Below are 57,671 nucleotides of genomic sequence, written 5' to 3'. Positions count from 1 at the left end.
GGCTTTTAGAGGTTCGTTACCACCTCCCCAAACGCCTCTTTTTGAGCTTACTCCTATAGCAGTAGAATGCGCAGACATAATTTATTTATTAGTACCAGGTTAATTTAATGATTCAAAAGCAAAAACATGAATAGATAAATCCATAACCCACCCAGAAAATGCCAATAAGTAGTAGCCATTTCCATCGCGGTCATTGATTGAGAATGGACCTTATATCTAAAGGTCGAAATTAATACAATAATCAGAAATATCACACCACTGATTAGGTGTGCGGCATGTAATCCAGTAAAAACATAAAGAAATGAACCAGCAGGGTTACCTACAAAGAACACTTCACGATCTACAAGAGCTACCCAGCTATACCATTGGCCTACCAAAAAGGCAATACCCAATACTACCGCCGCTACCATTCCAATTCTTAATTGAGCCAAATTATCCTTTTTAGCAGAATAATAAGCCCATTGTAAACAAATTGAACTCAAAACTACTATTCCGGAAGTAACCCAGAAAATTCCAGGTAATTCATAATCCAGCCAGTTTCCTTCAGCTTGTCTTACGATATAAGCACTGGTCAAAGCAGCAAAAATCATCACCACAGTAACCATGAACAACCACATCGCAAATTTCTTTGGATGCATTGCAATTGGTTGCTCAACTAAGTCTACATATTGAAGTTCTTTTTCCATCATTTAAGGCATTTTATCCAGTAAATACGCGATTTGGACAATTGGTAAATAAAGAAATGAACCAAACATGATCTTCAGTGCAGACTTTCTGGAACAATCTCTCATCAAAGAAAATGTTTGTGCCAAAAATAACACACCACAAATAGTAGCTACAATACCAGAATTGAGACCCGTCAAACCAAAATAACTTGGCAACAAGCCCAATGGCAAAAGAAATAGGGTGTAAATCATGATCTGAATAGCCGTATTCAAATCTTGACCTCCACCACTTGGCAACAGTTTAAAACCAGCTTTTTTGTAATCCTCATCACTCACCCAAGCTATTGCCCAGAAATGAGGAAACTGCCAGATAAACTGAATACCAAAAATAATTAAGGCTTCATATGTAATTGCTCCTGTTGCAGCAGTCCATCCTAACAAAGGAGGCATCGCACCAGGAATCGCTCCAACGAATACAGCAATTGGACCTACTCTTTTCAATGGAGTGTAAGCGAATACATACAAGACCATACTTAAAATCCCCAACCAAGTGGTCAAAGGATTAGTAAAAGCCCAAAGTAGAAATACACCTACAATCGCCACGATTACTGTAAACCAATAAGCTTCTTTTAATGAAATGATTTGAAGGGGAAGAGGTCTATTTTGAGTTCTCTTCATCAATTTGTCAAGGTCTCTCTCCATGATCTCATTCGCAGCGCCAGAAGCGCCAGAAATCAAGAATCCACCTAATGCTAATCCCAAGAAACCAGTCCAACCAAAGCTGGCACCTCTGTCTCCTAAGATATAGCCAAATACGGCAGAGAAAGTAACCAAAGCAGATAATCTGAGTTTAAGCAAGTCAGAATATGCCCTGATTCGGCTAACAAAAGCCTCGTACAAAGATTGGTCAGTTACACCAACTGTCCTCATCATCAATTTGTTTTTAACTTAATTTCTACATGATCCCTTAATTGCATCAACAGAATAAACTGAACTCCGACAATCAATGAACCAAGCAACAGGTGTACAGGCTGTAGGAAGGCTGGAATACCGAAATAAGACAAGCCTATTCCAGAAGCAATTTCCAGTATGATCAATCCAATCAATACCTGAGACCAAAGGTTAATTTGTGATTTCCTTCGGGTGTATTTAAATGCCCAGAAGAAATACAACAAATGAATTCCAAGTAATACCAAGGAGAAAGAACGGTGAATTAAGAAAACAATACCTGTTTTGCTAATCCATTCATCTCTTAACAAATTACCTAGAGAAAATGCGATTTGATCCAATTCTTCCCTTACCTGAGTTCCTAAAACTACTTGAACCAACATCAAAATTAGTCCAATGATTAAAACCCAGCGAAGTTTGGAAGGCACTTCAAATAGATCAGCCTTTATTCGAATTAGATTAACTGCTCTATGTATAATATAAAGAAGCAATCCAACCTGAACTAAGGCCAATATCATATGAAATGTGATCATCCAATGCAGCAGATTCGTAGAAACTACCAAAGAGCCAATCCATCCTTGGAACAGAACCAAGAACAAGGATGCAATGGATAAAATCGGAATCAATGGATCAACTTTCCAAAGAGGAAATGACTTCCATACAGTCCAGATTATAAGCAAACCTATAGCAACACCTACCAATCGATTTAGATATTCAATCCAAGTCTTCACTGGATTAAACTCTTCTTCGATCAAGATGGATTTGTCGTTAGCTATTTGGTAAGCCAGATCATCAAATCCCAAATTTTCAAGTGTAGCTACAAACCTTTCGTTTTTAGCTATTCTTTTTTGAAGATATATTTCCTGATAGTCTGAAGGAAGCTGATCAACACTAGTTGGGGGAACTACGCTCCCAAAACATTTAGGCCAATCTGGGCAACCCATACCGGAACCGGTACTTCGTACAATCCCTCCAACTAAAATGAGGAAATAAACAGCGATCACCGTGATTAAACTTGCACGGCGAAAGCTGTTGATTTTATTTTCAGTGCTTGGATTCATTTGCAGCCAACGCCTCAGATTCTTCCTTCATGATTTCCATTTCAAGCTTCACCTGCTCTTGCTCATGTGGCAAGTTGGATTCAGGAGTAGCCGAAAGTGGAACAGTTTGAGGGATGAAATCCTCTGCAGCACCAGGCTTAGAATAGTCATAAGGCCATCTGTAAACAGTTGGAATTTCACCAGGCCAGTTTCCATGTCCAGGCTCGATTGGAGTTGTCCACTCCAAAGTGTTGGATCTCCAAGGGTTTTGAGTCGCCTTTCTTCCACGATACATGCTGTAAAAGAAGTTGAATACAAAGATGAACTGAGATGCAAATGTGATAATAGCTGCAGCAGATACAAACATGTTCAAGTCTGTATACATATTGGAGAACTCAAAGTTGGTCCAAGAGTAATATCTTCTTGGAAAACCTGCGATTCCAATGTAGTGCATCGGGAAGAATACCATGTAAACTCCTACGAAAGTCAACCAGAAGTGTACGTAACCCAATCTAGCATCCATCATTCTACCAAACATCTTAGGGAACCAGTGATAAACACCAGCAAGCATTCCGAAGAAGGAAGCAGAACCCATTACCAAGTGGAAGTGAGCTACTACGAAATAAGTATCGTGCAACTGAATATCAATAGCAGAATTACCTAGGAAAATACCCGTCAAACCACCAGAGATAAAGAAGGACACCAAACCAATTGAGAATAACATGGCTGGAGTAAAGATCAAGTTACCTCTCCAAAGAGTAGTTAGGTAATTAAATACTTTTACTGCAGATGGTACCGCAATGATCAATGTCAAGAACATGAAGATAGATCCCAAGAATGGGTTCATACCTGATACGAACATGTGGTGTGCCCATACGATAAAGGATAGGATGGTGATTCCCAACATGGAAATAATCATCGCCTTATATCCGAAAATCGGCTTTCTTGAGTTAGTTGCAATTACTTCTGAAGTAATACCCAAAGCAGGCAACAATACAATGTAAACTTCAGGGTGACCTAAGAACCAGAACAAGTGCTGGTACAATACTGGGCTACCACCTGTATTTGGCAATGCCTCACCCCCGATATAGATATCAGATAGGTAGAAAGAAGTACCAAAGCTTCTGTCGAACACCAACAATAAAGCGGCAGAGAATAACACTGGGAAGGACAAAAGACCAATAACAGCTGTCAAGAAGAATGCCCAAATGGTCAATGGAAGTCTTGAGAAAGACATTCCTTTTGTTCTCAAATTGATTACAGTAGTGATATAGTTAATACCTCCCATCAATGATGAAGCAATAAAGAAGGTCATCGCTACTAACCACAAAGTCATACCCAATCCTGAACCTGGAATAGCTTGTTCCAATGCAGACAGTGGTGGGTAAACAACCCAACCTCCACCAGCTGGTCCAGTTTTAATGAATAGAGAAATGAACATGATAACACCGGAAATAAAGAATAACCAGTAAGAAAGCATGTTCATAAAACCAGATGCCATATCTCTTGCTCCAATTTGAAGTGGAATCAAGAAATTTGAGAATGTTCCAGACAAACCAGCTGTCAATACAAAGAATACCATGATGGTACCGTGCATTGTAACCAAAGCTAGGTAGAATGTAGGATCTAACTTCCCTGCTTCATCAATCCAGCCACCCAAAAGAGGACGAAGGAATTCAAGATTTAAATCAGGAAAACCTAATTGCAATCTGAATAGAATGGAAAGGAAACCACCAATAACAGCCCAGAATATACCTGACACAAGATATTGCTTAGCAATCATCTTATGGTCAGTACTGAAGATGTACTTGGTTACAAAATTATCATGATGCTCATGATCGTGATGATCGTGTGCTGCGTCATGAGTTGCAACAGATGCTGTAGCCATAATTTATAATTTTGTGTTATTCTCTTATTGAACTTCTGCTAATTCTTGAACCTCAGCTTCATATCCTGCTGCAAGTGCTGGATTTGACTGAAGGAATGTTTGTTGCTCAGCGAACCACTTGCGATATGCTTCAGGTTCTACAACCTCAATTACTTTTCTCATACCATTGTGACCACGGCCACAAATTTCAGTACAAGCGATTTCATAATTAAAATCCGGATTACCCAATTCTTCTCTCATTTCAGCTGTGGTCTTTGTAGGAACAAACCAGAAACGAGTTGGCATACCAGGTACCGCATCCATTTTCAATCTCATATGAGGAGCAAATACTGAGTGCAATACATCTCTAGCTCTGATTTTGAAAAGAACAGGTTCTCCTTTAGGGATTACTACAACTGGAGAAGGAAAATCATCCACAGCATTTTTATCCGAAAAATCAACACCAGCTGCATTCGTAGGAGTAATCAATCTGTAATCATGATCACCCAAAACATTGTCTTTTCCTGCATATCTGATATCCCAGGCAAACTGATACCCCATTACTTCAATAACATGAGCATTTTCAGGAGCTGGAGCAGTGATATCTGACCAAGCCATCCAACCAGAAATAACCAAACCAGCCAATACCACACCTGGTACTGCAGTCCAAATAATTTCCAGTTTGTTATTGTCAGGATAGAAAGTTGCTTTTCTATCTTCTTTATACTGGTATTTGTATGGGAAGATGAACAAAAGAATGTGTGTGATAATGAAAACCACACCAGTGATTGCCATGGTAATCCAGAACAATCTATCAGTTACCACTCCATGTTCTGAAGCAATTGGTAATTGATAATTGTGGAACTCCTTGATAGAATACCAGAACATCAAAATACCAGTTCCCAAAAGGAAAAGAACGAATAAGATGGCATTCACCTTATTGCTTCCAGAAGCTATCTTTTTATCAGAACCCTTTACTACTGAAACAAGGGATTGGATTCTATAAACCATCCAGATGATGGAAAGAAGTAATAGAACCCCAACTGCAATTAGAAATCCGTACATAGTATAAACTTTTCGGCTTTAATTAAATGTGATGATGATAGCTTTCCTCCATCATTGGGTGATTCTTTGGAACCAAGTTTCCTTTAGCCAAAGAGCTCAACACAACGAATGCAAATGAAGCACCATATACTAGAAGCATACCCACTTCCATAAGTCCAATACCACCATTGTGACCCAAAGTACCTGGCTGAACCATCAAGAAGAAGTCAACCCAGTGTCCAACGATCAACAAAGAACAAACAACTTTCAAGAAAATGCCATGACGCTTCGCATCACGAGTCATCAATACCAAGAAAGGAAGAACGAAGTTCATAATGATGTTTACAAAGATAAACCCACCATAAATATCACTGGAAAGTCTTTCCACGAAGTAAACAGTCTCCTCAGGGATGTTTGCGTAATAAATCAATAGGAATTGAGAGAACCACAAGTAAGTCCAGAAAATGGAGAAACCAAATACAAACTTACCCATGTCATGAATATGGTTTTCGTTAACCATTTCCAAGTATCCTTTACCCTTCAAGAAGATTGTCAACAAAGTGATCGTAGAAAGACCAGCAACAAACCAAGAAGCGAATACATACCATCCAAACAAAGTAGAGAACCAGTGAGTGTCAATTGACATCACCCAATCCCATGCAGAGATAGAAGAAGAAACTGCGAAGAATACTAAGAAATAAGCAGACCAGCTTCTCATTTTGAACCAATGTGCGTTTCCACCCAATTGATCTTCGTTAGCAGCGATTTGCTTGAATTTATTAAAGAAGAAAACCCAGAATCCAAAGAAGATCACCATTCTAGCGATATAGAAAACAGGGAAAGATCCTTTTTCCATAGGCCAGTAGAAGAAAGCTCCTTTTCCATCGATGATAGAATCATATTCTGGAGAAGCTTTATCAAAAAGGTAGCTATGAGTCCAGTGGAACAAATCATGATTTGCAACGAAGAAAGTTACAATCATCAAAATTCCTGCGATTGGCAACCAGTTACCCAAAGAAAGCATGATACGAGTGATTGGCGCAGACCAACCAGCTTGAGCAGCATATTGAATTGCGAAGAAGAATACACCAATAATGGCGATACCAGTGAAGTATACATTATTGATCCAAAGGTTAGCATACAATCTTTCATACCAATGGAAAGCATGTCCTGCAGCCTCTGCACCTTCTTCATGATGACCACCACCGGTCATCGCCAAAATGATTCCAAGCACAAGGATAGCAGCACCAATTCCCAAAACAGTCAAAACTGACTTTTTGATGCCCGCGCTAAAATCAAATTTTTGATCCAAATTATAGTTTTGTACGTCGTGAGCCATGATTACTGCTTCTGAATTACTTGTTTAACATAGTGAACGATCTTCCAACGATTTTCAGGAGTAATCTGAGAACCGTGAGCTCCCATTCTACCTTTTCCTTTTGTAATCACATGGAAAATATGCCCTTCAGGCAAGTTGATGTATGCTCCACCTGTTAGGTTGGCAACACCACCGATGATTTCACCTACTTTTCCGTCACCTTGTCCTTTTTCACCGTGGCAAGCCACACAATATTGTTCGAACAAAGTTTTTCCTTCTTTCAAAACCTCATCGGTCAAAGGAATTGGATTTTCGATAAGAGCGGCATCCTCCAATTGAAATTGCTTCAATCTGTGAGGTAGCATCCCAGATTTATTTCTCGGAACAGTTCCTTCTACAGGCTCTCTCATATTCATATGATTCGGGTTGTAGACGTTACTGTTAAAGAATTCTCCTTTACCATCTTCTCTGGTAGACAACCACTGACCTTGATCTTCATTGACGATCTGTGTCAAAGGTTCGTAGGCTACAGAGTGATACATTTGAGGGGCATATTCCAAACCCTGGTTGTCTCCTCCGGCCTTGCAGCCAGCGAGCATCGCACCAAAAGCGGCAATCCCCAAGATACTTAGTGTTTTAGCAATCTTCATATTTTCAGAATTACTCTTCAAAACTTTTATTATTAACCTCTGTAGCACCAGAAGACTTCAAAATCTCTTTGATCTTGTCTACTTCCATAGCACTATTATTAGCGATATCAATTGCCATGATGTGCTTATCATCAGTACTTCTCACATCAAAAATGCGAGGCTGAGCCCAAGGCTTCAAATTGGAGCTGATCATAAACACCCCAACCATACCAAATGCTGCTAGTAATACAGTCAATTCGAAAGTAACAGGAATGAAATCAGGGAAAGCGGCGAAGTCTTTACCACCAATGATCATCGGCCAATCAAATCTCATCATGTAAAACTGCATGGTCAATGCAAGTGTAGTTCCCAACATTCCAAAAAGGAATGCTGCAATTGGAAGTCTACTTCTTTTATATCCCAATACATGCTCCAATCCGTGAATAGGATAAGGAGTATATACTTCGTGGATTTTCACACCACTGGATCTAACCTCCTCGACAGCATGGAGAAGGACATCTTCGTCCTCGTACACTCCAAGAATAAAATGTGTATCTCTTTCCATGATTATTTAGCTGCTTTTTCAGATGAAGATTTCAATACAGACTTCACTTCCGCCATGTTGATTACTGGGAAGAACTTCGCAAACAAGAAGAACAGAGTAAAGAACAAACCAAAAGTAAACAAGTAAACCCCTACGTCAGCCCAAGATGGGTAGAACATCGCCCATGAAGAAGGCAAGAAGTCTCTGTGTAGGGAAGTAACGATAATTACAAATCGCTCGAACCACATACCGATGTTTACTACAATAGATAATGCGAAAGTAGCCACGATAGAAGTTCTAATTTTCTTGAACCAGAATAGCTGAGGAGAGATTACGTTACAAGTCATCATAGACCAGTAAGCCCACCAATAAGGTCCAGTAGCACGGTTGATAAATGCATATTGTTCTGCTTCTACTCCAGAATACCAAGCAATGAAGAATTCTGTGATATAAGCAATACCTACGATAGATCCCGTGATGATAATTACAATGTTCATCAATTCGATGTGGCCCATTGTAATGTAATCTTCTAGCTTAAATACTTTTCTGGTGATGATCATCAAGGTCAATACCATGGCAAAACCTGAGAAAATCGCACCAGCAACGAAGTATGGAGGGAAGATCGTAGTGTGCCATCCTGGAATTACGGACGTAGCGAAGTCAAAGGATACAATTGTGTGAACTGAAAGTACCAATGGAGTTGCCAAACCTGCCAAGATCAAGGATACTGATTCATAACGCATCCAAGTTTTAGCAGCACCATCCCAACCAAATGAAAGAGCACCATAAATAGTTTTTCTCAAACCTGTTGCTCTGTCTCTGATGGTAGCGAAATCTGGGATCAAACCAATGTACCAGAATACCAATGAAACGGAGAAGTAAGTAGAGATCGCAAATACGTCCCAAAGAAGCGGAGAGTTAAAGTTTACCCAAAGGGAACCAAAAGTATTTGGCAATGGAAGAGCCCAATAAGCACCCAACCAAGGACGGCCCATGTGAAGAACTGGGAACATCGCTGCACAAATTACAGCGAAGATTGTCATCGCTTCAGCTGCTCTGTTAATAGAAGTTCTCCACTTCTGTCTGAACAAAAGCAATACTGCTGAAATCAAGGTACCGGCGTGACCGATACCAACCCACCACACGAAGTTGGTGATATCCCAGGCCCAACCTACTGTTTTGTTCAAACCCCACATCCCGATGCCTTCCCAAACGGTGGCAGCAACAGCGATAAAGCCAATAGCCAAAGTACCTACAGCTGTTAAGAAGGCAAGGAACCAAGCCAATGATGGTTTTCCTTCTACCTGCCGAGACACATCATGTGTCACGTCATGGTAGGTTTTGCCTCCGGTAACTAACGGCTGACGTACGGATGAAGTAACCTGCATAGTTTATAAAATTATGATTACGCTTCGTTTTTCTCTTTATTTCTGATTTTCGTAAAGTACCAAACGTTTGGACTCACATTGATTTCCTCCAATACGTGGTATGCTCTTTCCTCATTTACTTCTTTCAAAGCAGAAGTACTGTTGTCTTCAATTTTCAACAACTGAGAAACTTTACTGTTTGGATCATTCATATCACCAAATACTAGAGCATCAGTAGGACAAGCTACAGCACAAGCTACATTGACATCTCCATCCTGAACCTTACGCTTTTCACGTTTCGCAGCCAGTTTACCAGCTTGAATACGCTGAACACAAAGTGAGCATTTCTCCATCACACCACGTGCTCTGACAGTCACATCTGGGTTCAATACCATTTTACCCAAATCACTGTTTTGAGCTACGTTAACTCCGGCAAAGTCCTTATTGTCATGGTATTTGAACCAGTTGAATCGACGAACTTTGTAAGGACAGTTGTTGGCACAATATCTAGTACCGATACATCTGTTGTAAGTCATTTGGTTAAGACCTTCTGTAGAGTGCGTAGTTGCAGCTACCGGACATACAGTCTCACAAGGAGCATTGTTACAATGCTGACACATCATCGGTTGGAAAGTAACCTCAGGATTAGCAGAAGCTACTTCCATTCCTTCTAAGTCATCAGCTGGTGCGTCAGAAGAATAATAGCGGTCAATTCTGATCCAAGCCATTTCTCTTCTATTCAACACTTCTTGCTTACCTACAACTGCCACGTTGTTTTCAACCTGACAAGCCACAGAACAAGCAGAACATCCAATACAGGAGTTCATATCGATTGCCAATCCCCAGTGATGCTGGCTGTATTTGTGACCACTCCACAAGGAGATCTTGGAAGGTTTCACAAACTCACCGTCTTTATAGATTTCAGGCTTGTATCTACCAGCAGAAGCATCTTGCTTGTATTCTGCCAAAGTAGCCTCCTGGATCACGTTTTCACGTCCCATGAAAGTTTGGTGGGTCTGAGTTCTAGCGATTTTATAAGAATCACCAGTCACAGCCACCTCAACACCTGAAGTAATATCGAAATTAACGAAACCAGCAGAAGCGTCAAGAAGATCATAAGCATTAACACCTACGCCATCAGCAACTCTACCAGCTTTAGTTCTACCGTAACCCAAAGCCAAACCGAAAGTACCATCTGCCTGACCTGGTTGGATCAAGATTGGAACGATCAAAGACTTTCCGTTTACAGTAACTTGAGCTTTCTGTGTGTTTTCTTCAAACATGGTTACTCCATTGTCAGAAGCCCATTTTTGAGAAACAGTCACATAGTTATCCCAAGTAGCCTTTGTGATTGGATCTGGCATTTCTTGCAACCAAGGAATGTTAGCAAATGCACCACTACCAATACCTACTTTAGAGTAGATCACTAGTTCAGCAGCAGGGCTAGCAGCAGCGTAAGTTTTACCTACAGCGGCAGCAGCAGCAGCTACATCACCCACTGGAGCAAGGGCCTCAGCAGATTTTTCTAGTTTGTAAACACCATTGTAAAGAGCCTGATCCCAGAATTCCTGGAAGTTTCCACCTGTTTCAGTTTGAGTAAACATACCAGCTTCCCAGTTTTGACGAAGGAAATCATAGTAGTTTACACCTGCACCAGCCCAAGTCAAGAATGAATCTTGTGCCTGACGAGTATCAAACAAAGGAGAAATAGTAGGCTGAGAAAGAGAGAAATGACCCAATTTAGGTTCAAAGTCATTCCAAGACTCCAAGAAGTTGTGATCTGGAGCCACATATTGTACTAGAGAAGCAGTCTCATCCAAAGTACCATTGGTTGCCACACTTACTTTAGTGGCAGCGATACCTTCAGCGATTTCAGCACCTCTTGCAAAATCATAAACTGGGTTACAGTTATAAAATACAACGCCACCAACTCTTCCGCCTTTCAAATCAGAAACAAATTGATTCATTTTAGAATCGTCACCTTTTCTGAAGTAAGCTGGGGTAGCAAAGTCAACAGTAACACCATTGTTACCCAACAATTCGTTGATTGCGTGAATTACAACCTGAACGTTAGGATCATTGGAACCAGAAACAACCAAAGAAGCTCCTTTAGAAGCCCAAAGGTCATTAGCAGCCATTTCCAAATGTGCAATTTCAACAGCCGGAGCAGAAACAGTAGCTGCACCAGCTTTCTTTGCAATTGCATTATATAAAGCCAAAACAGCCAATCCGCTTTGAGAAGCTTTGATTGGAGTTCTGTAGTCAGCGTTAGCACCAGCTAGAGACAAGTTTGACTCAAACTGATAATGACGAGACATTACAGGCTTTTCTTTAGAAATTTTTCTAGTCTTCGCGTATTGACCTGCAAATTCAATTGGAGAAATCCAAGTTCCTAGGAAGTCAGCTCCGAAAGAAACGATTGTGTTTGCTTTGTCAAAAGAATAGGAAGGAAGAACAGCAGCTCCGTAATAAGTTTCAGAAGCTTTTGTGATACCATAGTTGGAGATTGGGTCATACATGATCACCTCAGCTCCACCCACTGCTTCAGAAAGCATGTTCAAAGACTCCATTGTACTTGGAGAAAGAATGGTATTTGATACAATCTTCACATTTCCTGCAGCAGCCAATTTGGATTTCACTTCGGCATCCAAAGTTTTCCAATCAGTCTTTTGTCCTGCGGCCATAGGGCCAGTCAGACGCTGCTTATCATAAAGAGAAAGTACAGACGCCTCTACGATAGCGTTTACCTTACCTTTATTAATAGGAGAAAGATCGTTTCCATCGATTTTGATAGGACGACCTTCTCTTGTTTTCACAACCACAGAAGCATAATCACCTCCGGATGCAAAAGTTGATGCGTAATAGTTAGGGATAGATGGGTTAACGTCTACAGGCTTATTCACATAAGGAATAGCTTTTCTTACTGGAGCTTCACAAGCTGCCAAAGAAGCAGCTGCTAAGCTAAAGCCCATTAATTTTAGAAAATCCCTTCTGGAAGCACTGCCATCCTCGCCCAATGCGGAAGGAAGCTCAGGAAATTCCCTGTCGGCATGCTTTACAAACTCTGGATCGTTGTTGAGCTGCTCAAGCCCTTTCCAGTATGTTTTTTTATTTTCCTTCATTGTATGATCTAGGAATGAATTTGCGAAATGAATGAATTAATAGTGGCACTTAGCACATTCCAAACCTCCGATGTCCTTCACTTTCAAAGCATCTTTAGAGTCTGAGTGCAATTGAACCAATTTGTCATAGTACTCATTGCCCTGAGAATTGATCTCAGTATTTCTATGGCAATCAATACACCAGCCCATGGTCAAAGCCGAATGTTGCCTTACCACTTCCATTTCCTGAATTGGACCATGACATGTCTGACATTCGATTCCTCCCACTTTCACGTGCTGTGAGTGGTTGAAATATGCCAAATCAGGAAGGTTGTGTACACGTACCCATTCAATTGGTTTATTATTATCTACCGCATCGTAGATTTTCTGAATTTCTGGAGAGATACCATCTTTTCCTTGAACATTCTGAACGTGTGTGTGACAGTTCATACAAATGTTTGGAGATGGAATGTTTGCAGATCTACCAATCTCAACACCAGTGTGGCAATACTGACATTGGATCTCTAAAGTACCCGCATGCAAAGCGTGAGAGTAAGCGATCGGCTGAGTTGGAGCGTATCCTTGCTGAACACCAACAGAATACAATCCGTCAATCGCTGTTTTAGCAACCAATGCAATAACCAATGCTGTTACAATGATTACGAATCCATCGCTTTTCAAAAGTTTACCTAACTCAAATTTCTGAGAAACAAACTCCTTGTCGTCAGCATCAAGATCTTGCTTGTTGATGTACTTGGTCAAAACTGAGATAATCAATCCCAAAACAATTAGGATCAATAACAACACAATCACCAAAACAACAACAATCACTGTCAAATACTCGGTAGGAATACCTCCACCTGCAGCAACAGCACCTTCACCGCCTGCAGCAGTTGCAGCCGCAGCAGCCGGATCAACTTTATCACCGTATTCGATGTAAGAAAGAAGATTGTTTAAATCATCATCAGACAAAAATCCGTGTGCTGGCATTACCGTATTGTTGAATTCGGCAAACAATGCTGTTGCATACTCATCTCCTGATGCAATAACAGCTGAAGAGTTTTTGATAAAGCTCTTTGCCCACTCAGCAGATTGTCTATCAGTGACACCTCTTAGGGCGGGACCAATCATCTTTTGATCCAGTTTGTGGCAGGTTTTACAATTCGCGTTGAAGACTGATTTACCTGCTGCAATTGCTTCGTCGCTTTCGACTACTGCCGGATCTGCAGCAAAAACCTGCGTACCGATCAAGAAGAAAAACAGCACTGCCAGCGTGTGGAAATTCAATCGAACCCCTACTAACGAGCGTTTGGATAACATATTATAGCTAATTAAATAGTTTAACCGGTTTTAAATAACCCCTGCAAAGGTAGTATCCGGGGTTTATTTTTCAAACAAGAGATAATTTGGAAATGAAAATCAAAAGGAATTCTAAATAAGCCCCTATTTTACTGATTTTCAAGTTTTTAAGCTCTATCAAGGCTAGACTTATTTATTTAGAATCTTTATAAATAGAAGTGGCTTTGTGTCATTTTAGTACAGTTTGAAAAATCAAGAAAAACCTAAGTTTTTTTTTACCGTTCAAACAAAACTTGACAGAAATAAATATCCGATTTTGCGAAAAAATGTCGATTCCATTTTTGCTTCAGAACCAATAATTCCTACATTTGCATTCCGATTTCAACGGGTCGCGTGGCCGAGCGGCTAGGCAGAGGTCTGCAAAACCTTGTACAGCGGTTCGAATCCGCTCGCGACCTCGATATAAAAGCATCCTGCAAAGGGTGCTTTTTTCATTTCAACCCAATTTTTCTTCAAAAAACCTTGTACAGTGGTTCGAACCTTCCCTGGAAGCCTTGCTTGCCTGCTGAAGGCAGGTCCGCTAACTGGACCTTCTTTTTAAAAGGACAAGAAATAAAAAAAGCATCTTTTAAAAGATGCTAAAATTAAATTCAGGTTTTTGGATTTTATTTGATCTGATAGGAAACCTCAAATCGCAACCCAAACTCCATTACATTCCTTTTGCGACTTGGTGAATCATAAAGAATTACCCCATGCCTTTTAAAATTTGGAATTAAAGAGAAGCGGACTTTATCCACATGATATTTACCTCCCACTCCTACTTGATAGCCTATACCACTCTGGTCCAAATTATCACTACCAGAAAAATCAAAAACGGGCCCAGCAGTCACAAAAGCAAAAGGCAGAAAAGAATAGCTTCCTAAAACTGGAATTGAAAGCATAGAGAAGTCTTCCGTTCGTTCAGGAATATCCAAACCAGGAGCAGGAGTCATTATATGATCAGCTTCTATGGAGTAAATCCCACTATATAATTCCCATTTGTCATTCCAAGCCTTAGAAAAACTCAAACCTAGGGTTCTGTATTTTTGGAGATCGCTGCTTCCCGAGCCGACCCAATCACCATCATCCACCATTGCACTGGAAAACTCAACCAATGTCCCTACCCTTAATGAAGACTGAGCAAAGGAGGCTGTCATAAGAAAAAAGAAAGTAATACTTAGAATTATAGTCTTTTTCATAATTGATAAAGTAAAAAAAAACTTATTCATTTCCCAACTGATAGGCCATACCAAACTGAAGACCTGAAAGACCTACCCTACCATTGACATCCAATTTACCTCCTCCAAAAGCTCTATGCATTTTCACATTGGGCATCAGGGTAAACCTCAACCTTCCAGTTTGATATTGTCCTCCGATCCCACCTTGGAATCCCACTCCAGTCTGATCAAAAGAACTATCCCCATCACCGAAGTCAAAAACAGGTCCTGCAGCAATGAAAACAAAAGGCAAAGGATAAAACTTCATCTGAACTGGAATCGAATAGATAGTAATATCATCAAAAGAATGTGGTTCGACTCCTTCTCCATAGTCTGAATTGATCATCACCTCACCAGAGCCATAAATCAAACCACTCTGAACTTCCCATTTTCTTCCTATACGTTTGGCAACAGAAACACCAACTTCCTGAAAGTACTCTTTTGCATAAAAAGCAGGCCCACAAGGCATCGGGCTAGAGTCAACCAGTTCTGCTTTATTGGCTCCATAGGTGACTCCTACCAAAAAAGGGATTTTGGGCAAAAGTAAATTCTGACGTGATCAAAAAAACAAACAATAAGGTGTATAGGTTTTTCATAGAATAAAATTTAGGTTTTAAGTAATACGAATCCAAGCACCAGATTGCTACAAACAAAAAACGCCGGCATTTCTGCCGGCGTTCTTCTATATTGGTTAGAAAAGAATTACTTCTTTCCTTCCATTTTCTCTTTCAATTCTGCCAAAGCATCCAAGTCACCTAGAGTAGACTTCTCTGCTGGAGAGTTGTCAGCTGTATCTTCCTTCTTCTTAACTGCTTTCTTAGCAGGCTTGATTTCTTCACGGAACATAGCAGTGTGAGACATAACGATTCTCTTATCATCTTTAGAGAATTCAGCTACTTTGAAGTCCAAAGACTCACCAACCTCAACTTGAGATCCGTCTTCTTTCTCCAAGTTTTTAGAAGTAGCAAATCCTTCTAGACCGTAAGGAAGCTCCAATACTGCACCTTTGTCATTTTTAGAAACAACAGTACACTTATGAACAGATCCTACAGGGAATACTGATTCGAAAGTATCCCAAGGATTCTCTTCCAATTGCTTATGACCCAAAGCCAATCTTCTGTTTTCAACGTCAAGTTCCAAAACAGCTACTTCTAGCTCGTCTCCAACTTTAACAAACTCAGAAGGATGCTTGATTTTCTTAGTCCAAGAAAGGTCAGATACGTGAACCAATCCGTCGATACCTTCTTCCAATTCTAGGAACAAGCCGAAGTTAGTCAAGTTACGAACCACACCTTTGTGCTTAGTACCTACAGCGTACTTAGTACCCATATCTTCCTTAGTCCAAGGATCTTCGGTCAATTGCTTGATACCCAAAGACATTTTTCTGTCTTCCTTGTCCAAAGTCAATACTACAGCTTCGATTTCGTCGCCTACTTTCACGAAGTCTGCAGGGTTTCTCAAATGCTGAGACCAGCTCATTTCAGAAACGTGGATCAAACCTTCTACACCTGGAGCCAATTCCAAGAACGCACCGTAGTCAGCTACGTTTACGATTTTACCTTGTACCTTGGATCCAACTTCCAAGTTGCCAGCCAAAGAATCCCAAGGATGAGCAGTCAATTGCTTCATACCCAAAGAAATTCTCTTCTTGTCATCATCAAAGTCAAGAACAACGATCTGAACTTTCTGATCAAGCTGCAATACTTCTTCTGGATGGTTGATACGTCCCCAAGAGATGTCTGTGATGTGAAGTAGACCATCTACACCACCCAAGTCGATGAATACACCGAAGTTGGTCATGTTCTTGATCACACCTTCCAAAACTTGACCTTTCTCTAGGTTGTTTAGGATCTCTGCTTTTTGCTTCTCGAGATCTTTCTCGATCAACACTTTGTGAGAAACGACTACGTTATCGTTAGCGTGGTTGATTTTCACCACTTTCACTTCCATTTTCTTACCTACATAGATATCGAAATCTCTGATAGGCTTCACATCGATCTGAGAACCTGGCAAGAAGGCTTCTACACCGTAGATATCTACGATCAAACCACCTTTGGTTCTTCTCTTCACAAGACCTTCGATTACGCTATCATTTTCAAATGCGCTCTCGATATCCTGCCAAGCACGAACGATTTTTGCTTTTTTACGGGAAAGGATCAACTGACCCAAAGCATTCTCCTGCTCTTCGATGAATACTTCTACTTCGTCACCAGGCTTGATTGATTCCAAATCACGGAATTCGTTCAATGGCACCAAACCGTCGGATTTGAAACCGATGTTGATGATCACGTCTTTGTCGTTCACACCTACTACAGTTCCTTTGATCACTTCTTTCTCAGTGATCTCGTTCAATGTACCTTCGTACATTTGAGCCATTTCCTCACGTTGCGCTTTGGAATAGCCTTCTCCGAATCCTTTGGTTTCGAAGTTTTCCCAGTTAAAATCTGAATTATTAGACATAATAGTGATGACCCTGAATCCCCATCAGTCGTCGGGTCAGTTGACTGCGGGTTTTTAGTTGTAAATCAATGCTTTAGGACTACCCATAACACTCCGCTCACCCGAACGGACTGCAAAGGTACTGATTTTCTGTGATTTCTAGATAACTCCATTAAAAATTCTATGAATTTATCCTCAATAAGGCTTGTCCCAAATTATCTTCTCATAAAACACAAAAAAGCCCTCCAATAAAATTGAAGGGCTTTTGAATTTCCAAACTGGATTCAATTACCAATTTGGGTTTTGAGGCAATAGATTGGGATTGATATTAATCTCTGCTTGTGGAACTGGCCACATCAAAAGCTTTTCATCAAAAACTCGTTCATGGGAAGGCACACTCTGCACACTCTCCATAGCCTCTTTCAAATCTTCAGCTCCATACCTTAACAGATCAAAGTAATGATGGCCCTCAAATGCCAACTCAACTCTTCTTTCTCTTTTGATAGCGGCTCTCAATTCTTCTTGAGAAAGTCCTTCTGGAAGATTTTCCAATCCTGCACGATTCCGAATTTTATTTATTGCTTGATAGGCAGTGGCAGTTGGGCCATTCAATTCATTTTCAGCTTCTGCAATCGTCAACAAAACTTCTGCAAATCTGATTACTACAAAATTGGCATCTCCATCCCCAGTTACCATTTCATCAGGAATCACTCCTTTTATCACAGCAAATCCAGTTGGTGTTCTTACTCCAGAAAATTCAATTCCTGCGAATACTTGTCCATCAGAAAGGACTGTGGCATCTTTTCGAATATCTCCTTCTTCAAAGAAATCAACAAACTCCTCAATTGGAAAGTATGAGCCTGCTCCAAATGCAGGAATAGCACCGGAACTGGAATTGAAAGAACTACCCACTCCAGAAGTACCTGTATTTCCCAAAAACTGAACCTCGAAAATTGATTCCGTGGAGTTATTCTCTTGGCTCGGCAAGAACATGTCTCCAAAATTAGCTGTAGGCAATAAATCATAACCTAAACTCGCAACTTCATTGGAAGCGGCTATAGCCTCTGCATACTCCTTATTATAAAGATGAACCCTTGCCTTTAGAGCCAAAGCAGCTCCTTTGGTAGCTCTCCCCATTTCTGAACTTCCATAAGCTTCCGGAAGGCTAGCGGCTGCGGCTTCCAAATCGTCAAAAATCTGTCCCAAAACTGCAGATTTTGGATCACGTGGAACCAAAGACTCTTCGATAGTTTGCTCAGTAATGACCAAAGGCACATTTCCATAAAGATTGGTCAAATGGAAATAAAATAAAGCTCTTAGAAACTTCGCTTCGCCAATTACTCTTGCCTTCAAAGTTTCATCCATGGTGATCGCAGGAACATTCAAAATCACCTCATTGGCACGTACTATACCTTCATATGATTTCTTCCAAATGTTGCTTGGCCACACACTGGATGCGTCAAAACCTCTGCCTTCACTAATTTCCAGGTAATAGTTGAAGGAATATTGAGAATAGGCATTGTCCGCAATTGCATCGGTATGTTTCATAAACTCACGGTACATTTGATTGTCAGCCAACACATTATACACACCATTGATACCCAAAATAGCATCGTCTCCGGTAGCCCAAAATTGAGGCGCACCAATTGAATTGAGCGGATATCGCTCGAGGTCAGCACATCCCAATGTCAGGATGAACATAAATAGTCCTATATATTTTTTCATTTTTCGTTTTTGGGATTAGAATGAAACATTAAGTCCCATGGTAAATGATTTTGCTTGAGGGTAGCTGTCGTTTACATTATTGAATGTCTGAGCATCTTCAGGATCAAACCCATCCACAAATTTTGTGAAAGTCAAAAGGTTTTGTCCAGACACATACACTCTCAGATTAGAAAGACCAATATTCTGTGTTAACTCATTAGGGAAAGCATAACCAAACTCGATATGCTTCATTCTTAAATAAGAAGCATCCAAAATCGCATTGGATAAGGCTGGACCTACGAATAAAGAAGTGTTGTACTTGTAATTGGTGGCAACACGAGACACATCTGTATCAGGGTTCTCAGGAGTCCATCGATCCAAGTATCTCTCGGTCAAGTTTTCGATCCCTCTCAAACCATCTGTTCCGTACACCCCATTTTCAACATCTCTACCCAATACTCCTTGGAATAAAACTCGGAAATTGAAGCCCTTATAGTTAGCGGTCCAGGTCATTCCATAAGTGTTCCTGATATTTGGGTTGCCGATAATTACACGGTCTGCCGCATCCACGATACCATTTCCATCGGTATCTTCATAGATATAATCACCAGCAGAGGCAGCTGATCCAGCGGGCTGAACCCCATACTTTTCCGAATTTTGTGCTTCAGCATCCGATTGGAAAATCCCAATGATTCTATGTCCATAGAATGAGTTAATCGGATAACCTTCCTTAGTCAAAACTTTGTTGGCAGACAAGAACTCACTATCCAGCTTCAATACTTTGTTGTCATTATGAGACCAGTTTGCTGAAATACTGTATTCAAACTCATCTCCGGCCATGCCATAGTAATTCAAAGAAAGCTCATATCCTCTGTTTTCAACTTCACCTTGGTTTTGAACAGGCGGAGAAAGATTTCCTAGAGTTGCTGAAATTGGTGGACTCAACAAAACGTTTTTGGACTTTCTCACATAGTAATCCGCAGTCAAAGAAAGTTTGTAATCAAAAAGAACCGCATCCAATCCAATATCAGTAGTTTCTGTGGTCTCCCATCTCACATTTGGATTAGCCATTGCAATAGCAGCTCCGCCACTTACTAAAGAGTTTCCGAAAACATAAGGCTGATCTAAGTTGATGGTCGAAACACTGGAATAGTTACCAATATTCTGATTCCCTAATTGTCCCCAACTCCCTCTGAACTTGAATTCATTGATATCACTTAGATCTTTCATAAATTCTTCTTTGGCCAAATTCCAACCCAAGGAGAAAGAAGGGAAGACCCCATATCTATTATTAGCGCCAAATCGAGAGGAACCATCATATCTGACATTCATTTCTGCCAGATATATTCCTTCATAATCATAGTTTACTCTTCCAAAAAGGGATTCCAATGCCCACTCACTTGCACTACCTGACACACTTGGATTCAATGTGGCTGCATCCAATTCAGTTAGTAAGTTGCTATTATAGCCTTGGTTGGAAGCAGCTAAATAATCTTGGCGGAAACTCTGACTAGTATATCCTATCAATCCAGATAAGTGAGATTTACCGATGGACTTTTGATACCTGCCTGTCATTTCGAAAGTTGAAGTAGTACTCAACAAGTCACTCTCCAATAAACTTCCCAATCCATTGGAAGAAAACACATTTACACCGTCTGAAACAGTCATTTTAGAACGGAATTGACTCTGCTTTCTATCCTGCACGTAGACTGAACCATTGGCTTTGAATACCAAATCTTTCACCGGCTCTACTTCCAAATAAACGTTTGGAGTGGCTCTATAATATTTGGTATTGTTATTACCACCATATTTGGCCAAGCCGATTGGGTGAATTCCTGTAGCAGTTCTTCCCACCAATGCAGCATTTCCTGCAGAAACATAACCATTGTCATAGGTCATAGGATTCAAAGGTGTTCTTCGAATCATATCTCTAACCAATTGCGTCACACCATAGCCACTGTAATTAGGCTCGTTGCTATCTGTCAAACTACCGGAAATATTGAACCCAGCTCTTACTTTCTCAGAAATCTTTGAATCAATATTGGATCTAAAATTGTATCTCTTTGAGTTGGTCTCGATAACGATTCCTTCCTGGTCCTGATAACCTACAGAGAAAAGATATTTGGTATTTTCAGTACCTCCATTCACAGAAAGGTAATAGTTCTGAAGAGGTGCTCCATTTACATATCCTTGATCAAAAAGAGTTGGACCGCTATAATATCTGGAGTCTCCACCATTTTTGAAGAGTTCCAATTCTTCGGCCGTATACATTTCATTCAAACCAACATTGGTTTGAGCTTCGTTTTTCAGTCTTGCAAAATCATAGGAAGACAACATTTTAGGAGTAGTTGTCGGACTTTGAAAAGCGATGTAAGAATCAAAATTCACTTTTGCTTTCCCAGACTTTCCTCTTTTGGTGGTCACCAAAATCACACCGTTTGCTGCTCTAGCACCATAAATCGCTGCTGAAGCTGCATCTTTCAATACCGAGAAACTCTCAATATCATTTGGATGAACATCATTTAGTGTAGATTGAACACCATCCACTAAAACCAAAGGAGCAGAATCGTCAGTTTGAGAACCTGCGCTTGTTCTTACAGTACCAATACCACGAATCTGGATAGTCGGGTTATCATTTCCTGGCTGACCAGATCCCTGAATCAATTGAACCCCGGATACTCGTCCAGAAAGGGCATTGGCAGCACTAGTTACGGATTGGGAACCGATATCCTCTGTTGAAAGAGTTCCTATCGCTCCAGTCAAGTCAGATTTCTTTTGAGTACCATAGGCTACTACAACGACCTCACCCAATTGCTCACCTGCAAGGGTAACATCGATAGTTGATCTATTTCCAACCACTTCCTCAACAGTTTGATATCCAACAAAACTGAAAACAAGGGTTGAATTCTTGTCTGCATTGATGACGTAGTTTCCATCAACGTCCGTCACTGTTCCTCGAACAGTACCTTTCACCAGGATATTTGCCCCAGGCAGGGGTTCTCCCGAATCTCCGTCTAATACCTTTCCTTTGATAGTGACATCTTGCGCGAATGAAAACGTTGCCATCAAAAGAAACATAAAGACCGTCATAAGTTTCTTCATAAGCTTAATAGGAATGTTAAAATTGATTTCTATATGAAAAAGCAGAAATACCTCCTCCATTCATTTGCTAGCCCCAATTAGACATTCCTCTTATCAAAAAGAGATTCTAGGGTATAAAAACAGGCAGTAAGACTCAAGATGAAATGAAAATGACAAATCTTGCTTTTCAAATAAGCTTACAATATAGATTATTAGTCCATTTGATCTAACATTATTAGTGCAAATACCCTTATTTAATTTTTAAAAATCTGAAAATCAGAAACTTTAATTTTCAACAATTGAAAAAACTCAATATAAACGGCAAACTGATCTCCAGATACACCCGGGAAAAGTAAAAATAAAAGCCCCAATTCCATTTATCATGAAAATTGGGGCCTTGCAAGCAAAGAGTTAAAGGATAATTTCGAATTCGAATATAGAAAATTCTGATTAATTCACCGATGAAAAAATTCCCTTGTCTATTGAAATGAGCTTACACTTGGATCAGGATCCTCCTCAATCAACAAGTCTCCAGTTAATTCCTCAAAAGCGGCATAAACAGCCATATAGCTAAAAGGACCAGAAACCAAGAAGCCTACTCCTAACATTAAGACACCAATAATATTGATCACCATCAAAAGAAGAACAAAGGCGAAAAATCTCCACCAAACCTTGGTGATTAGCTTTCTGCTCAACTCCATGGAAGTCCAGAACTCTGTTCCGGCAAACAATACAAACGGCATTGCAAATGCATAGGCTACTCCCAAATAAATCCCTGGAAGAATTAATGCAATTATTCCCAAAACGGTAATGATACCAACAATAATATTTACCGAAACAACTGGAAGCCAAAACTTAAATCCATCAAAACAATCCTTGAATTCTACCTGCTCATTTCGGCTGATCTTATTGGCTACCAAGTAAAATCCTGCCGTCAATGGAGGAGCTACCAGAATACTGACTATACTGGAGAAATCTTCCAAAAAAAAGGCAGCGCCAAACTGGACCAATGCTACAATTAGGAAATAGGCTATTAGAATAACAGGCTGGGCTTTGAAAAGCTCCCAGCCCCTTTTGAGTGCCGAATCAATATCAAATTGAATCGGGGAATTGAGCAAACGCTCAACCTTTCTCGGATTGATCAATGTATGTTAAATTAATTAGTAAACGCTTCTAAAATATCGTGCTTGGTGAGGATATGGATTTGGTCTTTTTCATCCCTCACCAACACAGCTTTTTCTTTTTCAATCATGGATGAAAGAACATCCAAAGTACTATCTCTTGCCACAAATGTCATTGAACTTTCCATCACCTCTTCCACTCCTGCCTCCTTTAAATTTGGGTTTTCGATGATTCTGGAAAGCAATTTGGTATCTGTCAAACTTCCTACTACTTCCTCACCATCCATTACTGGGATCTGAGATACAGAGGTTTTATTCATCAATCCAATCGCTTCCTTGACAGAATCTGATTTCTTGACAGAAACCAGGGAATAACTTGCAGGTCTTTTCGAAATAATATCTTTCGCTGTGGAATAGGTTTTATCTTCCAGAAATCCGTGATTTCTCATCCAGTCATCATTGTAGACTTTTCCTAAATAGCGAGTTCCATGGTCCGGCAGGATAATCACCATTACATCTCCTTCTTTCAGGTTTTCCTTTGCATATTCCAATGCTCCATGAACAGCCGATCCACAAGACCAACCAACAAACAATCCTTCTTCACGTGCCAATCGGCGAGTCATGACCGCAGCGTCCTTGTCTGTGACTTTGATGAAATGATCTATCACATCGAAATTGACATTCTTTGGCAAAATATCCTCTCCGATCCCTTCTGTCAGGTATGGATAAACTTCCTTTTCGTCAAAAATCCCGGTCTCCTTGTATTTTTTAAATACCGATCCATAGGTATCAATTCCAACTGAAACGATGGCAGGATTTTGTTCTTTCAAATAGGTGGCTGTTCCGCACATAGAGCCTCCCGTTCCAACTCCAGCTGCATAATGGGTGATTTTTCCATCGGTATCCTTCCAGATTTCAGGCCCGGTCGTCTCATAATGGGCCGCCGTATTAGATAAGTTATCGTATTGATTTGGATAAAATGAATTTGGGATATCCTTATTCAATTTTCTCGCAACAGAATAATAAGACCGCGGATCCTCAGGTGAAACGTTGGTTGGACAAACAATCACCTCAGCACCAACTGCTTTCAAAATGTCGATTTTCTCCTTCGACTGCTTGTCTGCCATTGTGAAAATACATTTGTATCCTTTCGCAACAGCAGCCAAAGCCAATCCCATCCCGGTATTTCCACTTGTTCCCTCTATGATTGTTCCTCCAGGCTTCAACACTCCGGCTTTCTCGGCATCTTCCACCATTTTGATAGCCATCCTATCTTTCATGGAGTTACCCGGATTGAAATATTCAACTTTTACCAAAACCTCCCCTTTGATATCTTTTGAAAGCTTGTTCAATCGAATCATTGGTGTGTTTCCGATAGTTTCTATAATGGAGTTGTAGATCATAATTGGTTATTTATGGTTGATTCAAAATTAGAGAAATTTCTCTACCGTCTAGAATCAAACTTCTCAAATGCCTATAAAATTCCCTTTGGAATCCTTCTTCCTATTTTCACTATACTTCTTTAAACTCTAAGCGACTCAGGATGTCCAGCAGGACGTGAATCAAAATCCCAGTAACAATACTCAGCGAGACTACAAAAGTCAATAAGGTCCAAACAAACTGGTGAGTAATAATAAAGATGATCACTGCAAAAACTATGGATGGAATTATTCCAAACAGAAAAACTCCACCTATCATCACAGGTTTAATCAGTTTTCGATCCCAACCTTCCTCCAAACCAATTTTTGGAATCATATTGATAGCGAGGCCTGTCATATAAGCTAGAAAAACCGCTAAAGGAAAAATCAAAATCAACCCCCAGTGAAGACCTGCGATCAAAACAGCAGGAACGATCAAAACCAATGCAAACAATTCGATCTGCATCAAATCCAATTTGATGATATTCCAAAGTTTGGAAGTCCAAGAGGCCGGGATCAAGAAAAAGTATGGTTTTTTTAAATCGCCTATGCTCGCCCTACTCACGCCAGTTAAGAAATAAAAGCCTATAAGAAGAAGGAGATATGCGTTAAGGATCTTGTGGGTAAACCAATCAAAGTTTGATAAAACAGCAAAAACAATCCCCAAAACCACCATCACGATACTATAAATTCCAAAAAGCGGATGAAAATCCTGCCTGCTGGAATGCACATAGCTTCTCCAATAAAAGGCCTTAGCTCCTACACCAAAATCTGGCAAGGCCAATTGTTTTTTGGAATTTAAACTGAAATTCCCTTCCGAAGCTTCCTTTTTTCCTTTGGCCTTTTGCTGTTGTTCTTCATTGGTTTGGGTTGCCTCCAAAACATCCTCGTAATAATACCCCGCGGAATTCAATACCAATCGAAGTACTACAAAATATCCAAGGACATTAAGTCCAACAAATGCCAATGACAAGATCCAATTCCCGTGAGCTAGGAAACTCATGATTCCTTTACTCCAACCTACAATCGGAAAAAAGTCAAACCATGGAGAGGAAATCCAAGAGAACATTCCTTGCCAAAACTTCTCTGCCATTAATCCGGGGATCAAAATCATCCCTCCTAGCAAAACAGACAGAGCAATGATGCCATTTTTGATATATTCCATCACTCCATACCTCGTATGAAGCGTGTAAATCAAAAACCTCAAAGGAGAAATCATAAAAAAGAACAAAGAAAAACCCAACATCAAAAACAGGATATTCGATGCACTTAAATCAATTTTGTTAGCCATCTGGCTAGCACCATAAATGATAAAAAGTAAACTACCACCCAAAGCAGGAAGTATGGATCTCCCCATGTAGTATATCAATAGATTTTCCGGCTTTACAGGGGATGGAAATAGTAGGTTGACATCAGCCATCTTAAAGAAACTGACATTCTTTTTTGTAGCTCGATAAAGCTGAAACATCAGAAAACCCAAAGCCAATACCGTTATTCCTCCAACTATATTTTGCAACGCAAAATCCACCTGAGGAAGTCCATTTATATCCAAGTCCTGCATTTGGCCAGACAATTCGTCTTCCTCTCTCCCTTTCATCCTCATAGAATAGATAAAGAAGAAATACCCGACCAAAACAACATAAGGAATTAGGCGCAGTGGGTTTCTAAGTATTAAAAGTAGGTTGTTTTTGAGAATCCAGAGATCTTTTCTCAAAAGCAATTTAATCTCATACATCTTTGGTCAATTCTAAAAATATATCTTCCAAGCTTTCATTTTCTTCATTGACGAATTGCTCTTTGAGATTCGATATGGTATCATTCCCTATGATATTTCCATCTTTCAAAATCATAATTCTATCTGAAATAGTTTCGACAGAATCTATCAAATGGGTACTCACCAAAATGGTTTTCCCTGCTTCTTTCAACTCTTTGAAAATCCTTTTGGTGTTTTTTATTGCCTTTGGATCCAAACCAATCATTGGTTCATCAAAAAATAGCAATTGAGGATCTGGAAGCAAAGCACAACAAATAGAGACCTTCTGCTTCATTCCTTTGGAAAGATCCCGTCCGAGTTTATTGGACTTCTCCGTTAAATCATAAATCTCCAATAACTCCTCTCCACGTTTTTTCCAATCTTTGATCCCATAAGCTTGTGCAATAAATTGCAAATGCTCCTGAACCGTCAAAAGATCATAAACGTAGGGGGTTTCAGGAATAAAAGAAAAAAGCTTTTTTGCCTCTACCGAAAGATGGTCATACCCACCAATAGTTATCTCACCAGAAGTTTTCCGAAGAAGACCCACGATACATTTCATGGTCGTACTTTTCCCTGCACCATTTGGCCCAAGCAATCCTACTACTTCTCCTCCGTCTAATTGAAATGAAATGTCATTTACAGCGTTTTGTTTACCATAACGCTTCACCAAGTTGCTTACTATGAGCATAAAATCTAATTTGATTCTAAACTAATGCTCAAAATTGGATTTAGACATATTTGGAACCTTTTTTGAGAAAAGGAGAGCAAAATAAAATAAACCCTCAAACGATATGAAAAAGTTACTTCTTACACTTGTCATTGCTGCAATAGGACAAGTGACTTTCGCCCAACAATCAGGCAGGTTTCGAATGGGATTGGATTTAGGCCCTGCCATTCCAAAAGGAGGAGGAATCGGTGCCTTGGTAAACTTGGAACCTAAAATCAATGTCTCTAACAATATGAATGTCGGGATTCGATTTGGTATTGCAGCACTTGCCAAAGATGTCACCTACTATGATGTCACTGAGGACTATGAAGGAGAAGTATCAGCAAATGCCTCTATTGCGGGGACTTTTGATTATTATTTCAATAATGGAGGCAGCAATTTCGCTCCCTATATCGGAGCAGGATTTGGATATTATACCTTGAGTTCTGTAGAATTTGACTCTTCGGTCATTGACGATCCAGATACTATCGGGAATTTGGAAGCATCCTTCAAATGGGGACCAATGGTAAGGGCAGGGATCGAATTGGGCAAATTCCGAATGGGAGCCGAATACAATTTCATTCCGCCTAGTGATCTTCAAAATACCAGTGGAGATGTCATCGGAGAAGCTATCAACCAATACTTTGGATTCACCCTTGGTTTTTATGTAGGAGGAGGTAGATGGAGAGGGATCTGATTTGAGATTTACGATTCGAGATAATCAAAAAAAGACCGCTGCAAACAATTGCAGCGGTCTTTTTTTATTTTTTTCAGTCTATCAATTCTTTGCTCCTGCCAAAAGATATAGAACAGCCATCCTAACTGCCACACCATTTTGAACCTGCTCCAAAATGATGGAATGCTCTGAATCTGCCACATCGGAGGACAATTCAACTCCCCTATTGATTGGCCCGGGATGCATGATGACGATTTCTTTGTCCAATTCATCCAGCATCTTTTTATTCACTCCATAGTAAAGAGAGTATTCTCTCAAGCTAGGGAAATATTTGATTTGCTGTCTTTCCAATTGGATCCTAAGCACATTGGCGACATCACACCATTGCAATGCTTTTTTCACATCCAATTCAACTTTAACACCAAGGCTTTCTATATGCTTTGGCAAAAGTGTTATCGGACCACAAACCATGACCTCCGCGCCCATTTTCTGAAGGCAGAAAATATTTGAAAGTGCTACTCTAGAATGTAGAATATCTCCAATGATCGCTACTTTCTTACCTGCTAAGTCTCCCAACTTTTCACGGATAGAAAATGAATCCAACAATGCCTGAGTTGGATGCTCATGAGTACCGTCTCCTGCATTGACGATATTAGCTTTCACATTTTTTGAAAGGAAATGAGGCGCTCCCGGACTGCTATGTCTCATCACCACCATATCCACTTTCATGGAAAGAATATTATTAACTGTATCCACCAAGGTTTCTCCCTTTTTCACAGAACTATTGCTGGAAGAAAAATTGATCACATCAGCGGAAAGTCTTTTCTCCGCCAACTCAAATGACAACCTTGTTCTTGTAGAGTTTTCAAAAAAGACATTAGCAATCGTGATATCGCGAAGTGAAGGCACTTTTTTGATCGGTCGATTGATCACTTCTTTGAAGTTGGCCGCGGTATCAAGAATCAAATTAATATCCTCAGGTGTGAGATCTTTGATTCCTAATAGATGGCGAGTACTGAGTTGTGACATGTTTAGCTTTTAACTTTCTCTGTGATCCAAACTGCGTCTTGTTCCTGACCTTGGTTGGCCCATTCGACCAGAACATACTGACTGTCTAAGGTATTAACCCGAATGCCAAAATAGTCTGGCATTATCGGATAATCTCTGGTCAATTTTCGATCAACCAAAACCATTAATTCCACTTTCTGAGGTCTACCAAAGGCAATCATAGCATCCATGGCGGCACGTACTGATCTTCCTTTGTACAACACATCATCGACAAGGATTACATTTTTACCCTCTACCAAAAAATCGATTTTTGTCTCATTGGCTTTCAGAGGAAAATCTCTCCTTCTAAAATCATCCCTATGAAAAGTAGCGTCCAAATAACCAAATGGCACCTTGATTCCTGAAATTTCTTCCAAAACAGGAGCTAATTGGTCCAACAGGATACTACCTCTAGGCTGAAGACCAAGAAGTACGGTATTTTCAAAATTATCGTGGTTTTCGATCAGTTGATGGCAAAACCTTCTGAGAATGATACCAATCTGTTGCTGATCTAAGACAAGGCGTTTTTGCATGGATCTGATTTGGGCGTAAATATAAAAATAATTCTAGTTGGGGCTTTGTTCAGGATCGTACAAATCTCCTGCGACCAAAACTTTACTTAGGAAAAACACTTCTCTAACCGCTCCGCTTCCATCTTCTTTTTGGTATCTGATACGCTGAGTACCACTCAATAGAAAATATCGATCATACCAATGCACAATACTGAGAGTTTCCATATTATTTTCAGCAATTCGTTCATTTTCTTTAGGTAGTTCAATTGGAACCTCAAGATTATCAAAGATTTTTTCTCCTTTCTTGAAATAGGCCAACCGAATTTTATCATTTCTCATATAAGCATGATAAAACTCTTCACCTACCACTGCTACATCACCAAATGGAACTCTAACGTCCGTATTCAACCCGTCATAGGTTGCTGAATTATCCCAAACAACCTGGCCTTCAGGGCCTATTTTGACAAAATGAGCAGAAATGTAACTGTACTCAGTTTGATAAGCGAAAGTTTGTGGCATGCCATACCTCCCGGAATTATAGACCGCATCGCTAATAGATTGAGCACTATTAAGTCTATCTATTCGATCATATCTATACATACTTGTCGGAGAATACGGGCTCCGATAACCTCCACGATTGTTTACAATATTGAAGTGATCAAAATAGACATAATATCCATCTGGTCCCTGGAAAGCTTCTCTGATCGCGTAGACATTACGAATACTTGGTACCTTATCTCTTTCAACTTCTTTCAAAACCTCTTTTTCTCTTCTTTCTTTCGGTTTGTCTGTCAGGTAATTATAAAAATTAGGAAAATCCTCTAAGGTGTAAAGTTTGGTATCATACTCTCCAAACTCATTAATGTCCATCAAAAACATTCCCTGATAGGCATCTCTTCGCTCCAAGCCAAAGGAACCAACCACAGTTTGTCTATAGTTCTGCATTGGAAGCATGAGAGCATCCATGATTTCTTGATCAGGCTCACCAAATTCATCAATCTTGATCTCTCTCAATAAATTCCCAGTTAAGTCATAGGTGTTTATGCTAATTTCTCTTTCTCGATATTGACCTTTTCTGCTAATAATTACTTCAAAAGCCTCTATCTCCGGCATTTTTCGAATCTGCAAGATGTGCGTATTATTCCCATAGATTCCTTGGACTGTCTGAGTGCTTTTATTTTCTAGATCATATACCTGAACAGCTGGTCTAGAATCTGCTGCTCCCATTACGATTACACTATTTCCTTGAACAAGAAATTCTGCCAGCTCCATTGACAATAGGTTATTGAGAGCATATTCAAATCCTTGTTGATTATCCAAATTGATCTTTAAAATATATTTATCCGATCCGAGAGTAGTTCCCTTTTGGAATAATACATAAAGAAAATTCCTATCCAAATCATACCCTATCATATCAAAACCATCTTTGACTGGCAGCTCAATAATCCCTTGGGTATTTAAATCCTTATCAGTTAAAAAATATTGAAACACTCTGTTGCTACTAAATGCCTTTTTAATCAATGTTCGAAAAGACACTATTCCCTCATCTCTCCTCACTATTTCAAATAATGGATCAAAATAATCTGATTCAACTTCAAATCTCGATTCAAAATTGACTTGTGCTTGAAGTTCTATTGTCAAAAACAGCAATAGAAAACATCCTATAAAGCGCTTCATAGTGACATCTTTTTGATCAATTCAAATTCTTCTTTACTCATAGGCAGCACAGATAACCTACTTTGCTTAAGCATGGGGAGTTCAGACAATTGATCTTCTTCTTTAATCTGAGCCAAAGTTACTGGATTATTCAGAGCATAATCTACTTTCAGATTAACAGCTGTCCATGCTTCATCTTTTGGATCAGGAAATCCTGAAGCGGAAACTTCAGCAACACCAACCACTGCTTTTTCTTTTCCACTGTGATAAAACATGACTTTATCTCCTACCTGCATAGATCGTAAAAAATTCCTGGCTTGATAATTCCGAACTCCATCCCAAACATCCTCGCCGGCCTTTTCAAAATCTGACCAGGAATAGGAATTGGGTTCGCTTTTCACCATCCAATATTGCATAGCTCTTATATTTTGGTTTATTGTTCAATTAACAAATCTATTGGAGAAATGATCCTAGACTTTTGACATAAGTTACCCCTTCGTTCTTTAATTTGAAACATTATTTCCCCACATTTGTCTCTAAGGTATAACGAAAAAATAAAAATTTTGGACCACAAAACCATCCTGAAGAAATTAAAGCTCTGCATACAACTGATGGAGCTTCATGATGAAAACTCTTTCAAAATTAGGAGCTACCAATCCGCTTTGAATTCTTTGGAAAGAGGAGAAGCAAACATCATGGAATTGAGCGATAGTGATTTGGCAAAGATCAATGGTGTAGGAAAAAGTATTCAGGAAGCCATTATTTCACTTAAGCAGACGGAATCTTTCCCTCTTTTGGATGAATTGATTTCTAAGACTCCTGAGGGAATCTTAGAGGTTCTTCAGATCAAGGGATTAGGTCCAAAAAAAGTAAAAACTCTCTGGACTGAACTGGGTATTACTTCCACCCATGAATTGATGGAAGCTTGCCAAAGTGGAAAAGTTGCCAAAATCAAAGGATTTGGAGAAAAAACTCAGGACTCCATTATCCAAAATCTTGAGTTTAAAGCTTCAAACTCAGGAAAGTGGCTCTATGCAGATATTGAAGATACATTGGAATCACTTACCAAAGAGATTGAAGAAAAAGTAGGAAATGTTGCAGTTGCTCTAGTAGGGGAATTTGCCCGAAAAATGGAAATTATCTCCCAAGCAGAGTGGTTGATTGGAAGTCAAGATTCAAAAGTCAAATCTTTAATTCAAGAGGACTCAAATTTTGAAATTGACAAAAGCCAATCTGGTCCATTCACCTTAAGAGGAAAACTGAAGGACTTTGATTTAAGCTTCGCCATTTACTTCACTAGTCCTGACCAGTTCGCAACAAAGAAATATGCGTTTTCCGCTTCACCTTTACATTTGCAAACAATTGTAGACGACAAAGAAAGCATTGCTGCCAAACTGCAAAAAGTGGATTTTTCTGATGATAAAGAGTTTTTCTCCAAACTGGAGATGCAATATATCCCAGTAGAAATGAGGGAGGGCTATGATGAAGTTGCCCTTGCCAAAGAGGATAAAATCCCTACGCTTTTAAAAGAAAGCGATTTGAAAGGCATCCTCCACAATCACTCCACCTATAGTGATGGAAAACATACCTTGCGTCAAATGGCAGAGGCCTGCAGGGATCTAGGCTATGAATATTTGGGCATTTCGGATCACTCCAGAACTGCCTTCTACGCAGGAGGATTAGATGTCGAAGCCGTTGAAAAACAACATCAAGAAATTGATGAATTGAATAAAGAACTAGCTCCATTTAAGATTTTTAAAGGGATTGAGTCAGACATCCTGGCTGATGGAAGCCTAGATTATCCTGAAGAAACGCTTAAAAGCTTTGACTTCATAGTTTCTTCCGTTCACTCAATTTTGAATATGGATATCAAACGGGCTACGAACAGATTGGTCACAGCAATAGAGAATCCTTATACCACCATTCTCGGACACCCAACTGGACGTTTGCTTTTAAGAAGAGAGGGTTATCCGATAGATCACAAAACTGTCATTGATGCCTGTGCAAAACATGGAGTAGTCATTGAAATCAATGCGAATCCTTGGAGACTGGACTTAGACTGGCGTTGGGTCAGATATGCCATGGAGCAAGGAGTAAAACTTTCTATCAACCCAGATGCCCATGAAATTGACGGGTATGGAGATATGAAGTATGGTGTTTTGGTTGGAAGAAAAGGAGGATTGACGAAAGAAATGACATTAAACGCCCTAAGTCTTTCCGAGATAGAAACCTATTTCAGTAGCCGCCGCAAATGATATTCCTGAAACTCGGGCCTCTTAAAACCGAGTTTCCAATTTCAAAGCCCTATCTTCGCAGAAATTAAAAGTCAAGCTCATGAAATGGACTGATAAGCCCAATGGTGTTTTATTACAACGTTCATTCCTTTTTGGAATTACTGGGATCGTCTTGGGCACTCTTTCAATTTTGAACACAAACCTTCATTTGTTAAACGCCCCCATGGGACCTCTAAATGGAGTTTCAATGCTACTTCAATTTTTTGGAATTGGACTTTCCATTATGGTTTTGAGAAAAAGAAAAGTCCCTAAGGAAGAGCAAGAAAAAGCAAAGGTGATGACAATGGTCTTGGTTGTATCCCTGCTATTTTTCATTCTTACAGTCTAAACGAAAGAATTTTAGAACATTTTCAGAAAGTGGGTCGTAAGATTTCAAAAACTAAACCCACTATGAAAAAAGTATTCTTTATCGCAGGACTTATTGCCCTTAGTGTCTCCTCTCTTTTTGCCCAAGAAACTGAAAGTAAGGCATCCTATCCGGGAGAATTTAAAATCATCACAGTAGTAGAGTCTATTGTACCTATGGGAATGGGCAGATCTAGAATCATTGATTCCCAAACCGAGGTAGATGCCAGTTTATTTGCTACAGATAGGACTGACGGTAAAAAAAGCGATCAAAATGAGATCAGTCGAAAAGACATCAAAATTGATGAATTGGAAGAAACCAAGTTGCTAAACTTTTTCAGTGCAACTGGTATTAATTTTCAGAATATCGCATCCAATGATGCCATGATCTCTTCAAAAATTAATTCAATGATTGCTCAAGGATGGAAATTAACCTATGTGACCTCTGGAGTGGAAAGTAACTCAGGAACAGAAGATGGACAAGGGATCTTTATCACCCGACTTTTCTTTTCCAGATAGAAATCAAAATGGTACAAAAAAAACCGAAGCTCTAAAGCCTCGGTTTTTTATTTTATAGACATTAATTTTTACTCTTCTGCTTTTTCTTTCTTATTAACAGTAATGGTCAATTCAGTACCTTCACCATCATAATCAGCAGTGATTACATCGCCCTCTGATAGATCTCCTTTTAGGATTTCCTCTGCAACAGCATCCTCCAAATATTTCTGGATTGCTCTATTTAGAGGTCTTGCACCATATTGCTGATCGTAGCCTTTTTCTGATAAGAATCCTTTCGCTTTATCAGTAAGTTCGATTTTATATCCCAAATCAGTGATTCGGCTGAACAACTTCGCCAATGAAATATCGATGATCTTGTAGATATCTTCTTTTTCCAAAGAGTTAAAGACAACCACATCATCCAATCTGTTCAAGAATTCAGGACTGAAGGCTTTCTTCAAAGCGGATTGAATAGTAGACTTCATAATTTCGTCCATATTGTCTTTCTTGGCTTTGTTCGCAAAACCAATTCCAGCACCGAAATCTTTCAAATCTCTTACCCCAATATTGGAGGTCATGATAATTATAGTATTTCTGAAATCAACTCTTCTACCCAACCCATCGGTCAAGATTCCATCGTCTAATACTTGCAATAGAATATTGAAGACATCTGGGTGAGCTTTTTCGATCTCATCCAACAAGACTACAGAATATGGCTTTCTCCTTACTTTTTCTGTAAGCTGACCGCCTTCTTCATAACCAACATATCCCGGAGGCGCTCCTACCAATCGAGATACGGAGAATTTCTCCATGTACTCGGACATGTCAATTCTGATCAAAGAATCTTCTTTATCGAAAAGATAGGTTGCCAACATCTTGGCCAATTCTGTTTTACCCACACCTGTTGGTCCTAGGAAAATAAAGGAACCAATTGGCTTTTTAGGATCTTTCAATCCTACTCGAGTTCTTTGAATTGCTTTTGTAAGTTTTTTAATTGCTTCATCCTGACCGATCACTTTACCTGAAAGTTCCTCGCTCATATTTAGCAATTTAGCCCCTTCGTTTTGAGCGATTCTTTTGGCAGGAATACCTGTCATCATCGCGATTACTTCGGCTACGCTATCCTCATCTACTGTGAATCTCTTGGACTTGCTTTCCTCTTCCCATCGGGTCTTGGCCAATTCCAATTGTTCCAGTAGTTTCTTTTCCTTGTCTCTTAACTGAGCAGCCTCCTCATATTTTTGAGATTTCACTACTCTGTTTTTCTCAGTCTTGATGTCTTCTACCTCAGCTTCAAGCTTCAAAATATCTTCAGGAACATGAATATTATTGATATGAACTCTTGCTCCTGCCTCATCCAAAATATCAATAGCCTTATCAGGTAAGAATCTATCTGAAATATATCGATCTGATAATTTCACACAAGCCTCAATCGCTTCTTCCGTGTAATTTACATTGTGATGATCTTCGTACTTATCTTTGATATTATGAAGAATCTGGATTGTCTCTTCAGGAGAGGTAGCATCTACCATCACCATTTGGAATCGACGAGCCAAAGCTCCATCTTTTTCAATGTATTGACGATATTCATCTAAAGTAGTCGCTCCTATACATTGGATTTCTCCACGTGCCAAAGCAGGTTTGAACATATTGGACGCATCCAACGATCCAGACGCTCCTCCTGCTCCTACAATTGTGTGAAGTTCATCGATAAATAGAATGACATTTGGAGATTTTTCAAGCTCATTCATAACGGCTTTCATTCTCTCCTCAAACTGTCCTCTGTATTTAGTCCCTGCCACCAATGAAGCAAGATCCAAAGTCACCACTCGTTTGTTGAACAAAACACGAGAGACTTTCTTCTGGACAATCCTTAGGGCCAAACCTTCAGCGATGGCTGTTTTACCAACACCTGGTTCACCAATTAGAATAGGGTTGTTTTTCTTTCTTCGTGAAAGTATTTGAGCTACTCGCTCGATTTCCTTTTCTCTACCAATAATTGGGTCTAGCTTATCTTCTTCAGCCATCTTGGTCAAATCCCTACCAAAGTTATCCAAAACAGGCGTTCTGGATTTTTCAGCTCCTGCTTTTGAGGAGCCCGATCCACTACCTGTAGAGCCGAATAATTTTGACCCATCTTCATCAGAATCTTCAGCTTCTGCTTTGGATTTTGGTGAAGCACCTGGATCAGACTGCATTTCAAGCATATCTTTCACCGATTCATAATTGATATCGAATTTATTCAAGATCTGAGTCGCAATATTCTCCTCATCTCTTAAAATTGACAATAACAAATGCTCAGTTCCGATCAATTGACTTTTGAAGATTTTTGCCTCCAAATAAGTTATTTTCAACACCTTCTCAGACTGTCTCGTCAGAGGGATATTGGCCATATTTTTCGCATTGTGGCTGGCTGTACCTTTCACTGCTCTTTCGATAGCAGTTCGAAGTTCATCCAAAGGCACGCCCAATTTCTTAAGAATGGAAACAGCTACACCTTCTCCTTCACGAATCATTCCTAACAAGAGATGCTCTGTGCCAATATAATCATGCCCCAGTCGAAGCGCTTCCTCGCGACTGAGAGAGATCACCTCTTTGACTCTGTTCGAAAATTTTGCTTCCATTTATTTCCTTTCTGATTGTTAAATAATCCTGTACGTTATTTACCGAATTTGTTTTAAAAACACAATTCTTTTAACGATTGTTCATTGTTTTTTTAATGACTTCATGAGGACCCTTTTTGCCGTCGGTCCTTCACAAAACAACAAATCCAATATGGACAGGTTAGGTTCAAAGTCTAAGCCAAAAAGCTGAGTATAGGCAAATGGCTCATAGATCCCTCTATCTTCAAAGGGTTCTGAAGGCGAAATGATGCCTCTGAAGTCTTTCTCGGGCTTTTTTCCCTCCCAATCCTCTACCACTTCCAATTTGACAGGTAGCTGTAGAAACTTAAGACAGATTGTCAGCAGCTTTAGGTTAAATTCCCAGAGAGAAGGGAATTCTTGCTTATAAATGGCCTCAATTTCTGGGAAGAAAAATTCAAAAAATGGAGCTTTCCCATAAGCGCTTTGAAGGCCTCTTAGATGGTTTTGCAGCCATTTTTGTTGATAATCAATTTGAATATACTTCAAAGGAACCCGTGGTCTTCTACCTGTAATCGGAACCGAAAGAGTTTCGACTTTATTACTAAGCAAAATCTGCGTTCTGTTGAAATAAGATTTCCTTTGATAAGGAGCATTTGGATTTAACAGGATCTGATCTGCATCCAATATTGAAACAAAAAACTCCAAATTGGGCAAATAAAACAGATCTGAGGCAACACTTTTCAACTCTTAGAAATTATAAGGCTATAAAATATCTTCAAATTGGCCTAATCCTTCCCGAATCAATACCACCTCATCTCCAGTACAATCCAAAACTGTAGAAGCTACGTTTTGACCATATCCTCCATCAATGACTACATCAACTAAATGTTGGTATTTCTCAAATATCAACTCAGGATCGGTGCTATACTCCACCACATCATCTTCATCATGAATTGAAGTCGTTAAAATCGGTTGTCCTAATTCAGCAACCAACATTCGAGGAACATTGTGATTGGGAATCCTAATGCCAATAGTCTTTTTACTCATTTGAAGGATTTTAGGAACTTGTGAACTCGCCTCCAAAATAAAAGTAAATGGTCCCGGGAATGCCTTTTTCATCATTTTAAAAACTGGCTTGGTAATCACCCGGGTATATTGTGCTATGTCACTCAAATCAGAGCAGATAAATGAAAACTTATGCTTTTTGGGATTAATCCCTTTGATCTTGGCTATCCTCTCTACTGCTCGTGGATTGGTAATATCACATCCCATTCCATAGACTGTATCAGTGGGATAAATTACTACTCCTCCGTCCCTTAGAATTTCAGCAATTTCTCGAATCCTTCTAGGTTCAGGGTTTTCTTCATACAATCGAATAAACTCAGCTGGCATTTTGTAATTGGTTTAATCAGTAATCAAAGCAGACCAATTTTCCTCTAAGTGTTTAACAATTGGAATGTCCGCTAACGCCCAATTTACTTCAAAAAGTTCGTTAACTCCTAGCCAACGATAGGTATCATGCTCTAGCAAAGTAATTTCACCTGTTTTTATCTGAGTCAAAAAAGGAATCAACCTGATCATTTTCCTTTCCTCGTAAGAATATTCTGAAATGGGGAGAGCTTTACCAATTTCAACTTCAATTTTCAGTTCTTCCCGAATCTCTCTTCTCAAACAATCATCATTGTTTTCACCATTTTCTACTTTTCCACCGGGAAACTCCCAACATCCTGCCAGAGGCATTTGATCCGAACGTCGAACTGCTAAAATTTTATATCCAGAGATTATCACTGCACATGTTACGGGAATTATTTTCATCAATCTTGATTAAAGATAAAGGGAAGCGCAAACTTAAAAAATAAAGAATTGGGATGCTTTTCTTATTTTTGATCCCAATATGCTAGCCGACAAAAAGAAAAAACTACTTCTCGTACTAATTATCGCCTTTTCGGTATTGGGTATTTCGATGACCTTTTACTTTTATCAGGTCTTTTTCAGCCCAAATGTCCTGCTTGAATCCGAACAACCGGTGGCCTTAAGGATACCGAGTAACGCGAATTATAAATTCGTTGCCAATAAGCTTTATGAGGATCAGATAATTTCTGATGCGGTAAGTTTTGGTTTTGTAGCCAAAGTCTTGGATTATCAGGAATTGGTCAAACCGGGACTGTATACTATTAAGCCTGATATGACAAATCTGGAGTTGGTGCGGTTACTTAGATCTGGAGATCAAACTCCTGTCAAAATCACATTTAATAATGTGAGAACTAAAGAAGATCTGGCAGAGAAAATCACAGCTAATTTAGAAATTGATTCCACACAATTTTTAAACCTCATTCAAGACTCAGTTTACATTCGAAAGTTTGATTTCGACGAAGAAACAATTATGAGCATGTTTATTCCAAATACTTATGAAGTGTGGTGGAATACAAGCCCTGAGGCCCTTTTTGACAGAATGTATCGTGAATACAATGATTTCTGGACTGATGCCAGAAAGGATAAAGCCAAACAAATGGGTTTGAACCAAAAGGAAGTTTCAACATTAGCTAGTATCGTTCAGGCAGAAAGTCAAAAGTCTGATGAAAGGCCGCGAATTGCTGGTGTTTACCTGAATAGGCTCCGGCTAAATATGCCACTTCAAGCAGATCCAACACTGGTTTTTGCTTTAGGAGATTTTTCCTTGAAGCGTGTTTTAAATATTCATAAAGAAACGGAAAGTCCCTACAACACCTACAAATACGCTGGTCTTCCTCCTGGCCCAATCAATTTACCCGACATCAATTCATTGGAAGCAGTTCTCAATGCAGAAGATCATAAATATTTATACTTCTGTGCCAAAGAGGATTTTTCAGGGTATCATTCATTTGCCACTAGCCTTGCTCAACACAATGCCAATGCAAGAAGATATCAGGCGGCTCTAAACCAAGCTAGAATTTTCTAAAATGTATCAAGCAGAAACACAACTCAGGGTTCGCTATGCAGAGACAGACCAGATGAGTTATGTCTACTATGGCAACTATGCCATGTATTTCGAAGTGGCTCGCGTGGAAGCAATGAGAAGCATTGGATTTTCCTATAAACAGATGGAAGATGAAGGTGTCATGATGCCGGTTTTGGAAAGTCATTTCAAATATATCAAGCCGGGAAAGTACGATGAGCTTTTGACTATTAAAACAAGAATCCCGGAACTACCTGGGGTGCGAATTAGATTTGAGTACGAAGTATACAATGAAGAAAATGAGCTAATTACGGAAGGGTGGACAATTCTCACCTTTCTCAAAAAAGATAGTCACCGTCCCACCAGACCTCCACAAAATTTATTAGATTTATTAAAATCGTACTTTTAGAATTAATACACTTCTGTGGTCAAAAAGAGGATACAAAAAATCCAAAACAGGGTAGAAAACAGGTTGAAAGGCTTCCGTAAAATCCATTTTGGAGATCCGGAGAAGAACCTTTATGACTTGGGCAATATTTTTATCCAGCAGCTCAAAAAGGACGATATTAATGAGAGAGCCGGTTCTATGGCCTTTAGCTTTACGGTTGCCCTTTTTCCATTATTGCTTTTCCTTTTAAACCTGATTCCATATTTGCAGAATTTCATCCCTTATGTGACTACGGATAATATTTTGCTTTTCATTCAGGATATTCTCCCGGGAGAAATCTATAGTCAAATGGAAAATACGATCATGGATATCGTATCAAAACCAAGGCAGAGCCTCCTTTCATTAGGATTCTTTTTTGCCCTCTTCGCCTCAACACAAGGCGTGATTTCGATGATGGGTTCTTTTAACTCTGTATATCAGACAAGAGAGAGCAGAGGTTTTTTCTTAAGCAGAGTAATTGCAGTTGGGATTGTTGTAAGCTTGGTAATAGCCATCTTTTCAGCAAGTACCATTATGATTGTCGGAACAATCGCCATCAACCGAATCAATGAGATGCAATTATTCAATTCCGACTTTTTGATTTTTCTTTTTCACTCCTTGAAATTCGTGGTACTATTGATGGTTTTCTATTTTACCTCGGCATTTATTTTCAGATTTGCACCAGTAGTTCATGACAAATGGCACTTCTTTTCCATTGGTGCCAATTTTGCTGGAATTTTGATCACTTTGGCATTTTATGGATTCACATTTTATCTGAATAATTTTGCCAGCTATAACAAGCTTTATGGATCAATAGGAACCTTATTAGCCTTGATGCTTTGGCTCTATATCACTTCACTAATCATATTAATCTCATTCGAAGTGAATGTGACCTTGGATTTGATAGATGAGGACAAAAAGAAAAAAGAGCAGGAGTTTGAAGAATTCCAGGAAAGTAATGTCGATTAAAACCAAAAAGTGGTTTTTAGAATACTAAAAACCACTTCTCCTATTCAGAACTCAATAATGTCTGAGTTTTATTTGAAATCTTTTACCAATTGGTTGATTTCTTCATCTGTCAAATCAGAAGAGGCTATAATCATACGATAATTAAAGGTTACTGACTGACCTTTTTTGAGGCTGTAATTCAATTCTTCTTTACCTTCTGAAAAGACTTTTTGTCCCAATGGATTTGCCGCAAACAGGCCATAATCCCTAGCGTGCCAATAGGTTGGATACCCGACATTTTTTGGATGATCCACTATCACCAAAGAAACATCTTCACCATTGATTTCACTTCCAAGCTTCATCCATGTAGCTCTTGTGCCCCAAACATCACCACCTTCGATTCCTTCTGAGCTTCTGTAGTCCCCTTTGACATAGGTATTATCCATTTTGGCAACCTTTGTGACTACTCCATGAGAATCCATTAATTCGGTGGGCTTATCAGATGGCAATTCAAGCTCTCTAGCGACTCTGATTGCATACATCCCTTCTTTGTTATCTGTAAAGTCAACTTCATCTACCAATGCTGTCAAAGTAGTCTTTCTGTCAATAATACGAAGACCCTCTTTAGCTTGAAAGCTGAAAATTGTCTTTTCGCTTAGCAGAGAGGTATTATCTGGAGCCTTCCAAAGTGATTCAGTTTCAAAACTGGCCTTACCTTTTCCATCCTTCACCTTACCCAAAGATTGGTGGTAAATGGTTCCGAATTTGGACCTTTCTTCTGCAGGGATAGCATCTGAATTGTTCCAAAAATCTAACCCATTCACATCACCATAATTAAACCAAATCCCAACGTGATGCGGGTGATCGGTTCTATCTCCTGCTTTGTTTTCCATCGGGTAACTTCTAGTCAGTACGTTGCCTTCAGGGGAAATAACAGGCCACAAAACCGGCTTTTTGATGGTACTAGGGTAGATGTAGGAAGTAAAAAGTTGATTATCTACAATTACATCAACTTTCTTTTCCGCTTCATTTACTTTGATTTCAATATTCTCCTGAGCAAATCCTGTGATTCCTCCGACCAAGAAAAAGCCCATGGCAATCATTAATTTCTTCATATTGATTAATTCATTAGAATTTAAAGGTTGAAACCTGTCAAATAATTGACAGGCTCCAACAAATATTAAAATTGAGATTAACAGATATTTTTAAACGATATCAGGAACCTCAAATCCGGGCCTGTAATTTCTGGTCAACATCGCATCAGCTTCCTCATCATTGATGAAGGTTTCTGAACTTGGATTAAAGTTCAAAACTCTACCCAGTCGATACGCGATATTACCCAAGTGAGCCAATCCAGAAGATAAATGAGCTGTCTCTACTGGGCCATTCAAAATAGACCTATCATGCTTTCTTACAGCCTCGATAAAGTTGGCGAAGTGACCATCAGTACCACCTGCTCCACGATCGATTCCGGATGCTGCTGCATTTCCATCATCCCCAGATTTACCAGGAGTTCTATCATTACCTAAATATGATTGATACTTATCATATCCATCGATAACGATATACCCTTTATCACCATAGAAAATATTACCAACAGTTGCCCCATCCTCTCTATTGGTATACCAAGGACGAACTTCGAATTGGATAATTTTATCTTCATCTGGATAGTTGTAGATAGAAGTCAATACCTCTGGAACTTCCTTACAGTCATTCCAAAGGTATTTTCCACCCATGGAAGTAATCTGAGTAGGGAAGCCAACATCCAACCCCCACATACAAAGATCTGTTTCGTGGATACCTTGGTTACCTACATCACCATTTCCATAATCCCAATGCCAGTGCCAATTATAGTGAACAAGGTTATGAGTAAACGGTCTTTTAGGTGCAGGCCCAGTCCAAAGGTCATAATCCAATCCTTCCGGAATTGGAGAAAATCCCTTATCTCCAATATCACCTCTCATTCTAAACACCAAGCCTCTTGCCATATAAACTCGACCGATGTAGCCATCTCTCATTAATTGAACCGCTTCCTGCACTGCTGGTGAACTTCTCAATTGAACCCCATGCTGGACTATTCGATCATATTTATTGGCGGCTTCCACCATTTTTCGGCCTTCGGAAATATTATGAGAGCCCGGCTTTTCTACATAGACGTCTTTACCAGCTTGGCAAGCCCAAATGGTAGCCAATGCATGCCAATGGTTGGGAGTAGCAAGACTAATCACATCGATGTCTTTATTATCGATGATCCTTCTGATATCCTGCTCTAGAGCAACATCTTTTCCGTACTTATCCTTGATATCTTTTTGCCTCTCTTTAAGGATATTCATATCTGGATCACATATGTGCGTGATCTCTACATTATCTTGAGCCATAAAGCCTTGAACATGGCTTTTGCCTCGACCATTTAGTCCTAAAACTGCGGCATTGATCCTATCATTGGCTCCAAAAGCCTTTGAGGGAATGATGGTGGGAGCGACCATCGCCGCAGTCCCAGCTACCACAGATTTTTTAATAAATGATCTTCTTGAATCGTCATTTTTCATTGAAGGGATGTTTGTGGGTTTAAGTTTGAAAACTGATTTTAATTTAATCTTGGTTGAGTGCCTCCATCGGGTCAATATTTGGAATACCTGCCGGCTGCACCACATGGGTAAGAGGTTCAATATTTGATTCAGCACCGTTATACCCAGTGGTCTGATTTAACACTGCTCCTACATTACCTACAATATATGGCTGATACACAGGCCAAAAAATATGTTTTGGATCCATGGTATATTTCGTGGTGTTATAGGTAGCCCAAGGCACTTCATCTCTGAAGAAGTTGTTTTTCTCCATCATTCTATCATAATAGAAACTGTTGGAGGAAAGAGAAACTTCAATATCATTGCCTGAAATAGAATAAGATTTTCCGTTATACGCAGCCTGCCCTGTCTTGGCTAGAATGACTGAAACTCGAACTAGTTCATCGTGTCTATATTCCTCACCGAAAAGCTCTCTATTTCTTTCATCCAATACAGCCCCGATTCCATCTGTCATCACATCTCCTACAGTGTACATTGTCATGGCATTGGCTCTACTTCTGATCATATTAATATCGTCTGCAGTTCCTGCATAATCTCCTTGCCAGAACCTTGCTTCTGCTCTTACCAAATAAGCTTCAGCTATTCTCATTACATACATATTCATTCTACCCCCATCTTGTCTATCTGGTCTACTCTGCTGATTAACTGCATAAAATTTATATCGTGGATAACCAAACCAACAACGGATCGTATCTAAACAAGTCAAATTTCCATCGTCATCATATAGCTGCAATGGCTTCAAATAATAAGGACTACCATCCTCTTCTAATGAAGGGTTATCATATACGATATCGCTCATTTCGAACCAATTGAGATCCTTGTGGCGATAATCTTGCTCATCTACCACCCCATCGTAATTCCAAATTTCATATTGAGAATAATTGGTAGGTCTCGCAAAGCCTTGGCTTCTACCCCACTTTTTCATCATTCTACCTCTTTCGTCACTGGTTGACTGCTGGACATCAGTTCCAGTCCTAGTGGTTCCTGGTTCCCAAACACCTAAATTGGTACTTACAAAGTTTGGTCCCCATGCACGAATTCTAGCAGCCTGACCTTGAGTACCCAACACAAAAGGAGCGTTGACTATGTACCAAATGCCTTCAGGATTAGTAAGCTTCTGGTTATCCTTTTCCATATGTAAATAATTCACTGCATCTGCCGAAGCAAATCCACTTCTTCCCGGTAATGGATTTCCAGTATTAGGATTATTGGTGTTTGCAACCTCCACTTCAGTCACACCCGAAGGAATCATAGCGTCTGTAAATAAAACTGACTCTCCACCATTAATCACATCATTCATCAATTCCTCTGCATCAGCAAAACGTGTATTTAGCATGTAATACTTCGCTAAAAGAATTCTCGCGGCATCTTTTGGGGGTTGGCCCAAAGCCAAAGCACTTTTTGGTTTCATATGCTCAACTGCGTATTCCAAATCCTCAATCATTTGATCCCAAATCCCCTGCATATTAAAGGCTTTAAAATCTCTTTTTGCCTCTGCTGCTACGGTCAATGGAAAGGCTACATTTCCAAAATCCATTGTCAATTGGAGATAGAAAAATGCTCTTAGAAAGTATGCTGTTCCTAAAATGTGATTTCTCTCTGCATTATTGGTCCCTCCATCCCAATCAGGATTATCTATAAAATCAATTACCGTATTTGCTTTTTTGATATGATTGTAGTTATCAGCATAAAAAGACCTTGCCCTTCCGGCGTCATTATTTCGACTATTCGTAGGAGTAGCGTACACTCTCAAATCAACGAACGCGTCAGGCTTATCAGTTGCAGAAACTACAGAAGCATCACTCATATTACTATTGAACATCAATTCTCTAGTATCACCATTCCATTGACTCATCACACCTAATAGTGCCGCATCTAAAGCGGTTTGCAAACCTGCGGCATCATTATAGGTATTGTCAGGACTTAAAAATGACAATGGCTTTTCCTCCAAAAAATCTTCTTGGCAGGAAAACGAAACCATCACCATCAAAAGCATTAATAGTTTTGTATTTATATATCTGGTCTTCATTTTTTTTCAATTTTTTGGGTTTATGTTAGAAAGTGAAATCTAAACTCAAAGAATAAGTTCTTGGCATTTCTCTGGAAGATTCAGGATCTCCCAGGCTTTTATGCCAACCCGTAAAAACAGCAACATTTTCAATATTCAAGGCCAATCGAACCCTTGTAGCATTTATCTGTTCTAAAATGTGAGCAGGAAGACTATACCCTAATGACACATTTTGAAGTCGCAAATATGACCTGCTCATCCATGCATTTCCTCCACCCAAATTGATGGAATTGATTCTTGCAAAATTATTTTCACCATTAAGTGGTGTCCAGTAAGGAATGGTATACCAGTTATGGTTTTTGATATATTGCTGCGAATTGTTAAATGGCTCTGTTGTACCACCTTTATACCCCATTTTAGCCAAAAAGACCAATCCCAAATCAAATCCGTGGATTTCGAAATCATTTCGGAAAGTCACATACCAAGGATTATTACTTAGGCCTTGAAAAATTTTATCATCGATATCAATGTCTCCGTCCCCATCTTGATCCACGAATCTGAAGTCACCCGGATACAGTCCATAAACTGCGGCTTCAGCTTCTTCACCAATTTGGTACACGCCGTCTAATTCCCAATCCCAGATGATATCTTTATTTTCACCTATAAACCATCCATTTTGCAAATCATCAGGCTCTTTTAATCCTTCACCTGTGTCAACTGGCTCATTACCCAAAGTGGTAATTTTGTTTTGCCTATAGGTTATGTTAAATGTGGAGTTCCAAATGAAATTTGGTTTGGAAATATTGATTGAATTAATTCCTAAGTCAAAGCCAGTATTCTTTAATGATCCAATGTTGGTTTTGATTGAACCAAAACCCGTAAGGTCTGGGAGTTTTTGATCCAAAAGTAGATCGTTAGTCTCAGAAGTATAAACATCCAATGATCCACTCAATCTTCCATCAAAGAATCCATAATCAATACCTAGGTTATATGCAGATGTTTTTTCCCATGAAAGCAATGGATTGGCAATACGTGTTATTTCAGTATATGGAGTGGCGATATATCCACCATTGTAATTAAGGTAAAGTCCATTACTCAATCGTGCGTAGGCATTGTAAGCTTCCAAACCACTACTGTTACCATTTACACCATAACTTAACCTCAATTTCAAATAGCTAAACGTTTTGTTGTCAGCCATAAAATCCTCATTGGAAAGGGTCCAAGCTGCCGAGAAAGAAGGGAAATTTGCCCATAGATTATCAGCTCCAAATCGAGAGTAACCATCTCTTCTGACGGAAACTGAGAAATTGAATCGATCATCATAACCGTAATTAACTCTTCCCATAATCCCGATTCGCGAATTCACTTCATCAGAGGAGGATTCGGTTGGATTAAGCCCTAATTGAATCGCATGGTATCCTAAAGCCGCTGTTGGATTAAAATTATTAGTCATAGCCCTAGTTTCCCAGAACTTGTTTTGTTCAGCATTATACAATCCTGTGAAGTTGATAGAGTGTTTTCCGATAACTTTGCTCCAATTCAACACAGTGTTAGACTGCCAAGAAAACGAATCATTATATCTCCTTTCGGCTGCATCCACAGCTTGTTGAGGATTACCCGCCGCATCAAAATCAAATCTTTTATAAAGGTCAAACCGAGGTGTGTAATCTGTTCTTAATGTAAAACCCAACGGCAAAGTGAAGTTCGCATACAAAGTAGGGTTGATCATGAATCTAGTATACTTCCTTGTATTCCAAGAAGGCTCCTGATAAGGGTTGGAAATGTTTGATCCTGCACTTTGATCAGTTAAATTTTCACGCGTACGCGGCATCCCATTCAACCAAGGCTGATCATAAGGAGAGTAAACTCGATAGCCTCCATTATCGATTGGTTGATTCCCTTCATCTTGAAAAGTAAACTGCGCATTTGCTCCAATACTGACGAATTCAGCAATATTAACATCAAGATTTAAACGGGAGGTAATTGACTGAAATGTGTCTCCGATTCTTACAGATTCCCTATCACTATACCCTAATGAATAATAATAAGAGACTCTTTCGGACCTACCAGAAACACTAATATCATAGTCTTGGCGCACACCTGTATGAAACAAGAAATCCTGCCAATCATATATAGTTCCATTTTTATAATTTTCTAGCTCCTGATCCCAAAATCCAAAATTATTAACCCTTGCAAGGTTAATTGCCTCTGGATCTGTTTCACCTGGAATTCCGTTAGCTTCTAACCAATCATCCTGGTATTGTGGATCAATGCTATAATAATCTCTAAATCTTGTCCAAGGTTCTGTGATAGTATTGGTAATCGACTCGTTCATATCAGTCAACCAATTTAATACTTCGTCTCCTCCTTTGTAAGTTTGCTGACGACGTGCCCCTGTAACCAATCCTATTCTAGAACTTACTGAAATTTGAGGCTTTCCATAGGCCCCTTTCTTTGTTGTAAAAATCACAACACCATTACTAGCTTGAGAACCATAAACTGCAGCAGCACTAGCATCCTTTAGTACATCAACACTCTCAATCGTATTCGGGTTGATCTCAGAAAGATCACCTCTAAAAATAACCCCATCCAAAACGATTAATGGCTGATTGGAAGCTCTCTCATCATCTGCATCTGCTTTGATGGAATTATCTCCACGAACTTCAAAATCTGGTACATTTCGAGCATTGGTGGCATAACCCACAGTCAAACCCGGAACCGTCGTACGAAGAATTTCCGAAACACTGGTAGGTTTATATTTCATTACCTCCTCAGCTTGGACATTCACAATCGCCCCAGTCAAATCCTTCTTCTTTTGAGTACCATACCCTACCACCACAACTTCTTCCAAGGCTTGGGTGTTTTCCGCAAGAGTCACATTGATTTCGGATTGATTTCCAACTACAATAGTCTGTGTTTCAAAACTCACAAATGAGAATGACAAACTTGCACCGTCGGCTACTGTAATCGTATAATTCCCGTCCAAATCAGTTGCTGTACCGTTCGTGGTACCTACTTCTAAAACAGTCACACCCGGTAAAGGCAAACCATTTTGGTCTACCACTTTACCAGTGACAGTTTGTTCTTCATAGTCAGCTATATCGGCTTTAAAATTATCTGGAGAGGAATTCTCAATGAAGCCAAGATTAGCTTCATCCACACCTGAATAGGTACCGGTTGCATTCAATTTCTGCTGGGAAAAACCTACGAGCAGAAACACAAAAATGAAGGACGATATCGCCTTCCGTTTCGCTTTCTTTTGATAGATCATTTTGGGTTATTTATAAGGTTATAGTTAAGCGGAAAACTATTTAAATAGTTTTTTTTGATGTTTTTTTCAGTTTTTCTTCATTTGGATTTTTTGTTTTAGGGTGAAAAGTGATCGGTTTAGAGAGAAGTTGTTTAAAATAATACTGTCCAAAAAGCTAAAAGGGCTAGAAACCCTGAAAATTATTATTTGGAAGGACTAATTAAAAACGCACTATTATTTCTTAATAATTAATGAGAATGACATTTTATTTTAATTTGAACATTTTCATATTATTAAAATTTAGAAGAGAATAAAAATAATTCGAGTTATTTCAACGTATTCGATTCCGTAATTTGAAACACAATACCTAGCATCAATTATTTTTTAAAGAAATTGACTAGTTATTAAGGTAAAAAATTAAAAATTATAAACTCATTCCTTAAAAAAATAAAGCAAATACCTTGATTAGCAAAAACTAGCCAAATCCACACCCTCAACCTAAAAAATGTTTACCTGTTAGACTCGCTCAACCAGTGAAACTGCCTTTCAGACAATTGAAAATGCCTCGGAAGCTTTTTAAGACTTATTCGGAGAGAATCCTGATTCTTAAGCCCCAGTAGACTAATCCTTCCGTCAGGTTCCAGCTCCATTTCAAAAGTGATAAATGGCAAGGAATCGTACTTCGATTTTCGCCATTCCAAAAGGGAGGAAGTACTGTCTGGTCTATAATCAAAATAGGCCCTCCCATATCTCATCCAAAAGTCTTCATCCACAGCTCCAAAACTGCCTGCACCATTGTAATCAAAAACTAAGTCCCTCCATCTCAAAGAATCTGCTAAATTTTCTGGAATTGTATCTCCGTTTTTCACAAATAACTCCACATGGTAATATCCTGGCTCAATGGGATCTAAGACCTTGGTAGCTGTAGAATGAAAGCTTTTGTAATAACCATAATAATTATAAGTAGCTATACCAAAAGCAGAAATTATGAAAACAGACTTCAAACCAATTCTGATGTACTTGAACCAAGGTTGGGAAAATTCCGGGTTATAAAAATTGGAGGGTTTCGCTGACTTGTTTTGAAGAAAAAACGCAAACAATCGCTCTCTTTCCTGCCATACCAAAAACAAACTCGCTATAAACAGATTGATTGAGAAAATTTTAACTGGAATATCATAGCTCAAATTGAGCATAGCAACGTTGGCAAAAACTCCAACTGACAATAAGGCCCCCAATAGAGCAGTTCTTCTCCAAAATAGAAGCAATGCCACCAACACTTCTGCAACTCCTGAAAAAATTTGATACATCGGACTATATCCAATAAACATCCAAGAAAGTCTCATAGGTAGATAGTCTCCTAGAGGGGTAGCCAATTGGCTTAGATTGGGAAAGTACATCTGCATAGCAAATACTTTCAATATCCCATAAACAAAAGCAATTGAGGCTAGACTATACCTTACCACCAAACACAAAATGTAATACAACTTAGGGTAACCTTCCTTATTCCTATCCAACAATGTCCAAATAACAGTCCCCGAAATGGCTACAACAATGATAGAATACTGTAGAGCCCAACCAAAACTGGTGTCTCCACTTCCGCCCTGAGGCACAAGTTCATCTTTAATATGAAACAAATAATCATTTAAGAAATAGGCTACATAATTAAGAGGAGAATAAAGTGAACTTGAAAGCCACCTAATCCCAGGAACACTTGCTAGGATATCAAGAGGAGGAAAAAATAAAATGAAGTATATAAAGGCGAATCTAAACCTAACTTTCCTGAAAAATGACCAATTACTATCTATCAAAGAGTTATCCATTGTAAAAAGGGGTTTTATCTCTTTGAAAATATAAAACCTAATGGAAACGATAAGACTCTTTAGGAAAATTTCACTAATGGATATATCTAAAAACAAAAAAGCCTGACACTTTTTGTATCAGGCATAAATAAATTGAAAAACAATCAAATTATTAAATTACGTTTTTGATTAGCATTGAATGGAATTCTAGCTTGCGATTCTTTTTAGGTTGGTTCGAGTATTAAGCTTTTCAAAAAATGAATCTTTAGGTTTAAATTCCAGTTTAAAAAATTTGAATAATCTCTCGTATTCTTCAACATCATTTAACTTCTCAATTGTGGTTTCAAAAACCTTTATTTTTGGATACTTCCTTCTGAATCGTTCTGCTTGAGAATAGGTCTCCTCTACGTACCATTCTAGTAATTTAAGTTCATAGGATTTAAAAATTCTTCGCTCAAGTTTTAAGTCTTTAAAAGGATTGTATCTCGACATCAGGAACCTATTGATGAAAAAATATAGGCGATACTTCAATATTTCAGGTTTAGAAAATTTATTTATGGGATTCTTCATTGTAGGAAACATCAACCATAACTTACCAAAAATGCTCAATGGCGAACAAAAAATCCTATAGTGGCTTTTGGCTACCTCTGTTTTGTTCTTTTTAATTAAAACAACACCAATATTTTCTTGGGGAATATTTTCAGGAATCAACCATCCAAATCCTTTAATAAACATATGATTGGTCTCTACATATACTTTTCCATTGTCCAGATTTTTTTCAATCTGCCTCAATTTTTCAGGCATTTGAGATCTCAATTCCTTTTCCTTCCCTTTTAAATATTTTATCATCGGATATCCATTCATTACAGGATAAGGTTCATGAAATGAATTTATACCTTCGACATTTTGCAACATTTTTGAAAGGTAGTGGGAACCTGACCTTCCCGTATTTATAGAAAAAATATATTTAATCATCTAATTAACAAATTTAAGCGACCACCCTTTATCCGACAAAGACAATCCACTAGCATTAAGGCGATTAAGCGCAGAAACTTATAAAATTCAACTTACCTTCTATATTTTAAGTGGATTATTAATCAAATCAAATATAAAGATATTTCAATTTTTACAGTCTTTTTTCCCATAATATTTAGTTAAAAAACAGACAGAATTAAAATAATATAACCAAATTTCCATTGACTGACCAAACAAAACTAGTCTAGCAAGCAAATTTCTGAAAACACATTAAATGTAAACAAACAGGAATGACCCAAACATTGATGATGAGTCCCAATTAAAACTCTTTTTAGCATAAAACAAAAAAGCCTGACACTTTTTGTATCAGGCTTGATGCAGAGGAAGAGGGATTCGAACCCCCGGATTTAAGTACTGAAATTCAGACACTTAACAACTGAGTTAGTGGCAGGTCTCGATTTTTCCACAAGGATTTATTTTCAAAAACTGTGATGAACGGTAAATTTTGGGATTCGAACCCGTGGTGGACGTCAATAATTCTCTCTTCCAGAATAGGAGTTTTGAAGAAATTTCAATCTTTCTAAGTAGCAATCTTTGTATCTGCTTTTTATTTCTTTTTTGAGAAAACTTCTATCTATTAAAGGTTCTATTTCTTCCACTGGTTTTGAAAAATCCCGAAGAATTCTTTTTACTCTCTTTTCCAAAATGCCGATTTTAAGACCAAACTCATAGAAATCATCATAGGCATAAAGTCCAATTGCCTCATAACTTTTAGTATAGTAGTCATTAGCAAAAAGGCCATCTTTTAGAGCTAATTCAGCATCCTTCACATGAAGTCTGGTATTTACTAAATCGTAGGCTGGGCTTAATTGATAATCTCCTTGAGGTGTTTCCAATAAACTGAAGTTTTTCAAGTGTGCATCACCATTTGAAAATAAGAAATTGAATACAACCAATTTGAAAAATTCCTCTAATGCAACAGGGTAGGCTGCCACATATTGCTTTATTAGTAGAGCTATTCCTTCATAACTGTAATTGTATTTGAATTCATTTCCATCTGTCTCTTTGGTTTTTTGAGCCAAGGTTGAAAAATCCTCCTTTCCTAATTTTTTGGAGGTTTGAGAATCAATATCAAATCTTTTTGTGATGTATGCCGGTTCACCGTTTTCAAAAAAAATCAATGCATTTTCAGCCACATTCAATCTAAATAGCTGTTTGGCAATTTGCATAGTCAAATGCTCATTTGCAGGAACTTGGTCAACATGTTCCAAATCTCTTGGAATGGGTTTAAGAATGTATCTTCCTTGCTCCCCTTCGTGCGTTAATCGGAGCTGGCCCTTTTCCCAAACAAGAGAAAGTTTTTCCTGAACCCCAGATATAGAAATTCTTCTTCTATTCTCCATTAGTTCAGCTAATTCCTTATCCTTACTCGGCTGATGGCTTTCATATGGAAGGATATGGGATGTCTTCTTCCCTGAAAACAGTTGTTTTAAACATAAAGGACTATAAGTATTAAATCCTTCTGCCAACGTCCCAGGGCAATTATTGATAGAAAATTCAGTCATTTGGGACAACAGTTATGGCACCAATGGTATCTGAGCCAGCAGTACTTAACAGTAGGGAAAAGAAGTCGTTTTCATCTATTTGAAGCTGTCGTGCTTGCAATTGGAGATTTACACCTTCTGAAAGCATATTAAAAAAGAATGGAAATAAATGATCCGCTTGATATTCCTTTTTGGTTTTGGGAAGCGTCAAACTTACAGAAGGCTTTTCTGGATCAGAAAACCAGGAATCCTCATATTTGAATGAATAAATGCCCATATCGGACTTTGAAAGTATTCCGACTAATTCTCCATTTCTTAGAACTTTTCCAGATTTCATTTATCAAATTATCTTTTTGATGGAAAGCGATAATTCCATTCCTAATACCTCTGCAAGTTGATTGAGGATTTTGACTGAGGGATTGGCTTCTCCACGTTCGATTTTATATAAGGTATTTATACTTACTTGGGCCATATCAGCCAAGTCAGGCTGAATAATTCCAAGAACCTGTCTTCTTTCTTTAATTGCCGAACCAATTTCCTGAATTGTCATTATAATGTGATTTTAAGTCTAAATGTAGCAAATAATCAGGTTATATTTACAATAATCACATTATATTATGATTATTAGTTCAAATTAGTTTTAAAACAAACAAAATCATTGAAATTCATATTATAGTATGATTTTGAACGTTTAAAAGAAAGAGAATCACAAATTGCCAATATTAAAATGATCAAGATTGGTCCGTCTATCCAATAAATCCTGATGAAATCGTCCAAATGGTTTTAGCAAAGAATCTTGCTTTGAAATCCTTGGATCAAACCAATCAATCTTTTCATTCGCCCATTTAACCCATTCTTCCATATCTTCTATATTGGAAGAGTTTATCATGCGTGAAACATATGCACGAATCATTTGTGACTTCTCCCACCGATAGGCATTTTCCAATAACTCTTTGAATTTAAAAAATTCAGATTCCTTGAGCTTGTTTTGCTCTTCAATTAACTCTCTTTCAATTCTTTGGCTTTCCCATCTTTTCTCTCGCTCAATTCTTTCCAAATTTTCCTGTTTAGCAAAATATTCTAAACTACCAATTACTCTTCCAAGCTTTTCCTCAAGCTTGACATTTTGAGTATCAGACCATTCTTTTTCCACATGGTACCCAATTCTGAAATATTGTATGGATAGGATTCCAGATAACTCCAATTCCCTTCTTCCAATTCTTTTTGCTGAATCAACCTCCTTACTTTTCTCCCAAAACCTGATTTGTAACTTTTCATCAAAGGCATTAAAGTAAGTACCATTTCTATCTGTAGTAATTGAATTGCCTCGGGCCTCAACTACCTTTATAAATGTATCTAAAATACATTTTGCTTTTTTCAAACTTGCTTTACCTACCTCAAGGTCAAAACTCCCTCTGGGAGTCATTGTTTTTTCGGTATTGGAATAATAGCCTATTGTGGAAAAGGTAGAGAGATCAAGGTTTTTTACTGTTGGATGTGGACTCTTAAGCTTATCAGGAACTTTTAAATTAACATTTGAATCAATCTGAATAATCAAAACCTATCCTGGTTCTCAAAAACTCCAAAAACAATTCATAGGTTGAAATCAATAAGGTTTTCTTTTCTAACTCACCCTTTAGGGCCAATTTGAGATTCTTGCTGTCAACTGAAAGCTTGTGTTTGATAATTTCCTCTATTCCGTCATAAACTTGAACTGTCAGGTCATTTAGGGCTTTATTGTTTCTGATTACAATTGGGCCTCGACCTTTGATCCTTCCAGGTCTTTCATCCCAATCTTTGGGGTTCACATTGATTTTAGTACTTAATTCTGTCCTGGTTCCGTTAAGGGTCACCCGAAGGTAAATCGGAACTGTTCCATCTTTGAGAGGCTTGCTCTTTTTGAGGATAAAATTCAGTGTTGGGACTTGTGTCATGTGTTTAAATTTTTGTTTGACACAAAGCTATTTAGAGGCACAATGAAAGGCTATTGAATTTCCATTATCACCAAAAAACTCACCAAGCGAATAGGTCTCGATGGAAAAATCAATAGGTCTCGATTTTTCCCCGAAAAATCAGAAAAATCTGTTGTTTTTCGAAAGTCCAAAAAATAAAAAAGCCCCAATCCGTTAAGATTTGGGGCTTTTCGCAAATTTTATTTGCTCTTCTGCAGAGGAAGAGGGATTCGAACCCCCGGTACCTCGCGGTACAACGGTTTTCAAGACCGCCGCATTCGACCACTCTGCCATTCCTCTGTGATCTTTTGCTGTCAAAACATTTATCTGTTTCGGTTTGCAAAAGTAGGAGTAAAATCTACTTATGCAAAGCCATTTCAACCTTTTTATTTTAACTTCCTGATTTTTAGAGACAATATTTTTCAAACTAAATCAATCAAAATATGGAAACGTAATCAATGCATGCTGACTTACAGTTGCAAAGTCCCTCCATACCCGATTCAATTCAGTCTCCATTTTAGCCACTTCCAAACCGGAGAAAGGATAAATAACAAAATTTGTCTCTCTACAAACTCGAACCAATTCTCTACTCCTTTTACTAACATCTTTCAATTCAGTTTTCTTGACACTTCCATTTTCTACCAAAATGGCCCACGCAATTTCAACTGAGTAATAGAAGTCTTTTGCAGCCGCTTCGAGACTGTTGGAACTGATAGCAAATTGTTTCTCTGCAAAGTCAACCTCAACTTCACTATAATTTCTAAGAGAATTCCTTTTCCAGAAAGCCTTTTGAATCAAAGTTTGTAAATGCTGGCTAATCCCTAGAATATTGGCAACCAAGGTTGCTTCTGCAAACTGCTGAAAAGGAAATTGAAATATCGGGTCAGTCAGTGTAGCCTTTTCAGGAATGATTTCAAAACTCCTATTAAAAGGAACATGCAAACTTTCTGTTTTAAATGCATGAGAACCTGTGGCTATCATCCCCATATAATTCCATCCACCCAAAATCTCTACTTCCTCTTTGTTTAGGATAAAGGCTTTAATTATGGGATTCCCCTGCTCACCTTTCAATTGGATTCCATCCTTCCAAATCTCACAATTTGCAGTAAAATGACTGGCATGCAAAGCTCCAGAGGCGTAAGTCCATGAGCCTGAAATCATGTAACCATTTTCAACAATCTCTGCTTTCCCTCCAACAAATCCACTCCCAGCAAAGCATAAGTTTCTATTTGGAAAAATTTCTTCCCTTAAGCTTTCCTCCAAAAAACCTACAAACCACAAGGCTCCTGAGCAAAGGGTTACGGTCCATCCCAAACTCCCATCTAGATTTGCTATTTTTTGTTCTATGCGCAAAGCCTCTGGCAGATCCAAGCCCAGCCCTCCCAGACTCTTAGGTACAAAAAGTTGAAACCATCCTTCACTATTGATCTCCTCGATCCATTCAGGAATTAAACTTCCCTTTTTCTCACTTTGAGATGAATAATCTGAATCAAACAGACTGTAATTCATTACTTTCCTCTTTTAAAATTTTTCTCCAATCAAAATATCCGAGCACCGCGATAACAAATAAGAAAACGGTTAATAACCCAAACATGAACAGTCCTTTGTAAAACAATAATGGAATCGCAATGGCATTGGAAATATTCAACCAAATCCAGTTCTCCACTTTTCTATTGGCCAAAAGCCACATCCCAGCCCATGCTGTAGAAGAAACCAAAGAATCAATGATTGGGACATCAGAATCAGTGAAGTTGACCAAAAACAGATAAAGCACAACCCATCCGATCAATACAACCCCCCATGTTTTCACTTTATCCATTGAATCAGAACTGGTGATTTTAGGAGTTCCAAATTGATTTCGGCTTTTCCATTTGATCCAACCATATATACTCATCCCCAAGTAATATCCATTCAAAATGGTCTCGGCATATAGTTTAGCCTGGATCAGCACGATGGCTCCGCAACAGATGCTAATTATCCCGATTGGATATAGCCAGACCTTATTTTTCCGAGCCAACAAAACTTCAGATACGCCAAAAGTTACAGCGATCCATTCCAGCAAGCTGGTGCTTTTAATTTGCTCCAAAAGCAAATCAAGGTTCATAAAATTTTCCATTTGAATAATTGATTAAATTATTCAAAAAAGGAGGTTGTGGATACGTTCCCTACGCCGGCATTACCCGGATCAGGTGCTCAGCGACTAATCGCCGATGGGTATGATCTCAGCCCTTATTTTGAGGCACCCCTTAATTGATTTAGCGAAGGAAGAGATTATCAAATTGAAAAACAAGACGGGAATACCTTTTTATGCAAGAAAGCCCGGCTAAAC

General features: G+C 38.9%; 49 protein-coding genes and 2 tRNA genes (1 of these 51 running past the window's edge). 8 read left to right on the top strand and 43 right to left on the bottom strand.

The window, feature by feature from the left end; all coding sequences use genetic code 11:
- The 12 genes in view from O0V13_RS15865 to O0V13_RS15810 are tightly spaced (at most 36 nt apart) and all read right to left on the bottom strand, a layout consistent with a single transcriptional unit that may run on beyond the window.
- Window positions 1–78: the 5' end (the start) of a cytochrome c oxidase subunit 3 gene (locus O0V13_RS15865; RefSeq protein WP_268035951.1), read on the bottom strand. The gene continues 699 nt to the left of window position 1, outside the view; the window shows 78 of its 777 coding nt (coding positions 1–78); the start codon lies at window positions 76–78; the stop codon falls past the left edge of the window.
- A 26-nt stretch (window positions 79–104) separates the two neighbouring features.
- Entirely contained in the window at window positions 105–686 is a 582-nt protein-coding gene (locus tag O0V13_RS15860) for a cytochrome c oxidase subunit 3 (protein ID WP_268036011.1), read from the bottom strand.
- 3 nt (window positions 687–689) lie between these two features.
- On the bottom strand, window positions 690–1,595 hold the full coding sequence (cyoE, locus tag O0V13_RS15855; RefSeq protein WP_268036010.1) for a heme o synthase: 906 nt from the start codon (window positions 1,593–1,595) through the stop codon (window positions 690–692).
- A 2-nt stretch (window positions 1,596–1,597) separates the two neighbouring features.
- Window positions 1,598–2,674 (bottom strand): COX15/CtaA family protein, encoded by a 1,077-nt coding sequence (locus O0V13_RS15850; protein ID WP_268035950.1) that lies wholly within the window; start codon window positions 2,672–2,674, stop codon window positions 1,598–1,600.
- A complete protein-coding gene (locus O0V13_RS15845) occupies window positions 2,658–4,541 on the bottom strand; it encodes a cytochrome c oxidase subunit I (RefSeq protein ID WP_268035949.1) in 1,884 nt (627 codons plus the stop codon). The genes O0V13_RS15850 and O0V13_RS15845 overlap by 17 nt, the downstream gene beginning before the upstream one ends.
- A gap of 24 nt (window positions 4,542–4,565) precedes the next feature.
- A complete protein-coding gene (locus O0V13_RS15840) occupies window positions 4,566–5,585 on the bottom strand; it encodes a cytochrome c oxidase subunit II (protein ID WP_268035948.1) in 1,020 nt (339 codons plus the stop codon).
- A 22-nt stretch (window positions 5,586–5,607) separates the two neighbouring features.
- Window positions 5,608–6,903: a quinol:cytochrome C oxidoreductase gene (locus O0V13_RS15835; RefSeq protein ID WP_268035947.1), complete on the bottom strand. Its 1,296-nt coding sequence runs from the start codon at window positions 6,901–6,903 to the stop codon at window positions 5,608–5,610.
- Between the two features lie 2 nt (window positions 6,904–6,905).
- Window positions 6,906–7,532 (bottom strand): c-type cytochrome, encoded by a 627-nt coding sequence (locus O0V13_RS15830; RefSeq protein ID WP_268035946.1) that lies wholly within the window; start codon window positions 7,530–7,532, stop codon window positions 6,906–6,908.
- A 10-nt stretch (window positions 7,533–7,542) separates the two neighbouring features.
- Window positions 7,543–8,076 (bottom strand): DUF3341 domain-containing protein, encoded by a 534-nt coding sequence (locus O0V13_RS15825; protein ID WP_268035945.1) that lies wholly within the window; start codon window positions 8,074–8,076, stop codon window positions 7,543–7,545.
- A gap of 2 nt (window positions 8,077–8,078) precedes the next feature.
- Window positions 8,079–9,443: an NrfD/PsrC family molybdoenzyme membrane anchor subunit gene (gene nrfD, locus O0V13_RS15820; RefSeq protein WP_073573575.1), complete on the bottom strand. Its 1,365-nt coding sequence runs from the start codon at window positions 9,441–9,443 to the stop codon at window positions 8,079–8,081.
- Between the two features lie 17 nt (window positions 9,444–9,460).
- Complete coding sequence (locus O0V13_RS15815) at window positions 9,461–12,544, bottom strand: TAT-variant-translocated molybdopterin oxidoreductase (protein WP_268035944.1); 3,084 nt, start codon at window positions 12,542–12,544, stop codon at window positions 9,461–9,463.
- Between the two features lie 36 nt (window positions 12,545–12,580).
- Window positions 12,581–13,843 (bottom strand): c-type cytochrome, encoded by a 1,263-nt coding sequence (locus tag O0V13_RS15810; protein ID WP_268035943.1) that lies wholly within the window; start codon window positions 13,841–13,843, stop codon window positions 12,581–12,583.
- Between the two features lie 366 nt (window positions 13,844–14,209).
- On the opposite strand from O0V13_RS15810, the gene O0V13_RS15805 reads away from it, so the two are divergent.
- Window positions 14,210–14,280, top strand: a tRNA-Cys gene (locus O0V13_RS15805).
- 207 nt (window positions 14,281–14,487) lie between these two features.
- On the opposite strand, the gene O0V13_RS15800 is transcribed toward O0V13_RS15805, so the two are convergent.
- The 9 genes from O0V13_RS15800 to O0V13_RS15760 all read right to left on the bottom strand — a co-directional run bounded on the left by O0V13_RS15800 (window position 14,488) and on the right by O0V13_RS15760 (window position 27,285).
- A complete protein-coding gene (locus O0V13_RS15800; protein WP_268035942.1) occupies window positions 14,488–15,060 on the bottom strand; it encodes a hypothetical protein in 573 nt (190 codons plus the stop codon).
- 22 nt (window positions 15,061–15,082) lie between these two features.
- Window positions 15,083–15,619 (bottom strand): hypothetical protein, encoded by a 537-nt coding sequence (locus O0V13_RS15795; RefSeq protein ID WP_268035941.1) that lies wholly within the window; start codon window positions 15,617–15,619, stop codon window positions 15,083–15,085.
- A 161-nt stretch (window positions 15,620–15,780) separates the two neighbouring features.
- A complete protein-coding gene (gene rpsA, locus O0V13_RS15790) occupies window positions 15,781–17,538 on the bottom strand; it encodes a 30S ribosomal protein S1 (RefSeq protein WP_268035940.1) in 1,758 nt (585 codons plus the stop codon).
- Window positions 17,539–17,805: 267 nt separating this feature from the next.
- Window positions 17,806–19,242: a RagB/SusD family nutrient uptake outer membrane protein gene (locus tag O0V13_RS15785; protein WP_268035939.1), complete on the bottom strand. Its 1,437-nt coding sequence runs from the start codon at window positions 19,240–19,242 to the stop codon at window positions 17,806–17,808.
- A gap of 15 nt (window positions 19,243–19,257) precedes the next feature.
- Complete coding sequence (locus O0V13_RS15780; RefSeq protein ID WP_268035938.1) at window positions 19,258–22,323, bottom strand: SusC/RagA family TonB-linked outer membrane protein; 3,066 nt, start codon at window positions 22,321–22,323, stop codon at window positions 19,258–19,260.
- Between the two features lie 458 nt (window positions 22,324–22,781).
- Window positions 22,782–23,447: a hypothetical protein gene (locus O0V13_RS15775; RefSeq protein ID WP_268035937.1), complete on the bottom strand. Its 666-nt coding sequence runs from the start codon at window positions 23,445–23,447 to the stop codon at window positions 22,782–22,784.
- Between the two features lie 11 nt (window positions 23,448–23,458).
- Window positions 23,459–24,826: a pyridoxal-phosphate dependent enzyme gene (locus O0V13_RS15770; RefSeq protein ID WP_268035936.1), complete on the bottom strand. Its 1,368-nt coding sequence runs from the start codon at window positions 24,824–24,826 to the stop codon at window positions 23,459–23,461.
- 109 nt (window positions 24,827–24,935) lie between these two features.
- The gene (locus tag O0V13_RS15765; RefSeq protein WP_268035935.1) at window positions 24,936–26,576 is read right to left on the bottom strand and encodes a putative ABC exporter domain-containing protein; all 1,641 of its coding nucleotides are present in this window, start codon (window positions 26,574–26,576) and stop codon (window positions 24,936–24,938) included.
- Window positions 26,569–27,285 (bottom strand): ABC transporter ATP-binding protein, encoded by a 717-nt coding sequence (locus O0V13_RS15760; protein WP_268035934.1) that lies wholly within the window; start codon window positions 27,283–27,285, stop codon window positions 26,569–26,571. Before O0V13_RS15760 ends, O0V13_RS15765 begins: the two co-directional genes overlap by 8 nt.
- Window positions 27,286–27,388: 103 nt before the next feature.
- On the opposite strand from O0V13_RS15760, the gene O0V13_RS15755 reads away from it, so the two are divergent.
- A complete protein-coding gene (locus O0V13_RS15755; protein ID WP_268035933.1) occupies window positions 27,389–28,000 on the top strand; it encodes an outer membrane beta-barrel protein in 612 nt (203 codons plus the stop codon).
- 81 nt (window positions 28,001–28,081) lie between these two features.
- Here O0V13_RS15755 and O0V13_RS15750 read toward each other — a convergent pair whose 3' ends face one another.
- The 4 genes from O0V13_RS15750 to O0V13_RS15735 are packed head-to-tail and all read right to left on the bottom strand — an operon-like array spanning window position 28,082 to window position 31,610.
- Window positions 28,082–29,008 carry an aspartate carbamoyltransferase catalytic subunit gene (locus O0V13_RS15750; protein WP_073573587.1) on the bottom strand — a complete coding sequence of 309 codons (927 nt, stop codon included), beginning with the start codon at window positions 29,006–29,008 and terminating at the stop codon, window positions 28,082–28,084.
- 2 nt (window positions 29,009–29,010) lie between these two features.
- Window positions 29,011–29,559 carry a bifunctional pyr operon transcriptional regulator/uracil phosphoribosyltransferase PyrR gene (gene pyrR / locus O0V13_RS15745; RefSeq protein ID WP_268035932.1) on the bottom strand — a complete coding sequence of 183 codons (549 nt, stop codon included), beginning with the start codon at window positions 29,557–29,559 and terminating at the stop codon, window positions 29,011–29,013.
- 33 nt (window positions 29,560–29,592) lie between these two features.
- Window positions 29,593–31,215: a hypothetical protein gene (locus O0V13_RS15740; protein ID WP_268035931.1), complete on the bottom strand. Its 1,623-nt coding sequence runs from the start codon at window positions 31,213–31,215 to the stop codon at window positions 29,593–29,595.
- Entirely contained in the window at window positions 31,212–31,610 is a 399-nt protein-coding gene (locus O0V13_RS15735) for an EVE domain-containing protein (RefSeq protein ID WP_268035930.1), read from the bottom strand. Before O0V13_RS15735 ends, O0V13_RS15740 begins: the two co-directional genes overlap by 4 nt.
- Window positions 31,611–31,757: 147 nt before the next feature.
- Between O0V13_RS15735 and O0V13_RS15730 the strand changes: the two genes are divergently transcribed.
- The 3 genes from O0V13_RS15730 (at window position 31,758) to O0V13_RS15720 (ending at window position 34,352) form a co-directional block, all read left to right on the top strand.
- Complete coding sequence (locus tag O0V13_RS15730; RefSeq protein WP_268035929.1) at window positions 31,758–33,449, top strand: DNA polymerase/3'-5' exonuclease PolX; 1,692 nt, start codon at window positions 31,758–31,760, stop codon at window positions 33,447–33,449.
- Between the two features lie 79 nt (window positions 33,450–33,528).
- Complete coding sequence (locus tag O0V13_RS15725) at window positions 33,529–33,816, top strand: hypothetical protein (RefSeq protein ID WP_268035928.1); 288 nt, start codon at window positions 33,529–33,531, stop codon at window positions 33,814–33,816.
- A gap of 62 nt (window positions 33,817–33,878) precedes the next feature.
- Window positions 33,879–34,352 carry a hypothetical protein gene (locus O0V13_RS15720; RefSeq protein WP_268035927.1) on the top strand — a complete coding sequence of 158 codons (474 nt, stop codon included), beginning with the start codon at window positions 33,879–33,881 and terminating at the stop codon, window positions 34,350–34,352.
- Window positions 34,353–34,420: 68 nt separating this feature from the next.
- Here O0V13_RS15720 and O0V13_RS15715 read toward each other — a convergent pair whose 3' ends face one another.
- The 4 genes from O0V13_RS15715 to O0V13_RS15700 all read right to left on the bottom strand — a co-directional run bounded on the left by O0V13_RS15715 (window position 34,421) and on the right by O0V13_RS15700 (window position 38,731).
- On the bottom strand, window positions 34,421–36,955 hold the full coding sequence (locus tag O0V13_RS15715) for an ATP-dependent Clp protease ATP-binding subunit (RefSeq protein ID WP_268035926.1): 2,535 nt from the start codon (window positions 36,953–36,955) through the stop codon (window positions 34,421–34,423).
- 81 nt (window positions 36,956–37,036) lie between these two features.
- A complete protein-coding gene (locus tag O0V13_RS15710) occupies window positions 37,037–37,660 on the bottom strand; it encodes a WbqC family protein (protein ID WP_268035925.1) in 624 nt (207 codons plus the stop codon).
- Window positions 37,661–37,678: 18 nt separating this feature from the next.
- A complete protein-coding gene (locus O0V13_RS15705) occupies window positions 37,679–38,308 on the bottom strand; it encodes an L-threonylcarbamoyladenylate synthase (RefSeq protein WP_268035924.1) in 630 nt (209 codons plus the stop codon).
- Between the two features lie 12 nt (window positions 38,309–38,320).
- Window positions 38,321–38,731: a (deoxy)nucleoside triphosphate pyrophosphohydrolase gene (locus tag O0V13_RS15700; RefSeq protein ID WP_268035923.1), complete on the bottom strand. Its 411-nt coding sequence runs from the start codon at window positions 38,729–38,731 to the stop codon at window positions 38,321–38,323.
- 79 nt (window positions 38,732–38,810) lie between these two features.
- Here O0V13_RS15700 and mltG point away from each other — a divergent pair, with 79 nt between their 5' ends.
- From mltG to O0V13_RS15685, 3 genes are read left to right on the top strand one after another with little or no spacing between them, the layout of a single operon-like run.
- Complete coding sequence (mltG, locus tag O0V13_RS15695; protein ID WP_268035922.1) at window positions 38,811–39,854, top strand: endolytic transglycosylase MltG; 1,044 nt, start codon at window positions 38,811–38,813, stop codon at window positions 39,852–39,854.
- A gap of 1 nt (window position 39,855) precedes the next feature.
- On the top strand, window positions 39,856–40,260 hold the full coding sequence (locus O0V13_RS15690; protein WP_268035921.1) for an acyl-CoA thioesterase: 405 nt from the start codon (window positions 39,856–39,858) through the stop codon (window positions 40,258–40,260).
- Between the two features lie 15 nt (window positions 40,261–40,275).
- Window positions 40,276–41,247, top strand: coding sequence for a YihY/virulence factor BrkB family protein (locus O0V13_RS15685; RefSeq protein ID WP_268035920.1), 972 nt, complete (start codon window positions 40,276–40,278; stop codon window positions 41,245–41,247).
- 68 nt (window positions 41,248–41,315) lie between these two features.
- Here the strand turns inward: O0V13_RS15685 and O0V13_RS15680 are convergent, their stop codons facing one another.
- From O0V13_RS15680 to pnuC, 14 genes are all read right to left on the bottom strand, one after another.
- A complete protein-coding gene (locus tag O0V13_RS15680) occupies window positions 41,316–42,341 on the bottom strand; it encodes a PmoA family protein (RefSeq protein WP_268035919.1) in 1,026 nt (341 codons plus the stop codon).
- 90 nt (window positions 42,342–42,431) lie between these two features.
- Window positions 42,432–43,775, bottom strand: a complete 1,344-nt coding sequence (locus O0V13_RS15675; protein WP_268035918.1) for a Gfo/Idh/MocA family protein — start codon at window positions 43,773–43,775, stop codon at window positions 42,432–42,434.
- Between the two features lie 43 nt (window positions 43,776–43,818).
- Window positions 43,819–45,843 (bottom strand): RagB/SusD family nutrient uptake outer membrane protein, encoded by a 2,025-nt coding sequence (locus O0V13_RS15670; RefSeq protein WP_268035917.1) that lies wholly within the window; start codon window positions 45,841–45,843, stop codon window positions 43,819–43,821.
- Window positions 45,844–45,868: 25 nt separating this feature from the next.
- Window positions 45,869–49,093, bottom strand: coding sequence for a SusC/RagA family TonB-linked outer membrane protein (locus O0V13_RS15665; protein ID WP_268035916.1), 3,225 nt, complete (start codon window positions 49,091–49,093; stop codon window positions 45,869–45,871).
- A 488-nt stretch (window positions 49,094–49,581) separates the two neighbouring features.
- Window positions 49,582–50,892, bottom strand: coding sequence for a hypothetical protein (locus tag O0V13_RS15660; RefSeq protein ID WP_268035915.1), 1,311 nt, complete (start codon window positions 50,890–50,892; stop codon window positions 49,582–49,584).
- 186 nt (window positions 50,893–51,078) lie between these two features.
- Window positions 51,079–51,846 carry a hypothetical protein gene (locus O0V13_RS15655; RefSeq protein ID WP_268035914.1) on the bottom strand — a complete coding sequence of 256 codons (768 nt, stop codon included), beginning with the start codon at window positions 51,844–51,846 and terminating at the stop codon, window positions 51,079–51,081.
- 530 nt (window positions 51,847–52,376) lie between these two features.
- Window positions 52,377–53,411, bottom strand: a complete 1,035-nt coding sequence (locus O0V13_RS15650) for a type II toxin-antitoxin system HipA family toxin (protein WP_268035913.1) — start codon at window positions 53,409–53,411, stop codon at window positions 52,377–52,379.
- On the bottom strand, window positions 53,404–53,727 hold the full coding sequence (locus tag O0V13_RS15645; RefSeq protein ID WP_268035912.1) for a HipA N-terminal domain-containing protein: 324 nt from the start codon (window positions 53,725–53,727) through the stop codon (window positions 53,404–53,406). The genes O0V13_RS15650 and O0V13_RS15645 overlap by 8 nt, the downstream gene beginning before the upstream one ends.
- A gap of 3 nt (window positions 53,728–53,730) precedes the next feature.
- A complete protein-coding gene (locus tag O0V13_RS15640) occupies window positions 53,731–53,940 on the bottom strand; it encodes a helix-turn-helix domain-containing protein (RefSeq protein ID WP_268035911.1) in 210 nt (69 codons plus the stop codon).
- Window positions 53,941–54,096: 156 nt separating this feature from the next.
- Entirely contained in the window at window positions 54,097–54,816 is a 720-nt protein-coding gene (locus O0V13_RS15635; RefSeq protein ID WP_268035910.1) for a hypothetical protein, read from the bottom strand.
- 115 nt (window positions 54,817–54,931) lie between these two features.
- The gene (locus tag O0V13_RS15630) at window positions 54,932–55,324 is read right to left on the bottom strand and encodes an Arm DNA-binding domain-containing protein (RefSeq protein WP_268035909.1); all 393 of its coding nucleotides are present in this window, start codon (window positions 55,322–55,324) and stop codon (window positions 54,932–54,934) included.
- 233 nt (window positions 55,325–55,557) lie between these two features.
- Window positions 55,558–55,642, bottom strand: a tRNA-Ser gene (locus O0V13_RS15625).
- 132 nt (window positions 55,643–55,774) lie between these two features.
- On the bottom strand, window positions 55,775–56,851 hold the full coding sequence (locus O0V13_RS15620; RefSeq protein ID WP_268035908.1) for an acyl-CoA dehydrogenase family protein: 1,077 nt from the start codon (window positions 56,849–56,851) through the stop codon (window positions 55,775–55,777).
- A complete protein-coding gene (pnuC, locus tag O0V13_RS15615; RefSeq protein ID WP_268035907.1) occupies window positions 56,832–57,458 on the bottom strand; it encodes a nicotinamide riboside transporter PnuC in 627 nt (208 codons plus the stop codon). The genes O0V13_RS15620 and pnuC overlap by 20 nt, the downstream gene beginning before the upstream one ends.
- Window positions 57,459–57,671: the final 213 nt, after the last annotated feature.

The sequence above is a fragment of the Algoriphagus sp. PAP.12 genome (assembly GCF_026652115.1).
Taxonomy (GTDB): domain Bacteria; phylum Bacteroidota; class Bacteroidia; order Cytophagales; family Cyclobacteriaceae; genus Algoriphagus.
The sequence above is the reverse complement of the archived record's forward strand: the minus strand, read 5'-3'. Positions and strand labels throughout refer to the sequence as shown.

Coding starts and splice junctions, on each gene's coding strand:
- O0V13_RS15620 (WP_268035908.1), bottom strand. CDS start 56,851: ATGAATTACAGTCTGTTTGATTCAGATTATTCATCTCAAAGTGAGAAA.
- O0V13_RS15810 (WP_268035943.1), bottom strand. CDS start 13,843: ATGTTATCCAAACGCTCGTTAGTAGGGGTTCGATTGAATTTCCACACG.
- O0V13_RS15815 (WP_268035944.1), bottom strand. CDS start 12,544: ATGAAGGAAAATAAAAAAACATACTGGAAAGGGCTTGAGCAGCTCAAC.
- O0V13_RS15630 (WP_268035909.1), bottom strand. CDS start 55,324: ATGACACAAGTCCCAACACTGAATTTTATCCTCAAAAAGAGCAAGCCT.
- O0V13_RS15725 (WP_268035928.1), top strand. CDS start 33,529: ATGAAATGGACTGATAAGCCCAATGGTGTTTTATTACAACGTTCATTC.
- O0V13_RS15860 (WP_268036011.1), bottom strand. CDS start 686: ATGGAAAAAGAACTTCAATATGTAGACTTAGTTGAGCAACCAATTGCA.
- O0V13_RS15765 (WP_268035935.1), bottom strand. CDS start 26,576: ATGTATGAGATTAAATTGCTTTTGAGAAAAGATCTCTGGATTCTCAAA.
- O0V13_RS15670 (WP_268035917.1), bottom strand. CDS start 45,843: ATGAAGACCAGATATATAAATACAAAACTATTAATGCTTTTGATGGTG.
- O0V13_RS15690 (WP_268035921.1), top strand. CDS start 39,856: ATGTATCAAGCAGAAACACAACTCAGGGTTCGCTATGCAGAGACAGAC.
- O0V13_RS15680 (WP_268035919.1), bottom strand. CDS start 42,341: ATGAAGAAATTAATGATTGCCATGGGCTTTTTCTTGGTCGGAGGAATC.
- O0V13_RS15785 (WP_268035939.1), bottom strand. CDS start 19,242: ATGAAAAAATATATAGGACTATTTATGTTCATCCTGACATTGGGATGT.
- O0V13_RS15740 (WP_268035931.1), bottom strand. CDS start 31,215: ATGAAGCGCTTTATAGGATGTTTTCTATTGCTGTTTTTGACAATAGAA.
- O0V13_RS15675 (WP_268035918.1), bottom strand. CDS start 43,775: ATGAAAAATGACGATTCAAGAAGATCATTTATTAAAAAATCTGTGGTA.
- O0V13_RS15660 (WP_268035915.1), bottom strand. CDS start 50,892: ATGGATAACTCTTTGATAGATAGTAATTGGTCATTTTTCAGGAAAGTT.
- rpsA (WP_268035940.1), bottom strand. CDS start 17,538: ATGTCTAATAATTCAGATTTTAACTGGGAAAACTTCGAAACCAAAGGA.
- O0V13_RS15705 (WP_268035924.1), bottom strand. CDS start 38,308: ATGCCAGCTGAGTTTATTCGATTGTATGAAGAAAACCCTGAACCTAGA.
- O0V13_RS15735 (WP_268035930.1), bottom strand. CDS start 31,610: ATGCAATATTGGATGGTGAAAAGCGAACCCAATTCCTATTCCTGGTCA.
- O0V13_RS15845 (WP_268035949.1), bottom strand. CDS start 4,541: ATGGCTACAGCATCTGTTGCAACTCATGACGCAGCACACGATCATCAC.
- mltG (WP_268035922.1), top strand. CDS start 38,811: ATGCTAGCCGACAAAAAGAAAAAACTACTTCTCGTACTAATTATCGCC.
- O0V13_RS15770 (WP_268035936.1), bottom strand. CDS start 24,826: ATGATCTACAACTCCATTATAGAAACTATCGGAAACACACCAATGATT.
- cyoE (WP_268036010.1), bottom strand. CDS start 1,595: ATGAGGACAGTTGGTGTAACTGACCAATCTTTGTACGAGGCTTTTGTT.
- O0V13_RS15720 (WP_268035927.1), top strand. CDS start 33,879: ATGAAAAAAGTATTCTTTATCGCAGGACTTATTGCCCTTAGTGTCTCC.
- O0V13_RS15700 (WP_268035923.1), bottom strand. CDS start 38,731: ATGAAAATAATTCCCGTAACATGTGCAGTGATAATCTCTGGATATAAA.
- O0V13_RS15750 (WP_073573587.1), bottom strand. CDS start 29,008: ATGTCACAACTCAGTACTCGCCATCTATTAGGAATCAAAGATCTCACA.
- O0V13_RS15780 (WP_268035938.1), bottom strand. CDS start 22,323: ATGAAGAAACTTATGACGGTCTTTATGTTTCTTTTGATGGCAACGTTT.
- O0V13_RS15665 (WP_268035916.1), bottom strand. CDS start 49,093: ATGATCTATCAAAAGAAAGCGAAACGGAAGGCGATATCGTCCTTCATT.
- O0V13_RS15840 (WP_268035948.1), bottom strand. CDS start 5,585: ATGTACGGATTTCTAATTGCAGTTGGGGTTCTATTACTTCTTTCCATC.
- O0V13_RS15825 (WP_268035945.1), bottom strand. CDS start 8,076: ATGGAAAGAGATACACATTTTATTCTTGGAGTGTACGAGGACGAAGAT.
- O0V13_RS15800 (WP_268035942.1), bottom strand. CDS start 15,060: ATGAAAAAGACTATAATTCTAAGTATTACTTTCTTTTTTCTTATGACA.
- O0V13_RS15760 (WP_268035934.1), bottom strand. CDS start 27,285: ATGCTCATAGTAAGCAACTTGGTGAAGCGTTATGGTAAACAAAACGCT.
- nrfD (WP_073573575.1), bottom strand. CDS start 9,443: ATGCAGGTTACTTCATCCGTACGTCAGCCGTTAGTTACCGGAGGCAAA.
- pnuC (WP_268035907.1), bottom strand. CDS start 57,458: ATGGAAAATTTTATGAACCTTGATTTGCTTTTGGAGCAAATTAAAAGC.
- O0V13_RS15715 (WP_268035926.1), bottom strand. CDS start 36,955: ATGGAAGCAAAATTTTCGAACAGAGTCAAAGAGGTGATCTCTCTCAGT.
- O0V13_RS15650 (WP_268035913.1), bottom strand. CDS start 53,411: ATGACTGAATTTTCTATCAATAATTGCCCTGGGACGTTGGCAGAAGGA.
- O0V13_RS15755 (WP_268035933.1), top strand. CDS start 27,389: ATGAAAAAGTTACTTCTTACACTTGTCATTGCTGCAATAGGACAAGTG.
- O0V13_RS15635 (WP_268035910.1), bottom strand. CDS start 54,816: ATGACTCCCAGAGGGAGTTTTGACCTTGAGGTAGGTAAAGCAAGTTTG.
- O0V13_RS15645 (WP_268035912.1), bottom strand. CDS start 53,727: ATGAAATCTGGAAAAGTTCTAAGAAATGGAGAATTAGTCGGAATACTT.
- O0V13_RS15640 (WP_268035911.1), bottom strand. CDS start 53,940: ATGACAATTCAGGAAATTGGTTCGGCAATTAAAGAAAGAAGACAGGTT.
- O0V13_RS15835 (WP_268035947.1), bottom strand. CDS start 6,903: ATGGCTCACGACGTACAAAACTATAATTTGGATCAAAAATTTGATTTT.
- pyrR (WP_268035932.1), bottom strand. CDS start 29,559: ATGCAAAAACGCCTTGTCTTAGATCAGCAACAGATTGGTATCATTCTC.
- O0V13_RS15830 (WP_268035946.1), bottom strand. CDS start 7,532: ATGAAGATTGCTAAAACACTAAGTATCTTGGGGATTGCCGCTTTTGGT.
- O0V13_RS15850 (WP_268035950.1), bottom strand. CDS start 2,674: ATGAATCCAAGCACTGAAAATAAAATCAACAGCTTTCGCCGTGCAAGT.
- O0V13_RS15655 (WP_268035914.1), bottom strand. CDS start 51,846: ATGATTAAATATATTTTTTCTATAAATACGGGAAGGTCAGGTTCCCAC.